The organism is Streptomyces sp. NPDC007205 (genome assembly GCF_040634095.1).
Lineage (GTDB): Bacteria > Actinomycetota > Actinomycetes > Streptomycetales > Streptomycetaceae > Streptomyces.
Window position 1 is genome coordinate 512,200 of the sequence record NZ_JBEYEW010000002.1, and the last position, 56,715, is coordinate 568,914.

A 56,715-nucleotide genomic window follows, 5' to 3' on the forward strand; every position below is an offset into this window, starting at 1 on the left:
CGCTGAAGCACAAGGTGTTCCAGGAGATCGAGTCCGTCGTCGCCCCGGACGCGCTGCTGTGCTCCAATACCTCCACCCTGCCCATCACCACGCTCGCCGAAGGTGTGCAGCGCCAGGCCGACTTCATCGGGCTGCACTTCTTCTCGCCGGTCGACAAGATGCCCCTGGTCGAGATCATCAAGGGCGAGCGCACCGGCGACGAGGCCCTGGCACGGGCCTTCGACCTGGTCCGGCAGATCAACAAGACGCCGATCGTCGTGAACGACTCGCGTGGCTTCTTCACCTCCCGGGTGATCGGCCACTTCATCAACGAGGGCGTCGCCATGGTCGGCGAGGGCATCGAGCCCGCCTCCGTGGAGCAGGCCGCCGCCCAGGCCGGCTACCCCGCCAAGGTCCTCTCCCTGATGGACGAGCTGACCCTCACCCTGCCGCGCAAGATCCGGGGCGAGACGAAGCGGGCCGTGGAGGAGGCGGGCGGCACCTGGACCGCACACCCGGCCGAGGCGGTCATCGACCGCATGGTCGACGAGTTCGGCCGCACCGGCCGCAGCGGCGGCGCCGGCTTCTACGACTACACCGAGGACGGCAAGCGGGCCGGACTCTGGCCGGGCCTGCGCGAACACTTCACGAAGCCGGGACACGAGATCCCGTTCCGGGACATGCAGGAGCGGATGCTCTTCTCCGAGGCGCTCGACACCGTGCGGCTCCTCGAAGAGGGCGTCCTGACCTCGGTGGCCGACGCCAACATCGGCTCGGTCCTCGGCATCGGCTTCCCGGGCTGGACCGGCGGTGTGCTCCAGTACATCAACGGCTACGAAGGGGGCCTGCCCGGATTCGTGGCACGCGCGCGTGAACTGGCCGAGCGCTACGGCGAGCGGTTCACCCCGCCCGCGCTGCTCGTCGCGAAGGCGGAGAAGGACGGGAAGGGCGAGCCGTTCAGCGACTCAGTCCGTTCCTGACCCGGTGACCCACTCGCTCAGCTCTTCCCGCAGCGAGCGCTGGAACGTCGTCAGCAGCGCCTGCACCACGAGGGGGTGCATGTGCGCCGACAGGGACCTCACGTCCTGGGCGTCACGCTCCGCCACCTCACCGCGGAAGAGCTGGGAGAGCTCGTGAGCCGCGGCGCGCGAGTGCTCGATGAGCACCTTGCGCGCCGCGAGGATCGCCTCCTGCGACAGCGGTACGTCGAGCAGCTGCACGCCGAGCCGGAGCAGCCCCGAGTCCACCCGGAAGGTGTCACCCGCCGCCTCCGTGACGACGTTCATCGCCGCCAGCCGGTCCACGTCCTCGGCGGTGAGCGGTCGGCCCGCCCGCCGCTCCAGTTCCTCCCGGGACACCGTGTCCACCGCGTCCGGCGCCCAGGACGCCACCACCGCCCGGTGAATGGCGAGGTCGTGCGGGGTGAGGTCGTGCGGCAGCTGCTTCAGGTACCGCTCGATCGCCGACAGGGTCATGCCCTGCTGCTGCAGTTCCTCGATGAGGGCCAGCCGCGCGACGTGGTCCGGCCCGTAGTGACCCACCCGGCGCGGGCCGATCACCGGCGGCGGCAGCAGACCCTTGCTGCCGTAGAAGCGCACGGTGCGGACCGTGACGCCCGCCCGGGCGGCCAGCTCGTCGATGGTGAGGGGCGTCTGCCCGGCATCGGTCGTCATGCGCAGCAGTATCGCTGTCTCACCAAGGGTGTGAAACCTCGGGTGAACGTCGTGTGAACCCCGGGTTGATCGTGTGAGAAGTAACGCTCTGTGATGTAGGCCACCGCGTATCTGCGGCTTCTTCTGGGAAGCTGCTGCCTTGGTTTGTGCCGCGACTCATCAGGTCGGCGCGGGCCAAGCCCTGCACGTCCCCCGTGGCCCACGAGGTCCGGGCGCACCAGGAAGTGGAACCACCCGTGAGCAAGGACGCCGTGGATTCGGCACAGGCCGTAGCCCCTGCCCAGGCGGCCGCGACGCCCGCGGACGCGGGCGACGCCGGTTACAGCAAGGACCTCAAGGCCCGCCACGTCAACATGATCGCCATCGGTGGCGCCATCGGCACCGGACTCCTCCTGGGCGCCGGCGGCCGCCTGCACAACGCCGGGCCGGCCCTCGCCCTGGCCTATCTGGTCTGCGGCGTCTTCGCCTTCTTCGTCGTGCGGGCCCTGGGCGAGCTGGTCCTGTACCGGCCGTCCTCCGGGTCCTTCGTGTCGTACGCGCGCGAGTTCCTCGGCGAGAAGGGTGCGTACGTCGCCGGCTGGATGTACTTCCTGAACTGGTCGACGACCGGCATCGCCGACATCACCGCGATCGCGCTCTACACGCACTACTGGAGCATGTTCACCAGCATTCCCCAGTGGGTGCTCGCCCTGATCGCCCTCGCGGTGGTCCTGGCCGTGAACTTGATCTCGGTGAAGATCTTCGGCGAGATGGAGTTCTGGTTCGCGATCATCAAGGTCGCCACCATCGTCGGCTTCATGCTGATCAGCATCTTCCTGCTCGCCACCCAGCACAAGGTCGGCGGCCACACCCCCGGCCTGAGCGTGATCACCGGCAACGGCGGTGTCTTCCCGCACGGCGCGATGCCGGTCGTCCTGGTCATGCAGGGCGTGATCTTCGCCTACGCCGCCCTGGAGCTGGTCGGTGTCGCCGCCGGCGAGACCGCCGAGCCGGAGAAGGTCGTCCCGCGCGCGGTGAACTCGATCATGTGGCGGGTGGGCCTGTTCTACGTCGGCTCGGTCGTGCTGCTCGCCCTGCTGCTGCCCGGCTCGGTGTACTCCGCCGACCAGAGCCCGTTCGTGACCGTGCTGTCCAAGATCGGTGTGCCGGCCGCCGGTGACGTGATGAACCTGGTCGTGCTGACCGCGGCCATGTCCTCGCTGAACTCCGGCCTGTACTCCACCGGCCGCATCCTGCGTTCCATGGCCATGGCGGGCTCCGCCCCGAAGTTCACCGCGCGCATGAACCGCAGCCAGGTGCCCTACGGCGGCATCCTGCTGACCTGCGCGGTCTGTGTGCTCGGCGTCGGCCTGAACTACCTGGTGCCCAGCCAGGCCTTCGAGATCGTGCTGAACGTCGCCTCCCTCGGCATCATCAGCACCTGGGTGATCATCATGCTCTGCCACATGATCTTCGTCCGCCGTGCCCGCGCGGGCCTGGTGACCCGGCCGCGCTTCCAGCTGAAGTTCAGCCCCGGCACCGAGATCGCCACGATCGTCTTCCTGCTGGCCTGCCTCGGCATGATGTGGAACGACCCCGACGTGGGCCGCAAGACCATCCTGCTGATCCCGGTGATCGCCGTCATGCTGGTCGCCGGCTGGTTCGGCGTGCGCCGCCGGGTGTCGCAGAACACCGGCCAGGAGCTCTCCGAGCTGACGAAGTAGCAGCTCAGGGCCACTGTCAGTGGCATCGCCTACGGTGGCGTCATGTCGGAGATCGAGTATGTCCGGGGTGACGCCACCGTGCCGTCCGTCAAGGGCGTCAAGGTGATCGCCCATGTCTGCAACGACATCGGCGGCTGGGGAAAGGGCTTCGTCCTCGCGCTCTCGCGCCGCTGGCCGGAGCCGGAGGCGGCATACCGCACCTGGCACCGCGACCGTGCGAAGAACGACTTCGGCCTCGGCGCGGTCCAGCTGGTCCGCGTCGAGCCGTATGTGTGGGTGGCCAACATGATCGGCCAGCGCGGCGTCAGACGGGGCAGCAAGGGCGTCCCCGTCCGCTACGAGGCGATCGACACCGCCCTCGACCGGCTCGCCGGCGAAGTGATCAGACTCGGCGCGTCGGTGCACATGCCCCGCATAGGCTGCGGCCTGGCGGGCGGCACCTGGTCCCGCATCGAGCCGCTCATCACCGAGCGGCTGGTCAAGCGCGGCATCGCGGTGACGGTGTACGACCACGGAGAGGGCGGCGGCGGATGAGCGCGCAGGACGGTGCGGCGGATGTGCTGGTGCTGGGCGGAGCCGGTGTGGACACGATCATCCACGTCCCCGAACTGCCCCTCCCGTACGCCGACAGCTACATGATCGACTCCGGGATCCGCACCCGCGCCGGACAGACCGGCGACTTCATCGCCCTGGGTCTCGCCGCGCTCGGCCTGCGCACCCACCACCTCGACCTGCTCGGCGACGACCCCGAGGGCGACCTCGTGCGCGCCCTGCACCGCGAGCACGGCATCGCACTGACCGCACTCCCGCAACCCGCCGGCACCAGGCGCGCGGTGAACCTCGTCGGCCCGGACGGCCGCCGCCTGTCCCTCTACGACACCAGCCGCGCCCGCCCCGGCGACCGCTTCCCGCCGGAGACGCTGGCCACACTGGCCGGGACCAGCCGGCACGTGCACGTCACGATCACCCAGCCCTGCGCCGACGCCCTGCCGGTACTGACCGCGACGGGCGTGCCCTTGTCCACGGACCTGCACGACTGGGACGGGGAGAACCCGTACCACGAACCGTTCGCCCACGCCGCGGACGTCGTCTTCCTGTCCGCCGCCGCGCTGGGCGACCCCGAGCGGACCATGCGGCGCATCGCCGGGCGGGGCCGGGCCGAGGTGGTCGTCGCCACCGCCGGGGCCGACGGCGCTTATCTGCTGGCCGACGGCGAGCTGACCCGCGTGCCTGCGGCGTCGCCGCCCGCGCCGGTGGTGGACTCCAACGGCGCGGGCGACGCCTTCGCCGCCGCGTTCCTGTACGGCCGCCTCAGCGGCGAGCCGCCCGAGACCTGTGCCCGCTACGGCGCGGTCGCGGGCGCGTACGCCTGCACGGTCCCGGCCTCCCGAGCGGAGTCGATAGGCCGGGACGAGTTGCTGGAGCGGGCAGCCGGGCCGAGACCCTGAGGGTCCCGACGCGTCCGGTCAGCCCTCGTGATCAGTCCCCTTGGTCAGTCCCCGTGGCCGCCGTGCGCCGCCTCGATCTTCTTCCACGACTTCGGCTGGGCCACCGTGGCGTCCGCCTTCGCCAGTGACCGAGCGGCGGGCGCGGCCGGCTTCGACGGCTGGAACAGCCAGGTGTCGAACAGCGCCGCGAGGGGCTTGCCGGACACCTGCTCGGCGTACTTCTGGAAGTCGGCCACCGAGGCGTTGCCGTACGCGTGCTCCTGCGGCCAGCCCTTCAGGATGCGGAAGAACGCGTCGTCGCCGACCTCGTTGCGCAGGGCCTGGATGGCCAGCGCGCCCCGGTCGTACACGGCGGCGTCGAACTGGTTGTCCGGGCCCGGGTCACCGGGCTTGACCGTCCAGAAGGCGTCGTCGGCCGGGTGGGAGGCATACACGTAGTCCGCGAGCTGCTGCGCGGTTCCCTCGCCCTCGTGCTCGGACCACAGCCACTGCGCGTACGTTGCGAAGCCCTCGTTGAGCCAGATGTCCTTCCAGCCCTTCAGCGACACGTCGTCGCCGTACCACTGGTGGGCCAGCTCGTGCACGACCAGCGAGGTGTTGGCGCCCTTCGCGAACTGCTTCGGGCTGTAGTAGACACGGGTCTGGGTCTCCAGCGCGTACCCGGTCGTGGTGTTCGGCACGTAGCCGCCGGCTGAACTGAACGGATACGGCCCGAAGTAGCCGCTCAGCCAGTCGACGAGCTCGCCGGTGCGCTCTACGCTCGCCCGCGCGGCCCCGTCGTTGTCGCCGAGGTCCTTGCTGTAGGCGTTGACGACCGGCACCCCGCCCTCGGAGGTACCGGTGGTGATGTCGAACTTTCCGATGGCGAGCGTGGCCAGATAGGTCGCCTGCGGCTTGTTCTCCCGCCAGCTGTAGCGGGTCCAGCCCAGCTTCGAACTCGTCGCCTGCAGCGTGCCGTTGGAGAGGGCCTGGGTGCCGTCCGGCACGGCCACCGACACGTCGTAGGTGGCCTTGTCGCTCGGATGGTCGTTGCTCGGGAACCACCACCAGGCGGCCTCGGGCTCGTCGGCTGCGACCGCGCCGTCCGGCGTGCGGTGCCAGGCGTTGAAGCCGTACGCGGTCTTCGTGGACGGCACCCCGCTGTAGCGGACGACGACCGTGATGGGCGTGCCCTTGGCCAGCGGCGTCTTCGGCGTGACGACCAGCTCGTGCTGCTGGGAGTGCGTGAAGGCGGCCTTCGCGCCGTTGACCCGCACCTCGCTCACGTCCAGCAGGAAGTCCAGGTCGAAGCTGGACAGGTCCTGTGTGGTCTGCGCCAGGATCGTCGCCGTGCCCTGCAGTTCGTCCGTCTTCGGCTGGTACTGCAGCCTCAGGTCGTAGTGCGAGACGTCGTAGCCGCCGTTGCCGTAGTACGGGTAGTAGGGGTCGCCGATGCCCGGCGCGCCCGGGGAGTAGCTCGCGGCCGATGCCGGGATCGCCAGCAGGAGGGAGGCCGCCGCGAGTGCGCCCGGCGCGATGATTCTGCGGTGCACGTCAGCTCCAAGTCGTAGGTACCGAAGGTCCGTTCGGAGAACTCTGTTCGCAGCCTATTCAGTCCCTGTGGCCCCTGACCTGTCCATGGCCCCTGCTGTCACACGATCGCCATTCAGCCGTCACGCGACACGCGAGGCGCCGTAATTCCACCTTCTGCCAGGGAGTTGACCGGAGTACCGTCCGCGCATGCCACTTCGCACGCCACTTCGCACGCCGATGAGAACGCGCTTCACGATCTGGAGAGCGCTCGCCACCGCGGTCGCCGCCATCCTGACGGCCGCCTTCCTCACCCCGGTCGCCGCCCAGGCCGCCGCCACCGGCACGAGCCCGTCCACCCGGGAGAGCCGGCCCGTCTACTCCTACGCCCACGCCGTCCGCGAGGCCGTGTGGGTGGACACCGGCCTCGACGGGGACGGCGACGGGAAGACCGACCGCGTCGCCGCCGACATCGTCCGGCCCGCCGAGCCCGCCCGCCAGGGCCGCAAGGTGCCCGTCATCATGGACGCCAGCCCCTACTACTCCTGCTGCGGACGCGGCAACGAGAGCCAGAAGAAGACGTACGACGCACAGGGCCACGTCGTCCAGATGCCCCTCTTCTACGACAACTACTTCGTGCCCCGCGGCTACGCCTTCGTCGGCGTCGACCTCGCCGGCACCAACCGTTCCGACGGCTGCGTCGACACCGGCGGCCGCTCCGACATCCAGTCCGCGAAGGCCGTCATCGACTGGCTGAACGGCCGCGCCACGGCGTACACCACCCGGACCGGCGCCAGGGCCGTCAAGGCCACCTGGACCAACGGCAGAACAGGCATGATCGGCAAGAGCTGGGACGCCACCATCGCCAACGGTGTCGCCGCCACCGGCGTCAAGGGCCTGCAGACGATCGTCCCGATCAGCGGCATCTCCTCCTGGTACGACTACTACTTCGCGCAGGGCGCTCCGCTGTACGACGGCGGCCCCGACGAACTGGCCGGCTACGTCGAGAGCGACGCGGCGCACGCCCACTGCGCGGCCGTACAGAAGAAACTCGCCGACGGCAGCCCGCGCAGCGGCGACTGGACCGGGCTGTGGACCGAGCGGAACTACGTCAAGGACGCGGCCAAGGTACGCGCCAGCGTGTTCCTGGTGCACGGCATGCAGGACCTCAACGTCCGCACCAAGCACTTCGGCCAGTGGTGGGACGCTCTCGCGAAGCACGGCGTCCAGCGCAAGATCTGGCTGTCCCAGACCGGGCACGTCGACCCCTTCGACTACCGGCGCGGCGCCTGGGTCGACACCCTGCACCGCTGGTTCGACCACGCACTCCTCGGCTACGACAACGGCATCGACCGCGAGCCGATGGCCGACATCGAACGCCACCCCGACCAGTGGGTCACCTCCCGCGTCTGGCCCCCGCGGACCACCCGCACCACCGTCCTGCACCCCGCCCCCGGCACCCGGGCCGGCGTCGGCACGCTCGGCCTGCGCCCGGCCACCGGCACGGAGAGCTTCACCGACGACCCGAAGCTGAGCGAGACCGACTGGGCCGCGCACCTGACCACGCCCACGGCCGGGAAGACCGGTTTCCTCACCGCGCCGCTCACCCGTGACCTGCGCCTGTCCGGTTCGTCCACGGTGACGGTGACCGCGACGCCGACCACCACCTCGGCCCACCTGTCCGCTGTCCTGGTCGACCTCGGCCCCGACACGATCCGCGACTACGCGGACGCCGCCGAGGGCATCACCACGCTCACCGACCGCACCTGCTGGGGCGCGAGCACGGCCGGGGACAGCGCCTGCTTCAAGGAGACGGCGGCCAAGACGGCCAAGGTCGACTACACGGTGTTCAGCCGCGGCTGGGCCGACCTCGGTCACTACGCCTCCCTCGGCAAGGGCGTCCCGCTCACCCCGGGAAAGGCGTACACGATGACTCTGCGTCTGGCGGCGACCGACCACGTCGTTCCCGAAGGACACCGGCTGGCCCTGATCATCGCGGGCACGGACAAGGACCTCATCGACCCGCCGTCGACGAAGCCGGCCCTGACGATCGATCTGTCCGGTACGAGGGCGAGTCTCCCGCTGGTCGGCGGCGCACCGGCGTTCGCCCGGGCCGCGTCGGGCACGGCCACGGCTCCCGCGCCGCGCGTCCTGAACGGCGTCCGCGCACCGCGCGCGGCTGAACACATCCCGGGGTAGTCGAGGCGGCTCGGGCCGTCTGCCGGGCGCGGGCTTGTGGCGGGTTGTTCGCGCAGTTCCCCGCGCCCCTCAGGGAACTGCAGGCCGTCGGCTGCCTCGCACCGCCCGCCGCTGCGGGCAGTCGTGCCTCCCCCAGTGCCTCAAGGGCCTGGGGGACCCCCAGGGCGGCGAGGGTGCGCGCTGGGGATCCCCCTCGGGAGGTACACCCCCTCCGGGGGAGGCACCCCGCAAGCGCGGGTGGGCGACCCGGCCCCCACCACGCTGCCGCGCCGGGTGCCCCCTCAGGCGGCCGGGAACGCCAACCCGGCCGCCTCCCGAGCGCACCCCCCACGCCACCGTCACCCCGGCGCACCCCCACGCCACCGTCACCCCGGCCCCGCCGTGCCCGTAGTCGTGCACCAGCAGGCGCCCGCCGGGCAGCGGCTGTCCTTCCAGCCGTACCGCGTCCCGAGCCGGCCGCAGCCCCACCCGGTGGGCCCAGCACCCGAGCCCGCGCGATCTCCGGGCGGACCTCCGCGCACCGGGCGACGACCGCCGCGGCGGTCTCACGGTCCGGGTCCAGGGACCAGGCGTCCTCCTCCGCCGTACCGCCCAGCAGCAGTCCGCCCGGCTGCGGGACGACGTACGTGGAGGCGTCGCAGGCGTGGCCGACGGACGTGAACCAGGTCGTGATCCCCGGGTTCTCCACCACCACCAGCTGCCCCCGCACCGGACGCACCGCCGGGTCCGGCACCAGCGAAGGCGCGCCGAAGCCCGTGCAGTCGACCACGACCGGCGCGGGCACCGCTGAAAGGTCCGACACCTCGCGCGCCTCGACCACGCCTCCGGCCTTCGCCAGCCGCTCCCGCAGCCACGCCGGATGCACCGGCATGTCGATCACCGGCAGCCGCGTCGCGAGACCGTCCGACACGGCCCGCAGCCCCGGCACCCGGCCCGCCCAGACGCCCAGTTCGTCCAGCTGCATCCCGCGGTGTACGCCGTCGACCAGGCGTACGCCCGTCTTTTCCGGCAGCCCCGCCGGCTCCTCGTACACGGTGAGGGACTCCGGCGCCCAGGCACCGGCCAGCTGTGCGGGCCGGATGCGGTACGGCCACCACAGGCCGCCGCGACCGCCAAGGTCGTACGCTCGGCGGGGTCTCGCGCCGAGACCCGTACCCGCCGCCCGGACTGGCCAGCACCACGGCCGTCGTCAGCCCGGCGACGCCGCTCCCGACCACGATCACTTCGTCACCCGGCTCGCTGTCCGCGCCAGGACGACAGGCCCAGTCCGGCCGACTCTGTCATGCCGCGCTCACATGCGTGTCAATGTGGGGATACTCACAGCATGTCTGCCGCATACGCGACCTTCGGCCTGGCACCGGCGATCCGCGCCGGCGGTGTGCTGGCCGACGGCGGCTACCAGGTTCACCGCGACTTCGTGGACTTCGTCGTGGACGGCCGTCCGCTGCTGTTCCGGCTGTCCGACCTCGACGCCGTCTCCCCGCTCGCCTCGGACGTCCCGCCCGCCATCTTCACCGAGCAGGTGCGCGCCCTGCTCCTGGAGGCCGAACCGCCGCTCCCGGACGGCCGGTTCGTCATCTACGGCTGCCCCGAGTGCGCGGACCTGGGCTGCGGAGCGGTCACCGCCGTGATCGAGCGCGACGGCGAGGACTACATCTGGCGGGACTTCGCCTGGCAGACGGACGAACACGCCGACCTGGAGCTCAACGGCTACCACGGCATAGGGCCGTTCCGCTTCCACGGCCCCGAGTACCGCGCCGCCCTGACCTCCCTCGGCGAAGGCCCGCCCCGCCGACGCGTTCTGCTGGTCGGCGCCCGGGTCGCGGTGCTGGCCAGGCTGGCCGCCGCGCTGCGCACCATCGGCATCGGCGCCGACATCACCCAGGACGCCCGGGCCGTCCCCGCCGAGGAACTGCGCGGCTACGGCGCGGTCGCCTTCGGCCGCGCGGTCGGCGAGGCCGAGCGAGCCGCCGTACTGGACGCCTTCGAACGCGCCGGGGTCGACATCGCCCGCGTGGACGGTCTGGCCCCGATCGTGCCGCTGCTCGTCGCCCAGATCGAGCACGCCCTGGACCGCAGCCCGGTGCCGCAGCGCCGGCTCACCGGGCTCACGGCCGCCCGAGGCGCCGCGGACGTCGAGGTGGCCTCCGCGTGCCGGGTGCGGATCACCGCCTACCGTCTCGACCGGCTCTGCCGCACCCACACCCGCGAGGTGTTCGACGGCGTCCTGGAGCCCGGCCGGCACCGCGTCCCCCTCGACCCGAAGGCGGTCAAGGGGGAGGCGTTCGTCGTCGCCCGCACGACGGGAGGCGTACTCACGGCACCGGTCGCGGGCGGGAGCCGGGGCTGAGCTGCGGGGCCGGGGCCGGGGCCGGGGTTGTGGGTTGCGGGCGGGGGTCGGGGCCGAGGTGCGGGGCCGGGGGCGCGGGCGCGAGTCGGGGTCACCGGCGGGGAAACGGAACTGCGACGCGGCGTCCGGCCCACCGGAGGACGCGGCTGTGGTGCGGGGGCGGGTCCACCGGAGGACGCAGCTGTGGTGGCCACCGGCGGGAAACGGAACTGCGACTCGGCGTCGGGCCCACCGGAGGACGCGGCTGTGGTGCGGCGCCGGGCCCCGCGCAGAACGCGGCTGAGACGCGGCAGGCCGCCCATTAGGATCGGCCTCCTGATGACTGCCACCCTCGTCGCCAAGAACCTCGCCGCCGGCCACGGCGACCGCTCCCTCTTCTCCGGGCTGGACCTCGTCGTCGCGCCCGGCGACGTGATCGGTCTCGTCGGCGCCAACGGCGCGGGCAAGTCCACCCTGCTGAAGCTGCTCGCCGGACTCACCGCACCGGAAGAGGGCGAACTCAGGCTGTCCCCGCCGGCCGCCACCGTCGGCCATCTGCCGCAGGAGCCGGAGCGCAGGCCGGGGGAGACGGTCCGGGAGTTCCTGGCCCGTCGTACGGGTGTCGCCGAGGCCCAGCGCGTCATGGACGAGGCGACACAGGCGCTCGTCGACGGCGCGCCCGGCGCCGACGACGCCTACGCGACCGCTCTGGAGCGCTGGCTCGGCCTCGGCGGCGCCGACCTGGAGGAGCGCGCGGAGGAAGTCGCCGACTCGCTCGGTCTCGCCGTCGGCCTGGACCAGCCGATGACCGCGCTCTCCGGCGGCCAGGCGGCCCGCGCCGGACTCGCCTCGCTGCTGCTGTCCCGCTACGACGTCTTCCTCCTGGACGAGCCCACCAACGACCTCGACCTCGACGGCCTGGAACGCCTGGAACGCTTCGTCACCGGCCTGCGCGCCGGCACGGTCGTCGTCAGCCACGACCGCGAGTTCCTCACCCGCACGGTCACCAAGGTCCTCGAACTGGACCTCGCCCAGCGGCAGATCAACCTCTACGGCGGCGGCTACGCGGCCTACCTGGAGGAACGCGAGGTCGCCCGCCGGCACGCCCGCGACGACTACGAGGAGTACGCCGACAAGAAGTCCGCCCTCCAGGACCGCGCCCAGATGCAGCGGTCCTGGATGGACAAGGGCGTGAAGAACGCCCGGCGCAAGGCGGGCAACGACAACGACAAGATCGGCCGCAAGTTCCGCAGCGAGGCCAGCGAGAAGCAGGCCGCCAAGGCGCGGCAGACCCAGCGCATGATCGAGCGCCTGGAGGTCGTCGAGGAGCCGCGCAAGGAGTGGGAACTGCGCATGGAGATCGCGGCCGCCCCACGCTCCGGCGCGGTGGTGGCGACCCTGCGGGACGCCGAGATACGGCGCGGCGACTTCGTCTTCGGCCCGGTGTCCCTGCAGATCGACTGGGCGGACCGGGTCGCGGTCACCGGGGCCAACGGCGCCGGCAAGTCGACCCTGCTCGGTGCGCTGCTGGGCCGGGTCCCGCTCGACTCCGGGCATGCCGCACTCGGTTCGGGCGTCCTGGTCGGCGAGGTCGACCAGGCCCGCAAGCTGTTCCACGGCCCCGAGAGCCTGCTGGACGCGTTCTGCGCGGCCGTCCCCGACACCGAACCGGCGGACGTGCGCACGCTGCTGGCCAAGTTCGGCCTGAAGTCCGAGCATGTGCTGCGCCCGGCCGCGACCCTCTCCCCGGGCGAACGCACCCGTGCCGCCCTGGCCCTCCTGCAGGGCCGGGGCGTCAACCTCCTGGTCCTGGACGAGCCGACGAACCACCTCGACCTGCCCGCCATCGAGCAACTGGAACAGGCCCTCGACACCTACGAGGGCACCCTGCTCCTGGTCACCCACGACCGCCGCATGCTGGACGCGGTCCAGGTGACCCGGCGGCTGGAGGTGGCGGACGGGAAGGTGACGGAGAGTTAACTCCAGCGGGCTGCGGCCTCCTTGGCCGCTCGCTCGACCCGGCCGGCGTGCCCGGGGTCGTGCGGTGCGACATTGAGCCCGTCCGGGCGCTGCCCCACCGTCCCGTCGATCAACTCCCGCACGATGTCGGCGTGTCCGGCGTGCCGCTGGGTCTCGGCGATCATGTGGGTGAGGATCCGGTGCAGTGTCATCTCGCCCGGCGCGCCCGGCACCCGGCCGACCGCGTCCAGGGGAAGCGCTGTGATGGTCTCGTCCGCGTGGGCACAGGCCCGCCGGTACAGGCCGACGATGTCCTCCCGGGTCTCGTCGGCCCGTGCCCACAGGTCCGCGTTCGGCTCGGCGTCGCCGGTGAACCACAAGGGCGTCGCGGCGAACGGTCGGCCGAAGGTCGCGCCGAAGTACAGCGCCTCGGCGCCGGCCAGGTGCTTGACCAGGCCCAGCAGGTTCGTACCGGTGGGCGTCAGGGGACGCCGGATGTCGTACTCCTGCAGACCGTCCAGCTTCCACAGCAGCACGTCGCGGGCGTCGTGGAGGTACACCCGCAGGTCGTCCTTGAGATCCGTCATGAGCCCAGTCTCCCGACCGGGTGATCACGGTCCACCGAATTTCAGGCGCTGAACGGCGCCCTCCGCACAGGAGGGCGCCGTTCAGCTGCCCGAGGGGATACGGGTCTGGGCCCCGCAGTCTCAGCGCTTCCTGGGATCCAGCAGCCCCGCCCTGCGCAGCGCGTCCGCCATCGCGCTGTTGGCCGGTGCCGGCGCCTGACGGCCGCCCCGGTCACCTCCCCGGTCACCGCCCCGGCCCTGCCGCTGGCCCTGTCCGCCGCCCTGCCGCTGCTGCGGCGGACGGGGGCCGCCACCGCGCTGCTGGCGGCCGCCGCCCTGCCCCTGCGCGGCGGCCTCGTCGTCCAGGCGCAGGGTCAGCGCGATCCGCTTGCGCGGGATGTCCACGTCGAGGACCTTCACCTTGACGATGTCACCGGGCTTGACGACATCGCGCGGGTCCTTGACGAACGTCTTCGACATCGCCGAGACGTGCACCAGGCCGTCCTGGTGGACGCCGACGTCCACGAACGCGCCGAACGCGGCCACGTTCGTCACCACACCCTCCAGGATCATCCCGGCGGACAGGTCGGAGATCTTCTCCACGCCCTCCTTGAAGGTGGCCGTCCTGAAGGCGGGCCGCGGGTCGCGCCCCGGCTTCTCCAGCTCCTTCAGGATGTCCGTCACCGTCGGCAGACCGAAGGTGTCGTCCACGAAGTCGGCGGGCTTCAACGAGCGCAGCACGCCCGTGTTGCCGACCAGGGAGGCCACCTCCTGCCCCGTGGTCTTCACCATACGGCGCACCACCGGGTAGGCCTCGGGGTGCACGCTGGAGGCGTCCAGCGGGTCGGCGCCGCCGCGGATGCGCAGGAAGCCCGCGCACTGCTCGTACGCCTTCGGGCCGAGCCGCGCCACCTTCTTCAGCTCGGAGCGGGACGTGAACGGGCCGTTGGCGTCCCGGTGCGCCACAATGTTCTCGGCGAGACCGGACGAGATGCCGGACACGCGCGAAAGCAGCGGTACGGACGCGGTGTTGACGTCCACGCCGACGCCGTTCACACAGTCCTCGACGACCGCGTCCAGCGAGCGGGACAGCTTCATCTCGGACAGGTCGTGCTGGTACTGGCCGACGCCGATGGACTTCGGGTCGATCTTCACCAGCTCGGCCAGCGGGTCCTGCAGCCGCCGGGCGATGGACACCGCGCCGCGCAGCGACACATCCATGTCGGGCAGCTCCCGTGAGGCGTACGGGGACGCCGAGTACACCGACGCGCCCGCCTCGGACACCATCACCTTGGTGAGCTTCAGCTCGGGGTGCTTCGCGATCAGTTCACCGGCGAGTTTGTCGGTCTCGCGAGACGCGGTGCCGTTGCCGATCGCGACCAGCTCGACCGCGTGCTCCTCGGCGATCCGGGCCAGCTTGGCGAGGGCCTCGTCCCACTTGTTGGCCGGGACGTGCGGGTAGATCACGTCCGTGGCGACGACCTTGCCGGTCGCGTCGACCACGGCGACCTTCACGCCGGTACGGAAACCGGGGTCCAGGCCCAGCGTCGCGCGGGTGCCGGCCGGGGCGGCCAGCAGCAGGTCGCGCAGGTTCGCCGCGAAGACGTTCACCGCCTCGTCCTCGGCGGCTGTGCGCAGCCTGAGGCGCAGGTCGATGCCGAGGTGGACGAGCAGGCGGGTGCGCCAGGCCCAGCGCACGGTGTCCGTCAGCCACTTGTCGGCGGGCCGGCCCCGGTCGGCGATGCCGAACCGGTGCGCGACGATGCCCTCGTACGACGAAGGCCCGTCCGTGGGCTCCTCCGGCTCCAGGACGAGGTCGAGGACCTCCTCCTTCTCGCCGCGCAGCATCGCCAGGATCCGGTGCGAGGGCAGTTCGGTGAACGGCTCGGCGAAGTCGAAGTAGTCGGCGAACTTGGCGCCCGCCTCCTCCTTGCCCTCGCGGACCTTCGCGGCCAGCCGCCCGCGCACCCACATGCGCTCGCGCAGCTCGCCGATCAGGTCGGCGTCCTCCGAGAACCGCTCGGTGAGGATCGCCCGCGCGCCCTCCAGGGCGGCCTGCGGGTCGGCGACGCCCTTGCCGGCGTCCACGAACGCGGCGGCGGCGGCCAGCGGGTCCACCGTCGGGTCGCCCAGCAGGCCCTCCGCCAGCGGTTCCAGGCCGGCTTCGCGCGCGATCTGCGCCTTGGTGCGCCGCTTGGGCTTGTACGGCAGGTAGATGTCCTCCAGCCGCGCCTTGGTCTCGGCGCCGCGGATGCGGGCCTCCAGCTCGTCGGTGAGCTTGCCCTGCTCGCGCACCGACTCCAGGATCGCCGCCCGCCGCTCCTCCAGCTCCCGCAGGTAGCGCAGCCGCTCCTCGAGCGTGCGCAGCTGCGCGTCGTCGAGCATCTCGGTCGCTTCCTTGCGGTAGCGGGCGATGAAGGGCACCGTCGAACCGCTGTCGAGCAGTTCCACCGCGGCCTTCACCTGCCGCTCCCGTACGCCGAGCTCCTCGGCGATCCTGCCTTCGATGGATCCCGCTCCGATGGATCCGGGTGTCGTCACGATCCCGTACCGCCTTCTCCACTGAGGTTGCGCGGCAATTGTGGCAGGTGACACCGACAACCGGGGATCAGGGCGGTGCGTGGCGGGGTGCCGGCTCCCGGTTCAGGCACGGCCCCCGTGCGCGGACGACGAGGCTCCGCCGAACAGCCGGGCCACGGCCCGGAACGGCAGCGTGACCACCGTGGCGACGGCGCCGCCGATCTGCCGCAGTACGTCTGCGATGGCTCCCAGCACGGAAATCTCCTTCCTTCGGGTTCCTTCGGGCGAGTGGCCTCCGGGTACCTCACCGCCCCGCCCTCATGCCCGGCCATGGCAGAAAAGGTGGGAAACATGTCATTGCAGCCGTACTCCCGGCGGCGAAGAATCGAGGGCATGGCGCAGCGAACCCTCCTGTTCGTCCTCTTCGACGGCGTGCAGAGCCTCGACGTCACCGGCCCGCTAGAAGTGTTCGCCGGCGCCGAGAAGCACACACCGGGCACCTACCGGATCCGTACGGCCTCCCTGGACGGCGGCCCGGTGCGCACCTCCGGCGGCCTGACCCTCGTACCGGACGAGACGTTGACCACCGCCTCCGCCCCGCACACCCTGCTGGTCCCCGGCGGCCAGGGCACCCGCGACCCCGACCCGCGACTGATCGAGTGGCTGCGCGCCCACGGCCCGCGCGCTCCCCGTCTGGTCTCGGTGTGCACGGGTGCCGCCCTGCTCGCCGCCGCAGGTCTCCTCGACGGCCGCCGGGCGACCACCCACTGGGCGTACTGCGACAAGCTCGCCCGCGACCACCCGGCCGTCGCCGTGGACCCGGAACCCATCTACGTCCGGGACGGGGACGTCGCCACCTCGGCCGGCGTGACCTCCGGCATCGACCTGGCCCTCGCCCTGGTCGAGGAGGACCTGGACCGGGACGTCGCCCTCGCCGTCGCCCGGCACCTGGTCGTCTTTCTGCGCCGGCCCGGCAACCAGGCGCAGTTCAGTGCCCAGCTCGCCGCCCAGACCGCCCAGCGCGCACCGCTGCGCGAGGTCCAGCGGTGGATCACCGAGCACCCCGCCGGCGACCTCGCGGTCGAGTCGCTCGCCGCCAGGGCCCGGCTGTCACCCCGCCACTTCGCGCGCGCCTTCCGCGAGGAGACCGGCATGACACCCGGCCGCTACGTCGACCGGGTCCGCCTGGAACACGCCCGCCGCCTGCTGGAGGACACCGCCGACGGCATCGAGGAGGTCGCCCGCGCCAGCGGCTACGGGACCCCTGAAGCCATGCGCCGCGCCTTCGTCAAGGCCCTCGGGACGGCCCCGGCCGAGTACCGGCGCCGGTTCCGGCCCGCCACCACCCCCTGAAGGGACAAGCCCATGCAGATCGCCCTGGTCGTCTACGACCGCTTCACCGCCCTGGACGTCGTCGGACCCTATGAGATCCTCAGCCGGCTCCCGGACGCGGACCTCTCCTTCGTCGCCGAACGGCCCGGCCCCGTCCGCACCGATACCGGCTTTCTCGCCGTGACCGCCGACAAGGCCCTCGACGAGGTGCCCCGTCCCGACCTCCTGGTCGTCTCGGGCGGCCCCGGCACCATGGCCCAGCTGGAGAACCCGGCGCTGCTGGACTGGCTGCGCGCGGCGGACGCGACGAGTACGTGGACGACCTCGGTCTGCTCGGGCTCGCTGCTGCTCGCCGCCGCGGGGCTGCTGCGCGACCGCCGGGCGACCAGCCACTGGGCCGCACTGGACCTGCTGAAGGAGTTCGGCGCGGAACCGACGAGCGAGCGGGTCGTGACCGACGGCAAGTACGTCACCGCCGCCGGGGTCTCCTCCGGCATCGACATGGCGCTCACCCTGACCGGCCGGATCGCGGGCGACGACCACGCCCAGGCCGTCCAGCTGCTGACCGAGTACGACCCCCAGCCGCCGTACGACGCCGGTTCCCCGCACAAGGCGCCCGCGCACCTCGTCGAGGAGCTGCGCGCGGGCAGCCGGTTCAGCCTGACGTAGACACGCTCCAGGTGAAGCGCGGCTGCCTGCGCTCCAGGAACGCGGCGACGCCCTCCGCGGTGTCGCCGCTGCCCCGTGCCTGCTCCGCCCAGTGGGCGTCCCGGTCCGTCCTGCCGTTCGCGAACTCCTTCGCGGCGGCCTGGGTGAGCTGCGAGCGGGAGACCAGGATCCCGGTCAACTCGGCGACGCGCTTGTCGAGTTCGCCCTCCGGCAGCACCTCGTCCACCAGCCCGGTGCCGAGCGCCCGCCCCGTGTCGATCAACTCGGCGGTGAACAGCAGGTACTTGGCCGTGGCCGGACCCACCAGCGACACCAGCCGACGGGTCGAGGAGGCCGGATAGACGATGCCGAGCCGCGCCGGTGTCACCCCGAACAGGGCGCCCTCCTGAGCCAGCCGCAGATCGCAGGCCGCCGCCAGCTGCGCCCCGCCCCCCACGCAGTGCCCGCGCACGGCGGCCAGGGTCGGCTTGGGGAACGCGGCGAGCGCCTCCTCGGCCGCCACGGCGAGTGCCTGGGCTTCCTCGGGTGACTCCTGGAGCGTGGAGATGTCGGCACCCGCACAGAAGGTCCCGCCTTCCCCGGTGAGCACCAGCGCCCGTACGCCGGGGTCGTGCGCCAGGCCGTCCAGCAGCGGCGGCAGCGCCCGCCACATCGCGGCGGTCATGGCGTTGCGCTTGGCCGGATTGCGGATGACGACGGTGGCGACAGCGCCTTCGACACGGTGCGACAGCTGGGGCTCCATGCGCCGGATGCTATCGGGAGCCGAGTTCACGCAGGGTGCCTCACCCCGGCGTTACCGAATCCCTCCAGCGGGGACTCATAGGGATGGCGGGGGCGGCCGGAGGTGACCGAGGAGGCGGCGATGGCCAGGTTCGGCACACGCAAGCCCAAGGACAGGGTGACGAAGCTGCGCCACGGCTTCGGCTGGCTCGCCGCGCTCGGCGTGATCCTGGTGGTCGCCGGGCTCGTCGGACTCGTCTACGTCGCCTTCGCCACGCTCACCTCGATGCTGCTGTTCGGCTGGCTGCTGCTGGTCGGCGGGATCGTCGGCCTGCTGCACGCGATCCAGGCCCGAGGCACCAGCTTCTTCTGGCTCGGCGTCATCGTCGCCGCCCTGAACATCGCGGCCGGAGCCGTCGTCATCCGCCTGCCGCACGCGGCCGCCGTCGCCCTCACCATGTTCGCCGCGCTGCTGTTCCTCTCCGCGGGCCTCTTCCGGCTGGTCGGCAGCGTGATCGTGCGCGGTCCGCAGTTCGGCTGGACGCTGCTTCTCGGTGCCTTCGACCTGCTGCTCGGGATCCTGGTCCTCGGCTCCTGGCCGAGCAGCAGCCAGTACGTCATCGGTGCGTTCTTCTCGCTCGCCCTGCTCTTCGACGGCCTCGGCCTCGTGGCCACCGGCTACGGCGGGCGCCGGGTCGTCGGGCTCGTCTCCGAGCAGCGGTAGCCCCGACCCGACGACCCGATTAGTTCGGGAACCGGCGCCCGGGCGACAGGAAACAGTCCTACACGTGACCGTGTCATACGCACTCGGTCATGAACCGCTCGATACCCGGTGACTTGCGTTCAGGTGCAAAGTCCGCAGCGGATCGTTACCAACACTCGACGTGTGGTGACAATCGAGCGCGAGGGTGGCGACCGGACGATGGACAACCACGGGCGCGGGGATGGCCCGCGCCCAGCGGGGGAGGCCGAGCGGCCGCCCGATCCACTGCCGTACGAGGGCGTCTGGCGGTTCACCGCCGCCGCGGTGGACGCCTCGGTCCCGCAGGCCCGGCACGCCGTCCGGGACCTGCTGCTGCGCCAGGGCGTGCCGGTCTCCGACGAGCTGGTGTACGGCCTGCTGCTGATCGTCTCCGAGCTGGTCACCAACGCGGTACGGCACGCGGCGCTGCTGTCGCCGATGCTGGCCGTGGAGGTCGCCGTCGGAGCCGAGTGGGTGCGGGTGTCCGTGGAGGACAACCACCCCTACCGCCCGACCGCGCTGGAGGCCGACCACGGCCAGACCGGCGGCCGGGGCCTGCTCCTGGTCCGCGAGGTGGCACGGGAGGCGGGCGGCATGGTCGACGTGGAGCACACCGCGAGCGGCGGCAAGGTGATCTGGGCCGCCCTGCCGCTCAAGCCGGCGGCGTTTCCGTAGAGCCGCTTACGCCTGCGGCGCTTCCGTAGAGCCGCTCGCGCCTGCGGCCCGGTCCGGCGGGGCCGCCCGCGCCCGTGCGCTTCGGTAGAGCCGCTCGCGCCCGTGCGCTTCGGTAGAGTCACTCGCACCTGCGGCCGGTCCTGCGGGTCCACTCGCGCCCGTGCGCTTCCGTGGAACCGCTCAAGCCAGCGGCGCTTCCGTAGAGCCGCTCACGCCTGCGGCCGGTCCGGCGGGGCCGCCCGCGCCCGTGCGCTTCGGTAGAGCCGCTCGCGCCCGTGCGCTTCATCAGAGCCCGCTCGCATCTGCGGCGCTCCCGCAGAGCCGCTCGCACCTGCGGCGCTCCCGCAGAGCCGCTCGCACCTGCGGCGCTCCCGTAGAGCCGCCGCGCCGTGACGCTTCCGCGGTCGCCCGGGCAGGGGGGTCCGCCGGGGGACCGCTCACCAGCCCGCGGACGGGCCCGTCAGCTCCCTGATCGCCGGACGGGCCGCGTCCAGGACGGTCATGAACCAGGCGGAGAACGGGTCGCCGGCGTGCCGCTCCGTCAGCTCGGCCGCCGTCACGAAGGCCGTGGCCCCGACCTCCTCCGGGTCCACCGCGAGCGGCGCCTGCACCAGGCCGACGAAGAGGTGGTTGTACTCCTGCTCGACCAGGCCCGAGGCCGGGTCCGGGTGGTTGTAGCGGACCGTGCCCGCCTCCGCCAGCAGCGACGGGGACACGCCCAGCTCCTCGAACGTGCGCCGGGCCGCGGCGGCGAACGGTGCCTCGCCCGGGTACGGGTGGCCGCAGCAGGTGTTGGACCACACACCGGGGGAGTGGTACTTGCCGAGCGCCCGCTGCTGCAGCAGCAGCCGGCCCTGCTCGTCGAAGAGGAACACCGAGAACGCGCGGTGCAGCTGTCCCGGCGGCTGGTGGGCGGCGAGCTTCTCCGCCGTACCGATCGTCACACCCTTCTCGTCGACCAGTTCCAGCAAAATCGCCTCTGCGGTGCCATTCGACGAATTGTGCGTCGCGGTGGCAGGTGTGATCGGCATACCCATCCTTCGCCTCGGTCTTCGCACCCCAAGTCTGCCGTACGAATCCGGCACTCCCGGCACTTCCCCGCACGTCCGCACGCGTGGCGGTACCGGAAGTGGGACCCGGTAGATCATCGTGCCCGGTCAGGTGATCACGGAACCGTCCGGGGTGGGTGTCGAACCGATGTTCGATGCCCTCAGTGGCAGAGTCGGGCCTCGTGCTCCGCGTGCCCGCCCGGTTCCAGCTGGAAGGTGCAGTGCTCAACGTCGAAGTGGTCGCCGAGGCAGCCCTGCAGCTCGTGCAGCAGCTTCTCGTGGCCGATGGCGCTGAGCACGTCCGAACTGACCACCACGTGTGCGGACAGCACCGGCATGCCGGAGGTGATCGTCCAGGCGTGCAGGTCGTGTACGTCCTCCACGCCGTCCAGCGCCAGGATGTGCGCCCGCACCTCGGTCATGTCGACGTTCTTCGGGGCCGCCTCCAGCAGCACGTCCAGCGTCTCGCGCAGCAGCTTCAGCGTCCTCGGCACGATCATGACGCCGATGACCAGCGAGGCCACCGGGTCGGCGGCCAGCCAGCCCGTGCTGAGGATCACCGCGGCCGAGATCAGCACCGCGACCGAGCCCAGCGCGTCCGCGGCGACCTCCAGGAAGGCGGCGCGCACGTTCAGGCTCTCCTTCTGCCCGCGCATCAGCAGGGTCAGCGAGATGCTGTTGGCGACCAGGCCGATCAGGCCGAACACGATCATCACGCCGCCCCGGGTGTCCGCGGGCGTGACGAACCGCTGGACCGCCTCGTACAGGACGTATCCGCCGACCCCGAGCAGCAGCAGGCAGTTGGCCAGGGCGGCCAGGATCTCGGCGCGCGCGTAGCCGAAGGTGCGGCTGGTGCTCGGCGGGCGGTTCGCGAAGTGGATCGCGAGCAGGGCCATGCCCAGCCCCACCGCGTCGGTCGCCATGTGGGCCGCGTCCGCGATCAGCGCGAGCGAGTTCGCGACCAGGCCGCCGACGATCTCGACGACCATGATCGTGAGCGTGATGCCCAGCGCGATCCGCAGCCGGCCGCGGTAAGCGGCCGCGGCCGTACCCGTGGCCGGCACATGCGTGTGCGCGTGCCCGTGGTCGTGCCCTGCCCCCATGACAACCGCCCTTCCGTGTTCCGTCCGGCAGGGCCCAGTGAACTACGGGCGGGGGGTATACGGCAACGCGGCACTGAACACCGTTGTCATGTGCCGTGACCTGCGGAAACGTTCCGCAGGTCACGGCGGGTACCGCTGCGTACCGGTCAGCCGCCGTGGCGCAGCTGCCAGCCCTGCCAGGCCGACTCGACCATCTCGCGCACCCCGCGCCCGGCCCGCCAGCCGAGGGTCTCGGCGGCCCGCTCGGCCGAGGCGACCGCACGCGGCGCGTCCCCCGGCCGGCGCCCCTCCACCACCGGCTCCCGGCGGTCCCCGGTGACCTCACCGATGACCGTGATCAGCTCGCGTACCGAGACACCCTCGCCCCGCCCGATGTTCAGCGTCAGATCGCCGGACCGGCCGCCGTCGGCGAGCCGCCGCGCCGCCGCGAGATGGGCCTCGGCGAGGTCGGCCACATGGATGTAGTCGCGGATGCAGGTGCCGTCCGGTGTCGGATAGTCGGCGCCGAAGATCCGCGGGGCCTCGTCGCGGGTGAGCCGGTCGAAGACCATCGGCACGATGTTGAACACGCCCGTGTCCGCCAGCTCCGGCGCCGTGGCGCCCGCCACGTTGAAATAGCGCAGGCACACCGTGGAGATTCCGTGCGCTGTTCCGGCCGCCCGTACCAGCCACTCCCCGGCCAGCTTGGTCTCGCCGTAGGGGTTCACCGGTGCGCACGGGGTGTCCTCGGTGATCAGGTCCACGTCCGGGTTGCCGTACACCGCGGCCGACGAGGAGAACAGCAGGCGGTCGATCCCGGCCTCGGCGACCGCGTCCAGGAGCGTGGCGAGGCCGCCCACGTTCTCCCGGTAGTAGCGGGTGGGCTGGGCCACCGACTCGGCGACCTGCTTGCGCGCCGCCAGGTGGACGACGCCCGTGACGCCGTACTCCGCGAAGACCCGCTTGAGGCGCGCCCCGTCCAGCGTGGACCCCTCGACCAGGGGGACGTCCGCCGGGAGCCGGCCGGGGACGGCGGCGGACAGGTCGTCCAGCGCCACGACGCGTTCCCCGGCCCCGGTCATGGCCCGCGCCACATGTGCCCCGATGTATCCGGCTCCGCCGGTGATCAGCCAAGTCATGGTCGTCCACCCTATGCCGAGCCGCCCCGTGTCGCCGATGCCCGGGGATGCCCGGGTCTGCGCCCACGGGTTTGTGGGGCGGGCCCCGGATCACCGATGATGACCGCGGCAAAGGCCGGGGCGGCCCCCGTGGACCGGGCCGTGAACGGCCGGTGAACATGGGCTTCCGCCCATCCGATAGCCTCTGCCGACATGCCGCCCCGGTGCCGCAGGCAGGGCGCCCCACCACGTGAGAGACCGGCGCCCGCGCCGGCACCCAGGGAGTGAGTTCGGTTGCCGACCGCCATCGTCACCGGTCAGCCGGTCCCCGGATCGTCTCTCGAGAACGATCTGCGGTCGCTCGGCTTCGACGTCCGGGTGGCAGCGGACGCCGCCGAGGCCGAGACCCTGCTCGCCGCCGCTCCGGCCGGCGACCGGGTGGCCCTGGTCGACGCCCGCTTCGTCGGCCACGAGCACGCCCTGCGCCTCGGCCTGACCGACCCGCGCTTCCCGCTCTCCGCGATCCCCGGCGCCGTCACCGCCCAGCCGGCCGCCCGGCAGGTGCTGACCCGGGCCGTGGCCCGCGAGACCTCGGCCGGCGGCGGTACCGCACTGGCCGTGGACAGCCTCGCCGACCGGATCGTCACCGCCCTCGGCACCGACGGCTGCGAGGTGCACCGGCCCGAGCTGGGCAGCCTGGTCGCCGCCGTACCCGCCGACCCGCAGGCCCGCAACGAGGCACGGCAGGCCGTCGCCGCCGTCGACGACGAGGCGGTACGCCTGAAGTCGGCCGTGAAGTCCCGCGACGGTTTCTTCACCACGTTCTTCATCAGCCCCTACTCGCGCCACCTCGCCCGCTGGTGCGCCCGCCGGGGCCTGACCCCGAACCAGGTCACCACCGCCTCGCTGCTCACCGCCCTGATCGCGGCGGGCTGCGCGGCCACCGGCACCCGCGGCGGCTTCGTCGCGGCCGGTGTGCTGCTGATCGCGTCCTTCGTGCTGGACTGCACCGACGGACAGCTCGCCCGTTACGCCCTGCAGTACTCCACGCTCGGCGCCTGGCTCGACGCCACCTTCGACCGGGCCAAGGAGTACGCCTACTACGCCGGCCTCGCGCTCGGCGCGGCCCGGGGCGGCGACGACGTGTGGGCCCTCGCCCTCGGGGCGATGGTCCTGCAGACCTGCCGGCACGTGGTCGACTTCTCCTTCAACGAGGCCAACCACGACGCCACCGCCAACACCAGCCCCACCGCCGCCCTCTCCGACAAGCTGGACAGCGTCGGCTGGACGGTGTGGGTGCGCCGGATGATCGTTCTGCCCATCGGCGAGCGCTGGGCGATGATCGCGGTCCTCACCGCGGCCACCACCCCGCGCATCACCTTCTCCGTCCTGCTCATCGGCTGTGCCTGCGCGGCGACGTACACCACGGCCGGCCGGGTGCTGCGCTCGCTGACCCGCAAGGCCCGGCGTACGGACCGGGCCGCCCGGGCGCTGGCGGACCTCGCCGACTCCGGACCCCTGACGGACGCCCTCCGGCGGGTCGCCCGGCGCGGCCTGCCGGGTCTCGCCGTCCCCGCCCTCGCTCTGCTCGGCGGCGTCGCGGTCGTCGCCTGCTCCGCCCTGGCCGGCTACGGCTCGGTGCTGCCGGTGATCGGCGCCCTGGTCTACGTCCTCACCTCGGCCGTCGCCGTCGCCCGCCCCCTCAAGGGCGCCCTCGACTGGCTGGTCCCGCCCTTCTTCCGGGCCGCCGAGTACGGCACCGTCCTCGCCCTCGCGGGCAAGGCGGGGGTGAACGGAGCGCTGCCGGCGGCTTTCGGGCTGGTGGCCGCCGTCGCCTACCATCACTACGACACGGTGTACCGCATCCGCGGCGACGCCGGAGCGCCCCCGGCCTGGCTGGTGCGCGCCATCGGGGGGCACGAAGGGCGGACGCTGCTCGTCACCGTTCTGGCCGCCGTGCTCACCGCCTCGCAGTTCACGGTCGCGCTCACGGTCCTCGCCGTGGCCGTCGCCCTCGTGGTGCTCGTCGAGAGCATCCGTTTCTGGGTCGCCGCTCACAGGGAAGGCGCCCCAGCCGTACACGACGAAGGAGAACCCGCATGATCGGCCTCGTGCTGGCGGCCGGCGCCGGACGGCGTCTGCGCCCCTACACCGACACCCTGCCCAAGGCGTTGGTGCCGGTGGGGCCCGCGGGCATAGAGGGCGAACCGACGGTCCTCGACCTCACCCTGGCCAACTTCGCCGAGGTCGGTCTGACCGAGGTCGCGATCATCGTCGGCTACCGCAAGGAGGCCGTCTACGAGCGCAAGGCGGCCCTGGAGCAGAAGTACGGCCTCAAGCTCACCCTGATCGACAACGACAAGGCCGAGGAGTGGAACAACGCCTACTCCCTGTGGTGCGGCCGTGACGCCCTCAAGGACGGTGTGATCCTCGCCAACGGCGACACCGTGCACCCGGTCTCCGTCGAGAAGACGCTGCTCGCCGCGCGCGGCGACGGCAAGAGGATCATCCTCGCGCTCGACACCGTGAAGTCCCTCGCGGACGAGGAGATGAAGGTCGTCGTCGACCCCGAGAAGGGCATGACGAAGATCACCAAGCTGATGGACCCGGCCGAGGCGACCGGCGAGTACATCGGCGTCACCCTGATCGAGGGCGACGCCGCCGCCGAGCTGGCCGACGCGCTGAAGACGGTCTGGGAGACCGACCCGCAGCAGTTCTACGAGCACGGGTACCAGGAGCTGGTGAACCGCGGCTTCCGGATCGACGTGGCGCCGATCGGCGACGTCCGGTGGGTCGAGATCGACAATCACGACGACCTCGCCAAGGGCCGGGAGATCGCGTGCCAGTACTGACCCGGCTGATCCCCTCGCCGGTCGTCGTGGACATCCGCCCGGGTGCCCTGGACGACCTGGCCTGTGTCCTCGCCGACGAGCGCATCGCCCAGTCCGGCCGGCTCGCCGTCGCCGTCAGCGGCGGCTCGGGGGCGAGGCTGCGGGAGCGCATCGCACCCTCGCTGCCCGGCGCCAGCTGGTACGAGGTCGGCGGCGGCACCCTCGACGACGCGATCCGGCTGGCCGGCGAGATGAAGTCCGGCCGCTACGACGCCGTCGTCGGACTCGGCGGCGGCAAGATCATCGACTGCGCCAAGTTCGCCGCGGCCCGTGTCGGCCTGCCCCTGGTCGCCGTGCCGACGAACCTCGCGCACGACGGCCTGTGCTCTCCGGTCGCGACCCTCGACAACGACGCCGGGCGCGGCTCCTACGGTGTGCCGAACCCGATCGCCGTCGTCATCGACCTGGACGTCATCCGGGAGGCCCCGGCCCGTTTCGTCCGGGCCGGCATCGGCGACGCGATCTCCAACATCAACGCGGTCGCGGACTGGGAGCTGTCCCACCGCGTCAACGGCGAGAAGATCGACGGTCTCGCCGCGGCCATGGCCCGTCAGGCCGGCGAGGCGGTGCTCAGGCACCCCGGCGGCATCGGCGACAACGGCTTCCTGCAGGTGCTCGCCGAGGCACTGGTCCTCACCGGTATCTCGATGTCGATCTCCGGCGACTCCCGTCCCGCCTCGGGCTCCTGCCACGAGATCAACCACGCCTTCGACCTCCTGTTCCCCAAGCGGTCCGCCGCCCACGGCGAGCAGTGCGGACTGGGCGCCGCCTTCGCGATGTATCTGCGCGGGGCCCACGAGGAGGCGGTCCACACGGCCGGGGTGCTGCGCCGGCACGGGCTTCCGGTGCTGCCGGAGGAGATCGGCTTCACCGTGGACGAGTTCGTGCGCGCCGTGGAGTTCGCCCCGGAGACCCGCCCCGGCCGCTACACGATCCTCGAACACCTCGACCTCAAGACGAACCAGATCAAGGACATCTACGCCGACTATGTCAAGGCCATCGGTAGCTGAACTCCGTCCGGTCGTCCACCCCGCGGGGGTGAAGGACCGGCGCAGCGGTGAGCACTGGATGGGACGCCTCTACATGCGCGAGGTGTCCCTGCGGGTCGACCGCTACCTGGTGGGCACCAGGGTCACGCCCAACCAGCTCACGTACCTGATGACCGTCTTCGGCGTGCTCGCGGCCCCGGCACTCCTGGTGCCGGGGATCTGGGGCGCCGTGCTCGGCGTGGTGTGCGTCCAGCTGTACCTGCTGCTGGACTGCGTCGACGGCGAGATCGCGCGCTGGAAGAAGCAGTACTCGCTGAACGGCGTCTACCTCGACCGGGTCGGCGCCTACCTCACGGACGCGGCGGTGCTCACCGGCTTCGGCCTGCGCGCCGCCGACCTGTGGGGCAGCGGACGTATCGACTGGCTGTGGGCCTTCCTCGGTACCCTGGCCGCACTCGGCGCCATCCTCATCAAGGCCGAGACCGACCTCGTCGGAGTCGCCCGCCACCAGGCCGGCAAGCCGCCGGTCAAGGAGGCCGCCGCCGAGATGCGTTCCTCCGGCATGGCGCTGGCTCGCCGGGCCGCCGCCGCCCTCAAGTTCCACCGGCTGATCCTCGGCATCGAGGCGTCCCTGCTGATCCTGGTCCTGGCCATCGTCGACCAGGTCCGCGGCGACCTGTTCTTCTCCCGGCTGGGTGTCGCGGTGCTGGCCGGCATCGCCCTGCTGCAGACCCTGCTGCACCTGGTCTCCATCCTCGCCTCCAGCAGGCTGAAGTGAGTACCGCGATGCGCGTCGGCGCCGTCATCATCACCATGGGCAACCGGCCCGGGGAGCTGCGGGCCCTGCTCGACTCGGTCGCGGGGCAGGACGGCGACACCGTCGAGGTCGTCGTCGTAGGCAACGGCTCGCCCGTGCCGGACGTCCCCGACGGCGTACGCACCATAGAGCTGCCCGAGAACCTGGGCATCCCCGGTGGCCGCAATGTCGGCATAGAGGCCTTCGGCCCCAGCGGGCGCGACGTCGACATATTGCTCTTCCTCGACGACGACGGCCTGCTCGCCCGCCACGACACCGCCGAGCTGTGCCGCGAGGCGTTCGAGGCCGACCCTGAGCTCGGCATCATCAGCTTCCGCATCGCCGACCCCGAGACCGGCGAGACCCAGCGCCGGCACGTGCCCCGGCTGCGCGCCTCCGACCCGATGCGCTCCTCCCGGGTCACCACCTTCCTCGGCGGTGCCAACGCCGTCCGCACCCGGGTCTTCGCCGAGGTCGGCGGCCTGCCGGACGAGTTCTTCTACGCCCATGAGGAGACCGACCTGGCCTGGCGGGCCCTCGACGCCGGCTGGATGATCGACTACCGGTCCGACATGGTGCTGTACCACCCGACGACCGCGCCCTCGCGGCACGCGGTCTACCACCGCATGGTCGCCCGCAACCGCGTGTGGCTGGCCCGGCGCAACCTGCCCGCGCCCCTGGTCCCCGTCTACCTCGGCGTCTGGCTGCTGCTCACGCTGCTGCGCCGTCCCTCCCGGCCGGCCCTGAAGGCGTGGTTCGGCGGATTCCGGGAAGGCTGGACCATGCCGTGCGGACCGCGCCGTCCCATGCGCTGGCGCACGGTGTGGCGGCTGACCCGACTGGGCCGGCCCCCGGTGATCTGAGAAGCTTCTCTTACCCGAAGAGAGCAAGCTTCTTACCGAGAGAGTTCCGGATTTCCACTCGTGAGTCACACAACGCATGACGGCGGTGTCGCGGTGAGCGCGATACCGTCGCCCGACGAGGGGCTGACGGCGGCGCAGCTCGCCGCCAGGTACGGGCTCGCCGTGAGCGGCGCCCGTCCCTCGCTGGCCGAGTACGTCCGCCAGCTGTGGGGGCGGCGCCACTTCATCCTCGCCTTCTCCCAGGCGAAACTGACGGCCCAGTACAGCCAGGCCAAGCTGGGCCAGCTGTGGCAGGTCGCGACACCGCTGCTCAACGCGGGCGTGTACTACTTCATCTTCGGCGTGATCCTGCACGCGAGCCGCGGCCTGTCCCAGGACGTGTACATCCCGTTCCTGGTGACGGGTGTGTTCGTGTTCACCTTCACGCAGAGCTCGGTCATGTCGGGCGTCCGCGCGATCTCCGGCAATCTCGGCCTGGTGCGCGCCCTGCACTTCCCGCGCGCCTCACTGCCCGTCTCCTTCTCGCTGCAGCAGCTCCAGCAGCTGCTGTTCTCGATGATCGTGATGTTCGTCGTGGCGATCGGCTTCGGCAGTTACCCGAGCCCCTCCTGGCTGCTGATCGTGCCGGTCCTGCTGCTGCAGTTCCTGTTCAACACCGGGCTCGCGCTGATCGTGGCCCGCATGGGCGCCAAGACGCCGGACCTCGCCCAGCTGATGCCGTTCGTCCTGCGCACGTGGATGTACACCTCGGGCGTCATGTTCTCCATCAACAAGATCATGGAGGGCCGCTCCGAGATCGCGGTCCGGCTGCTCCAGGCCAACCCGGCCGCGGTCTACATGGACCTGATGCGCTACGCGCTGATCGACGGCTACGGCGCCTCCAACCTGCCGCCGCACGTCTGGGCCATCGCACTGTTCTGGGCCGTGGTCGTCTTCGCCGGCGGCTTCGTGTACTTCTGGAAGGCGGAGGAGAGGTACGGCCGTGGCTGAGCACAACGACCCGGCTCGCGAGGAGCGCCGCCCGACGGTCATCGCGGACGACCTGCACATCGTCTACCGCGTCAACGGCGCCAAGACCGGCAAGGGCAGCGCGACGGCCGCCCTCAGCCGGATCCTGAAGCGAGGCGCCGACGACGCGGCACGGGGGGTGCGCAAGGTGCACGCCGTGCGCGGCGTGTCCTTCGTCGCCTACCGCGGCGAGGCCATCGGTCTGATCGGCTCCAACGGCTCCGGCAAGTCCACGCTGCTGCGCGCCATCGCCGGCCTGCTGCCCGCCGAGAAGGGCAAGGTGTACACCGACGGCCAGCCCTCGCTGCTCGGCGTCAACGCGGCCCTGATGAACGACCTGACCGGCGAGCGCAACGTCATCCTGGGCGGTCTCGCGATGGGGATGTCCCGGGAACAGATCAAGGAGCGCTACCAGGACATCGTCGACTTCTCGGGCATCAACGAGAAGGGCGACTTCATCACCCTGCCGATGCGCACGTACTCCTCCGGCATGGCGGCCCGGCTCCGGTTCTCCATCGCCGCCGCGAAGGACCACGACGTCCTCATGATCGACGAGGCGCTCGCCACCGGTGACCGCAAGTTCCAGAAGCGCTCCGAGGAACGCATCCGGGAACTGCGCAAGGAGGCCGGAACGGTTTTTCTGGTCAGTCACAACAACAAGTCCATCCGCGACACCTGCAACCGCGTCCTGTGGCTGGAGCGCGGTGAGCTGCGTATGGACGGACCGACCGAAGAGGTTTTGAAGGAGTACGAGAAGTTCACGGGCAAGTAGCCTGTTTCGGCGCAGGGCCCCGCCGTACGTCCGGCGGGGCCCCGCGTCCGTAAAGGAACCGTCAACTCCGGCCAGCGCAAGGAATCTTGGAACCAATCGGTGTGTTGTTGTGATGCGCAGGACACCCCGACGGACCGTGTTGCGTTGTACAACGTAAGCTGTACCAGTGCCGGAAAGCGGCAAGTGGGGCGATAATGCGCGACGCCCTGCGCCAGGAGACCCAGCGAATTGCCGGGCGGCGTGTCCGAAATAGTGTGTATTGGGTCGGCAGTGTAGAACGGGAGATGTGACGGCAATGGCTACGGAAACTCCCCAGCTCAACGCAGCATGTGCCGTCCCCGCCGCGGGCAGCGCCCGATGACGGCCATCGAGACGGCGCCGGACCTGGAGCGCGCCACCCTGGACAAGGCCGCGAGCGAGAACTTTCCCGTGGCCCCCTTCTTCCTGCCCCGGACCTGGCGCGACGACCTCATGGCCGTCTACGGCTTCGCCCGTCTGGTCGACGACATCGGCGACGGCGACCTCGCCCCGGGCGGAGCCGACGCCCGGATGCTCGGCGTGCCGCCCGCCGAGGCCGAGGACCGCCTGCTCCTCCTCGACGCCTTCGAGGCCGACCTGCGCCGCGTCTTCGACGGCACCCCGCGCCATCCGCTGCTGCGCCGCCTGCAGCCCACCGTCCGCCGCCGCTGCCTCACCCCCGAACCCTTCCTCGGCCTGATCGCCGCCAACCGTCAGGACCAGCTCGTCACCCGGTACGAGACCTACGACGACCTCCTCGCCTACTGCGAACTGTCCGCCAATCCCGTCGGCCGCCTCGTCCTCGCCGTCACCGGCACCGCGACCCCGGAACGGATCCGGCTGTCCGACGCCATCTGTACCGCGCTGCAGATCGTGGAACACCTCCAGGACGTCGCCGAGGACCTCGGCCGCGACCGTATCTACCTCCCGGCCGCGGACATGAAGCGCTTTCACGTCCAGGAAACGGATCTTGGCGTAAAAACCGCGGGCGCATCGGTGCGCGCCCTGGTTGCATACGAAGCGCAACGCGCCCGCGATCTGCTGAATGAAGGCGCCCCCCTGGTGGGTAGCGTCCACGGCAGGCTGAAGCTGCTGCTCGCAGGGTTCGTGGCGGGGGGAAGAGCGGCGATCCGCGCGATCGCCGCCGCCGAATACGACGTACTTCCCGGCCCGCCCCGACCCGGCAAGGTCCAGTTGCTGCGTGAGGCGGGCGTGATCCTGCGAGGAGAGGGGTGATCCGGACCGTGGATTCTCCGTCGCACCTGTCCGGACCGGTACTCGCCGCCTACAGCTACTGCGAGACCGTCACCGGGCAGCAGGCCCGCAACTTCGCCTACGGCATCCGGTTGCTGCCCACGCCCAAGCGCCGCGCCATGTCGGCGCTGTACGCGTTTTCCCGGCGCGTGGACGACATCGGCGACGGCGACCTGGCCGGCGCGGTGAAGCTGAAGCGGCTGGAGGACACCAGAGCGCTGCTCGCCCGGGTCCGGGAGGACGAGGTGGAGGAGGACGACACCGACCCGGTCGCCGTCGCCCTCACCCATGCGGCACGCGCTTTCCCGATCCCGCTCGGCGGCCTCGACGAGCTGATCGACGGCGTTCAGATGGACGTGCGCGGCGAGACCTACGAGACCTGGGACGACCTGAAGGTCTACTGCCGGTGTGTCGCCGGTGCCATCGGCCGCCTCTCGCTCGGCGTCTTCGGTACCGAACCGGGCGCGCGCGGCGCCGAGCGCGCATCCGAGTACGCCGACACGCTCGGCCTCGCCCTGCAGCTGACCAACATCCTCAGGGACGTCCGCGAGGACGCCGTCGGCGGCCGTACCTATCTGCCCGCCGACGACCTCGCCAAGTTCGGCTGCTCGGCCGGGTTCGACGGGCCGACGCCACCGGAGGGCTCCGACTTCGCGGGCCTCGTGCACTTCGAAGTGCGGCGGGCCCGCGCCCTTTTCGCGGAGGGCTACCGGCTGCTGCCCATGCTCGACCGGCGCAGCGGCGCGTGCGTCGCCGCCATGGCCGGCATCTACCGCCGGCTGCTGGACCGCATCGAGCGCGACCCCGAGGCCGTGCTGCGCGGCCGGGTCTCGCTGCCCGGACGCGAGAAGGCCTACGTCGCCGTACGCGGCCTGTCCGGCCTGGACACCCGGCATGTGACGCGCCATGTCTCCCCGCGGTCCGTCAGGAGGCGCGCCTGATGGACCTTTCCGAACCAGGAGACATGCGCCAGGCAACCCTCCGCAGCGGCGTGGCGTCCCTGACTGCGACGACCGAGCACGCCGGCGCCGCGCAGGGGCGCGAGGCCGTATCTGACATGCGGCTACCGCCGCGCGGGCACGATCAGCAACAACGAAGCCGCAGACGAAGGACGGCCCAGCACGGCCCTGCCCGTGGAGCGCTCGCGCACGGAAGGACGCACGATGAGTGACGGCTCGCGCCCCGCACAGGCGCACGGCACCGCGCAGTACGAGGGCGCGGCAGGCCGCAGTGCCGTCGTGGTCGGCGGGGGGCTCGCCGGGATCACCGCGGCGCTCGCGCTCGCCGACGCGGGCGTCCGCGTCACCCTGCTCGAAGGCCGGCCCAGGCTGGGCGGCCTCGCCTTCTCCTTCCAGCGCGGCGAACTGACCGTCGACAACGGCCAGCACGTCTACCTGCGCTGCTGCACCGCCTACCGCTGGTTCCTCGACCGGATCCAGGGCTCCGCGCTCGCTCCGCTGCAGGACCGCCTGGACGTGCCCGTCGTCGACGTCACCAAGCCCGAGGGCAGACGGCTCGGCCGGCTGCGGCGCGACCCGCTGCCCGTCCCCCTGCATCTGGGGCGCAGCCTGGCCGCCTATCCGCACCTCTCGCTCGCCGAGCGTGCCGCGGTCGGGCGGGCCGCGCTCGCGCTGAAGGGGCTCGACCTCGCCGATCCGACCCTGGACACCCAGGACTTCGGCAGCTGGCTGGCCGCGCACGGCCAGTCGGCGCGCGCCGTCGAGGCCCTGTGGGACCTGGTCGGGGTCGCCACCCTCAACGCGGTCGCGGGCGACGCCTCGCTGGGGCTCGCCGCGATGGTGTTCAAGACCGGTCTGCTGTCCGACCCGGGCGCGGCCGACATCGGCTGGGCCCACGTCCCGCTGGGCGAACTGCACGACCGGCTGGCCCGCAAGGCGCTCGACTCCGCGGGCGTCCGTACCGAGGTCCGTACACGCGTCACCTCCGTCTCTACCAACGAAAACGGCACGTGGAGCGTTCAGGTTCCCGGTGAGCGCCTCGAAACCGACGCCGTCGTCCTCGCCGTACCCCAGAGCGAGACCCACGGCCTGCTGCCGCCCGGCGCCCTGGACGCCCCCGAACGGCTGCTGAGCATCGGCACCGCGCCGATCCTGAACGTCCATGTCGTCTACGACCGCAAGGTGCTCGCGCGCCCCTTCTTCGCCGCGCTCGGCACCCCCGTGCAGTGGGTCTTCGACCGCACCGACGCCTCCGGACTGGACGGGGGCCAGTACCTCGCCCTGTCCCAGTCGGCGGCGCACGGCGAGATCGATCTGCCGGTCGCGGACCTGCGCGAGCGTTATCTGCCGGAGCTGGAGCGGCTGATCCCGGGTACCCGCGGCGCCGTGGTGAGGGACTTCTTCGTGACCCGGGAGCGCACGGCCACGTTCGCGCCCGCCCCCGGCGTCGGGCGTCTGAGGCCCGGCGCCCGCACCCAGGCACCCGGCCTGTACCTGGCCGGAGCGTGGACCGCCACCGGGTGGCCCGCGACCATGGAGAGTGCGGTCCGCAGCGGAGTGAGCGCGGCCGACGCCGCGCTCGGCGCCCTGGGCCGGCCCCGCCCCCGCCATCTCTTCGCATTCGAGGAGGCGGCGTGATGCCCGACCGGCACGCGGCAGGCTCCCGCACCCCCGGTACCGCAACAAGAGGAGAGACTGTGCCCACTGTGCCCCCGGCCTCGACGCCCGTCCCACGGGCCGCGGTGGACGTGACCGCGCTGCTGGAGCGCGGCCGGACCCTGGCCACTCCGTTCCTGCGTGCGGCCGTCGACCGGCTGGCGTCTCCCATGGACACCGTCGCCGCCTACCACTTCGGCTGGATCGACGCCGCCGGCAACCCGGCCGACGGCGACGGCGGCAAGGCCGTGCGTCCCGCGCTCGCGGTGCTCTCCGCCGAGGTCACCGGTGCCGCGCCCGAGGTGGGCATCCCGGGTGCCGTGGCCGTCGAACTCGTCCACAACTTCTCCCTGCTGCACGACGACCTGATGGACGGCGACGAGCAGCGCCGGCACCGCGACACCGTCTGGAAGGTGCACGGCCCCGCCCAGGCCATCCTGGTCGGCGACGCCCTGTTCGCCCTCGCCAACGAGGTGCTGCTGGAGCTCGGCACGGTCGAGGCCGGCCGGGCCACCCGCCGGCTGACCACCGCCACCCGCGCCCTGATCGACGGTCAGGCGCAGGACATCTCCTATGAGCACCGCGACCGCGTCAGTGTCGAGGAGTGCCTGGAGATGGAGGGCAACAAGACCGGCGCGCTGCTCGCCGCCTCCAGCTCCATCGGCGCGGTCCTCGGCGGCGCGGACGACGCCACCGCCGACGCGCTGGAGAAGTACGGTTATCATCTCGGCCTCGCCTTCCAGGCCGTCGACGACCTGCTCGGCATCTGGGGCGACCCGGAGGCCACCGGCAAGCAGACCTGGAGCGACCTGCGCCAGCGCAAGAAGTCCCTGCCGGTCGTCGCCGCGCTCGCGGCCGGCGGCTCCGCCTCCGAGCGGCTCGGCGAGATCCTCGCCGCGGACGCCAAGAGCAGCGACTTCGAGAACTTCTCCGAGGAGGAGTTCGCGGCCCGCGCGGCCCTCATCGAGGAGGCCGGCGGCCGTGACTGGACGGCCGGGGAAGCGCGCCGTCAGCACACCATCGCCATCGAAGCGCTCGACGCCGTCGACATGCCCGAGCGGGTACGCGGCTCCTTCACGGCGCTCGCCGACTTCGTCGTCGTACGAAAGAGATGATCCCTATCGGCCCAACACACCTCGCGTAGTCGCCGGCCGGTGCCGCAGGATGGTGCGGACACCGGCCGACGGCGGACCCACAGCAGCACGACTCGCACGACTGCACGAAGGGGAAGCCATGACAGCGACGACCGACGGAAGCACCGGGGCGACTGTGCCGTCCCGCGCTGCCGCGGCCAGCGACACCACCTTCACCACCCCCGAGACGGCCGGGGTACAAGAAGCCGCCGTACGCGCCACCCGGCGCGCCACCGACTTCCTGCTCGCGCGGCAGGACGCCCAGGGCTGGTGGAAGGGCGACCTGGAGACCAACGTCACCATGGACGCCGAGGACCTGCTGCTCCGTCAGTTCCTGGGAATCCGTGACGAGCACACCACGCAGGCCGCCGCGAAGTTCATCCGCGGCGAGCAGCGGGCGGACGGCACCTGGGCCACCTTCTACGGCGGGCCCGGTGAACTGTCCGCCACCATCGAGGCGTACGTCGCGCTGCGCCTGGCCGGCGACGCGCCCGACGAGGCGCACATGGCGAAGGCATCCGCCTGGATCCGCGAGCGCGGCGGCATCGCCGCCGCCCGTGTCTTCACCCGGATCTGGCTCGCCCTGTTCGGCTGGTGGAAGTGGGAGGACCTGCCCGAACTCCCCCCGGAACTCATCTGGTTCCCCACCTGGATGCCGCTCAACATCTACGACTTCGGGTGCTGGGCCCGGCAGACCATCGTGCCGCTGACCATTGTCTCGGCCAAGCGCCCGGTGCGCCCCGCCCCCTTCGCGCTGGACGAGCTGCACACCGACCCGGCGCACCCGAACCCGGTGAAGCCGCTTGCCCCGGTGGCCAGTTGGGACGGCGCCTTCCAGCGCCTGGACAAGGCGCTGCACCGGTTCCGCAAGGTCGCCCCGAAGAGACTCCGCAAGGCCGCGATGAACTCCGCCGCCCGCTGGATCATCGAGCGGCAGGAGAACGACGGCTGCTGGGGCGGCATCCAGCCCCCGGCCGTGTACTCGGTCATCGCCCTGCACCTGCTCGGCTACGACCTGGAGCATCCGGTGATGCGCGAGGGCCTCGCCTCGCTGGACCGTTTCGCCGTGTGGCGCGAGGACGGCGCCCGGATGATCGAGGCCTGCCAGTCCCCGGTGTGGGACACCTGCCTCGCCACCATCGCGCTCGTCGACGCGGGCCTGCCCGCCGACCATCCGCAACTGGTCAGGGCGGCCGACTGGATGCTCGGCGAGGAGATCGTCCGGCCCGGCGACTGGGCCGTACGCCGCCCCCAACTGCCGCCGGGCGGCTGGGCGTTCGAGTTTCACAACGACAACTACCCGGACATCGACGACACCGCCGAGGTCGCCCTCGCACTGCGCCGCGTCCGGCACCACGACCCGGAGCAGGTGGACAACGCCATCGGGCGCGCGGTGCGCTGGAATCTCGGGATGCAGTCGAAGAACGGCGCGTGGGGCGCCTTCGACGTCGACAACACCAGCCCGTTCCCGAACCGGCTGCCCTTCTGCGACTTCGGCGAGGTCATCGACCCGCCGTCGGCGGATGTCACCGCGCACGTGGTGGAGATGCTCGCCGCCGAGGGGCTCGCGCACGACCCGCGGACCCGCCGGGGCATCGACTGGCTGCTCGCCGAACAGGAGCCGAACGGCTCGTGGTTCGGCCGCTGGGGCGTCAACTACATCTACGGCACCGGTTCGGTGGTCCCCGCGCTGACCGCGGCCGGACTGCCCGGCTCGCACCCGGCGATCCGGCGGGCCGTGGCCTGGCTGGAGAGCGTGCAGAACGACGACGGTGGCTGGGGCGAGGACCTGCGCTCCTACAAGCACGTCAAGGAATGGAGCGGCCGGGGCGCCTCCACCGCCTCGCAGACCGCATGGGCGCTGATGGCGCTGCTCGCGGCGGGGGAGAAGGACTCCATGGCCGTCGAGCGCGGCATCCAGTGGCTGGCCGGCACCCAGCGGGAGGACGGCACCTGGGACGAGCCGTACTTCACCGGTACCGGCTTCCCCTGGGACTTCTCCATCAACTACCACCTGTACCGGCAGGTCTTCCCGCTCACCGCGCTCGGCCGGTACCTGCACGGCGACCCCTTCGAGCGAGGCCTCCTCACCAAGAAGCCGTGGTCCGGGGCCAAGGTGAGCTGAGGTGAGCACCCAGCCCGCCCCGGCCCCGCTGCTGATCGCCTGCGCCCTCGGCATCGAGCATCTCGCCCTGCGCACCGGCGACCACGGCGGTGCCGGCGGGCCGGTCACCTTCGTCCGTACGGGCATGGGCCCCCGGGCGGCGGAACGGTCCGTCACCGGGTACCTGTCCGAGCCGCACCTCGCCGAGGCCGCCGTACTGGCCACCGGCTTCTGCGCCGGGCTCGCCCCCGGTATGCACCCCGGGGATCTGGTGGTCGCCGAGGAGACCCGGGAGCCGCGCGGCACCGTCGCCTGCGTGGGCACCGAACTGCTGGTCAAGGAGCTCGTGCGGCTGCTGCCCGGGCGCACGGTCCACACCGGCCCGCTGACCGGCTCCGACCACGTCGTGCGCGGCCCCGAGCGGTCCCGGCTGCTCGCGACCGGCGCGATCGCGGTCGACATGGAGTCGGCGGCCACTCTGCTGAGCGCCGTCCGCATCGGCGAGCGCCCGGTTGCGGCCGTACGGGTGGTCGTGGACGCTCCCGAACATGAACTCGTCCGGATCGGCACGGTGCGCGGTGGAATATCGGCCTTCCGTGTTCTTCGATCCGTTCTTCCCGCATTTTTCGAATGGCACCGTTCTTTGCTGCTCCCCCGGAGGTGAGCCAGATGGCCATGCCGCTACGTCAGTCCATCAAGGTCGCTACTTACCTGGCCGAACAGAAACTGCGCAGGCGGGACAAGTTTCCGCTCATCGTCGAGCTGGAACCGCTCTTCGCCTGCAACCTCAAGTGCGAGGGCTGCGGCAAGATCCAGCACCCGGCGGGTGTGCTCAAGCAGCGCATGCCGGTCGCCCAGGCCGTGGGCGCGGTGCTGGAGTCCGGAGCGCCGATGGTCTCCATCGCCGGCGGCGAGCCCCTGATGCATCCTCAGATCGACGAGATCGTCCGCCAGTTGGTGGCCAGGCGGAAGTACGTCTTCCTGTGCACCAACGCGATGCTGTTGCGCAAGAAGATCGACAAATTCAAGCCCTCTCCCTATTTCGCCTTCGCCGTGCACATCGACGGCCTGCGTGAGCGGCACGACGAGTCCGTGGCGAAGGAGGGCGTGTTCGACGAGGCGGTGGCGGCCATCAAGGAGGCCCAGCGGCGTGGCTTCCGGGTGACCACCAACTCGACCTTCTTCAACACCGACACCCCGCAGACGATCGTCGAGGTGCTCAACTTCCTCAACGACGACCTCAAGGTCGACGAGATGATGATCTCGCCCGCCTACGCCTACGAGAAGGCCCCCGACCAGGAGCACTTCCTCGGCGTGGAGCAGACCCGCGAACTGTTCAAGAAGGCCTTCGCGGGCGGCAACCGCAAGAAGTGGCGGCTCAACCACTCCCCGCTCTTCCTGGACTTCCTCGAGGGCAAGGTCGACTTCCCGTGCACCGCGTGGGCGATCCCGAACTACTCGCTCTTCGGCTGGCAGCGCCCCTGCTACCTGATGAGCGACGGCTACGTGCCGACGTACCGGGAACTCGTCGAGGAGACCGACTGGGACAAGTACGGCCGCGGCAAGGACCCGCGCTGCGCCAACTGCATGGCGCACTGCGGCTACGAGCCCACCGCCGTCCTCGCCACCATGGGCTCCCTGAAGGAGTCGCTGCGGGCCATGCGCGAGACCGTCTCCGGAAACCGGGAGTGACGCGATGACCGCCGTCCCCTTGGGCGTTCCCGAGGTACCGGCCCGGCCGGTCGCACCGCGGCGGCAGTCGCGGCAGATCCATGTCGGGCCGGTGGCGGTCGGGGGCGGAGCCCCGGTCTCGGTGCAGTCGATGACGACGACCCGTACGTCGGACATCGGCGCCACCCTGCAGCAGATCGCGGAACTCACCGCGTCCGGCTGCCAGATCGTCCGCGTCGCCTGCCCCACGCAGGACGACGCGGACGCCCTCGCCACCATCGCCCGCAAGTCGCAGATCCCGGTGATCGCGGACATCCACTTCCAGCCGAAGTACGTCTTCGCGGCCATCGAGGCCGGCTGCGCGGCGGTCCGGGTGAACCCGGGCAACATCAAGAAGTTCGACGACCAGGTGAAGGAGATCGCGCGGGCCGCCAAGGACCACGGCACTCCCATCCGGATCGGTGTCAACGCCGGCTCGCTGGACCGGCGGCTGCTGCAGAAGTACGGCAGGGCGACTCCGGAGGCACTGGTCGAGTCGGCCCTGTGGGAGGCGTCGCTCTTCGAGGAGCATGACTTCCGGGACATCAAGATCTCCGTCAAGCACAACGACCCGGTCGTGATGATCGAGGCGTACCGGCAGCTCGCCGAAAGCTGCGACTACCCCCTGCACCTGGGGGTGACCGAGGCGGGTCCCGCGTTCCAGGGGACGATCAAGTCGGCCGTGGCCTTCGGGGCGTTGCTGTCCCGGGGCATCGGCGACACCATCCGTGTCTCCCTGAGCGCGCCGCCGGCGGAGGAGGTCAAGGTCGGCATCCAGATCCTGGAGTCGCTCGGTCTCAGGCAGCGGCGGCTGGAGATCGTCTCCTGCCCGTCCTGCGGCCGGGCCCAGGTCGACGTCTACAAGCTCGCCGAGGAGGTCACGGCGGGACTGGACGGCATGGAAGTGCCGCTCAGGGTCGCGGTGATGGGATGTGTGGTCAACGGTCCGGGCGAGGCCCGCGAGGCCGACCTCGGAGTTGCCTCGGGCAACGGAAAGGGGCAGATCTTCGTCAAGGGCGAGGTCGTCAAGACCGTACCCGAGGCGAAGATCGTGGAGACCCTCATCGAGGAGGCCATGAAGCTCGCCGAGCGGACGAGCCCCGCAGACGAAGTGAGTTGAGTACAGCACGGCACGGACCGAGAGGGGGCCCAGTGTGACCATTCTGGAGAGCATCCGTGGACCACGCGACCTGAAGGCGCTGTCCGAGGCGGAACTCGGTGAACTGTCCGAGGAGATACGTGAGTTCCTGGTGCATGCGGTGTCGAGAACCGGCGGTCACCTCGGGCCCAATCTGGGCGTGGTGGAACTGACCGTCGCGCTCCACCGGGTCTTCGAGTCACCGGTCGACCGCATCCTGTGGGACACCGGCCACCAGTCCTACGTCCACAAGCTGCTGACCGGGCGTCAGGACTTCTCCAAGCTGCGTGGCAAGGGCGGACTGTCCGGCTATCCCTCGCGTGAGGAGTCCGAGCACGACGTCATCGAGAACAGCCATGCCTCCACCGCGCTCGGCTGGGCCGACGGCCTGGCCAAGGCCAACCAGGTGCGGGGGGAGAAGGGCCATGTGGTCGCGGTCATCGGCGACGGCGCGCTGACCGGCGGCATGGCCTGGGAGGCGCTGAACAACATCGCCGCCGCCAAGGACCGGCCGCTGATCATCGTCGTCAACGACAACGAACGCTCCTACGCCCCGACCATCGGCGGCCTCGCCAGCCACCTGGCCACCCTGCGCACCACCGACGGCTACGAGAAGGTCCTCGCCTGGGGCAAGGACGTACTGCTGCGCACACCCGTCGTCGGCAACACCCTCTACGAGTCCCTGCACGGCGCGAAGAAGGGCTTCAAGGACGCCTTCGCCCCGCAGGGCATGTTCGAGGACCTCGGCCTGAAGTACGTCGGCCCGATCGACGGCCATGACATCGGCGCCGTCGAGTCGGCGCTGCGCCGCGCGAAACGCTTCCACGGGCCCGTCCTGGTGCACTGCCTCACGGAGAAGGGCCGCGGTTACGAGCCCGCCCTCAACCACGAGGAGGACCACTTCCACACCGTCGGCGTGATGGACCCGCTGACCTGCGAGCCGCTCACCCCGTCCAACGGGCCGTCGTGGACCTCGGTGTTCGGCGACGAGATCGTACGGATCGGCGAGGAACGCGACGACGTCGTCGCCATCACGGCGGCCATGCTGCACCCGGTCGGGCTCGGCAAGTTCGCCGAGCGCTTCCCCGACCGCGTGTGGGACGTGGGCATCGCCGAACAGCACGCGACCGTCTCCGCGGCCGGTCTCGCCACCGGTGGACTGCACCCGGTCGTCGCCGTCTACGCCACCTTCCTCAACCGCGCCTTCGACCAGCTGCTCATGGACGTCGCCCTGCACCGCTGCGGGGTCACCTTCGTCCTCGACCGGGCCGGTGTCACCGGCGTCGACGGGGCCTCCCACAACGGCATGTGGGACATGTCGGTCCTGCAGGTCGTCCCCGGCCTGAGGATCGCCGCCCCGCGCGACGCCGGCCAGCTGCGCGCCCAGCTGCGCGAGGCCGTCACCGTCGACGACGCGCCCACCCTGGTCCGCTTCCCGAAGGAGTCGGTCGGCCCGGACATCCCGGCCGTCGACCGCGTCGGCGGCATGGACGTGCTGCACCGCGCCGAGCGCCCCGAAGTGCTGCTGGTGGCCGTCGGTGTGATGGCGCCGGTGTGCCTGCAGGCCGCCGACCTGCTTCAGGCGCGTGGTGTCGCCTGCACGGTGGTCGACCCCCGTTGGGTCAAGCCCGTCGACCCCGCACTGCCGGGCCTCGCCGCCGCACACCGCCTGGTGGCCGTGGTGGAGGACAACAGCCGCTCCGCGGGGGTCGGTTCGGCCGTGGCGCTGGCCCTCGGCGACGCCGACGTGGACGTGCCGGTACGGCGGTTCGGCATCCCGGAGCAGTTCCTCGCGCACGCCAAGCGCGGGGAGGTGCTGGCCGACATCGGTCTCACGCCCGTCGAGATCGCCGGGCGGATCAGTGCGAGCCTGGCCGTCAAGGACGCGGGCGGCACAGCCAAGGAGAGTGAATGAGCACGGAGTTCGACCTCGGCGCCCTGCTCGCCGAGCGCGGAGCCGAACGCTACGATCTGCACGCCAGGTACCTCAACCCGCAGCTCCCGCGCATGCTGCACACCATCGGCTTCGACAAGGTCTACGAGCGGGCCGAGGGCGCCCACTTCTTCGACGCCGACGGCAACGACTACCTCGACATGCTCGCCGGGTTCGGCGTGATGGGCCTCGGCCGTCACCACCCGGTCGTCCGCAAGGCGCTGCACGACGTGCTCGACCTGGACCTCGCCGACCTCACCCGGTTCGACTGCCAGCCGCTGCCCGGCCTGCTCGCCGAACGGCTCCTCGCCCACAGCCCGCACCTGGACCGGGTGTTCTTCGGCAACAGCGGCACGGAGGCCGTCGAGACGGCCCTGAAGTTCGCCCGGTACGTCACCGGCAAGCCCCGTGTCCTCTACTGCGACCACGCCTTCCACGGTCTGACCACCGGCTCCCTGTCGGTCAACGGCGAAAGCGGATTCCGTGACGGCTTCGCCCCGCTGCTGCCCGACACCGCCGTACCGCTCGGCGATCTCGACGCCCTGGCGCGGGAGTTGATGAAGGGCGACGTGGCCGCCCTGATCGTGGAGCCGATCCAGGGCAAGGGGGTGCACGAGGCCCCGCCCGGCTATCTGCGCGCCGCGCAGGAGCTGCTGCACCGGCACAAGGCGCTGCTCATCGCCGACGAGGTGCAGACCGGTCTCGGCCGCACCGGCGACTTCTACGCCTACCAGCACGAGGACGGCGTCGAACCGGACCTGGTGTGCGTGGCCAAGGCCCTGTCCGGCGGGTATGTCCCGGTCGGCGCCACCCTCGGCAAGGACTGGATCTTCAAGAAGGTGTACTCGTCCATGGACCGCGTGCTGGTCCACTCGGCGAGTTTCGGCTCGGGCGCCCCGGCGATGGCGTGCGGCCTGGCCGTGCTGTCGGTCATGGAGAACGAGCAGATCGTCGCCGGTGTGCGCAGGACCGGCGAGCTGCTGAAGTCCCGGCTGACCGCGCTGATCGAGAAGTACGAGCTGCTCGCCGACGTCCGCGGCCGGGGCCTGATGATCGGCATCGAGTTCGGCCGGCCGTCCTCGCTGAAGCTGCGCAGCCGCTGGACCATGCTGCAGGCCGCCCGCAAGGGCCTGTTCGCGCAGATGGTGGTCGTACCGCTGCTGCAGCGGCACCGGATCCTCACCCAGGTCTCCGGTGACCACCTGGAAGTGATCAAGCTGATCCCGCCGCTGATCATCGACGAGGCGGACGTCGACCGGTTCGTGGACGCCTTCAGTGCCGTGATGGATGACGCGCACAACGGCGGCGGCCTGATGTGGGACTTCGGCAAGACCCTGATCAAGCAGGCGGTGGCGGGCCGCTGAGCGTCAGCGGGAGGAGCCGGCCCTCACCGGAAGAACGCCAGGAACAGCACGAAGGGATAGGCGAATCCGATCGTGCCCAGGACGGCTCCCGTGGCGGCCGTCCACAGTCGGCCGATGCCGCGCAGCGCGTAGTGGATCCCCGTGAGGCCGAAGACGACGGCGAGTGCGCCGCCGATGAGCATCACGGGGATCAGGCCGAACGTGAGCCATGGGCACAGGCCCGCCGCTGCCGCGCCCCCCAGCCCGAGTGCCGTGGGGCCGAGCAGGGTGGCGGGCGAATCGGTCCCTGCGGATGCGGTGCTCCTTGCCATGACCGACCCCCTGTTTTGAACGCGTTCAACTAACGGGGCTGATCGTAGCAGGGGCATGGCCGTCGACCTGCGCTCGCTTTTCTTTGCCTCAGAGGCAAGGAAATTGCCACATGGACAAAGCTGGGGCTGAATGGAGGCATGAACGCCTCAGACGCCGCGCCATCGGCGGGCCCGGGTGACGAGCTGACCGCCGTCGCACCGCAGTTGCGCGGACTGCGCCGGCGCGCCGGCCTCACCCTGGAGGCCGCGGCCCGCGCCGCCGGGCTCTCGCCGGCCCATCTGTCCCGGCTGGAGACCGGACAGCGGCAGCCCTCGCTGCCGATGCTGCTGGCTCTTGCCCGCATCTACGGTACGACCGTCTCCCAGCTCCTCGGTGAGACGGTCGCCGACCGGAACGCGATCGTGCGGGCCGGTGACATGGAGCCGACCAGGGCCGGCGGCTGGACGTACGTCCAGGCCGGGGCGCCGGGCCGCGGCATGCAGGCCCTGCGCGTACGCGTGCCGTACGGCTCGCAGGGCGACATCGTGCGCGTCCACCCCGGTGAGGAGTGGCTCTACGTCCTCAGCGGCCGGCTCCGGCTGCGCCTCGGCGACACCGCGCACCTGCTCGCGCCCGGTGACAGCGCGCACTTCGACTCGCTCACCCCGCACCGGCTCGCCGCCGAGGACCATGACGGCGTCGAGCTGCTGTTCGTCCACACCCTGCTGCAGAGCCCGACGGCCACGCTGTGCCTGGGCCCGCTGACCGGAGAGCTGCCATGAGCAACCCCGAGACGAAGTTCCCCCGTGCCCTGTGGATCCGCCTGATCATCTACATCGCCGCCGGCCACGTCCTGGCAGCCTTCCTCTACCTGCTGTTCGCAGTGGGAGCGAAGAGCTGACGAGGCGGCTCTCTTTCCCCGTGCGGGCAGCGCGGCCAGGGTGGTTCGGCCGCGGCCCGGTCAGTCCAGCAGGCGTTCGCGCAGCCGGTCCCGGGCCGCCGGGGTGAGCGCGAGGCCCTGCTCCAGATAGGTGTCCACGCCGCCCCACGTCTGCTCGATGGTCTCGAACGCCGCCTGGAGGTACTCGGCGCGGGCGTCGAAGAGCGGGCTCAGCAGCTCCATGACCTCCGGGGTGTACGCGGTCTCCGCGCTGCCGCTGCGGCGCACCTTGTAGCGCCGGTGCCTGGCGTTGGACTCCAGGTAGTCGGCGATGATCGCCTCGCGCTCCACACCCAGCGCGAGGAGCGTCACGGCTATGGAGATGCCCGCGCGGTCCTTGCCCGCCGCGCAGTGCATCAGCGCGGGCACGCTGTCCTCGGTGAGCGCGCGCAGGACCTGGGAGTGCTCGGCGGTGCGCTCCTTGACGATCGTCCGGTACGAGGCGATCATCCGGGCCGCCCCCTTGCCGTCGGCGAGGATTGCGCGCAGCTGGTCGAGGTCGCCGTCGCGGACCATCTTCCAGAACTCGGCGCCGTCCGCCGGGTCGCTCAGCGGCAGGTTCACATTGCGCACGCCGGGCAGCTCGACGTCCGGGCCCTCCAGCTTCTGGTCGGCCTCGTTGCGGAAGTCGAAGATCGTGTGCAGGCCCAGGGAGGTGAGGAAGGCCGCATCGTCCTGCGTCGCGTGGGCCAGGTGACCGCTGCGGAACAGCACCCCGTGCCGCACCCGCCGTCCGTCCACCGTCGGCAGTCCGCCCACGTCACGGAAATTACGCACTCCGGCCAGCTCCGGCTCGGTCGACGGGACCTGCTGCGTCACGGGGGCTCCTCACGCTCGGATCCCGCCGTCGCGGCTCGTCGGCGGGCGCTCTGTCGACCATACGACATCGGTTTCCTCGGGCAAGGAGTTGTCCACAGGCATTGTCACCACGCTCACACGGCCCGATGATGTTGGCACCTGAGCGGATCTGTTGGCACCTGTGAGGTCTTGACGTGGTGGACATCTCCGAAGACGGTCGTACCTGGCTCCTGTCGGGGCCCACCAGCAGTTACGCCCTGCATCTCACCGGCGCGGACGAGCTGCTCCACCTGCACTGGGGACCCCGCATCACCCTCGCGGACGCGCAGGCCCTGGCCGAGGACCCGCTGCCCGGCTACCGGCCCTTCGAGTCCCCGCTCGACGGCCGTGAGGAGTACCCCGTCGAGGGCGGCCCCCGCTTCGTCCGCCCCGCCCTGTCGGTGCGCACCGCCGAGCGCCGCGGCACGGAGTGGACCTTCCGGGCCTACGAGGCGCACGAGGCGGACGGGACGGAGGGCGACGAGCTGCGGCTGCGCTTCGACGACGACGGTCTCGCCGTCACCCTGCACTACCGGATGCGCGGCGATGTCGTGGAACGCCGGGTGACCGTGGAGAACGGCGGACACGCACGCGTGGAGCTGCTGCGCGCCGACGCCGCCACCTGGACCCTGCCGGACCGCGAGGGCTGGCGGCTGTCCCAGCTGCACGGCCGCTGGGCCGCCGAGTCCCGGCTCGCCACCGCCCCGCTCACCTACGGCGAGAAGGTCATCGGCAGCCGCCGCGGCCACACCGGCCACCAGCACCTGCCCTGGGTGGCGCTCGACACCGACGCCACCGAGGAGCACGGCGAGGTCTACGGCTGCGCGCTCGGCTGGTCCGGCTCCTGGCGCATCGCGGTCGCCCAACTCCCGGACGCGCGCGTGCAGATCACCGGCGGCGCCGGCTACGACGACTCGGGCCTGCTGCTCCTCGAACCGGGGGAGTCGTACACCACCCCGGTCTTCGCGGGCCTGTGGAACGACGGCGGCTTCGGTGGCGCGAGCCGAGCCTGGCACGACTACCAGCGCGCGTACGTCATCCCGGACGCCGAGCGCGACCGGCCGGTGCTCTTCAACTCCTGGGAGGCGACGAACTTCGACATCTCCGAGGAGCAGCAGCTCGCGCTCGCCCGCCGGGCCGCCGGGATCGGTGTGGAGCTCTTCGTCGTGGACGACGGCTGGTTCGGCGCCCGCACCAGCGACCGCGCGGGCCTCGGCGACTGGACCCCCCACCCCGACCGCTTCCCGCACGGCCTGAAGCCGCTGGCCGACCAGGTGCACGGCCTCGGCATGCAGTTCGGCATCTGGGTCGAGCCCGAGATGGTCAACCCGGACAGCGACCTGTACCGCGCGCACCCCGACTGGGTGCAGTACCAACCGGGCCGGAGGCGGACGGAACTGCGCAACCAGCTCGTCCTCAACCTCGCCCGCGAGGACGTCCAGGAGTACCTGTGGGAGCAGCTGGACGCCCTGCTCGCCGGCGCGCCCATCGACTATGTGAAGTGGGACTTCAACCGCTGCTTCACCGATGCGGGCTGGCCCGGTGAGCCGTACCCGCAGCGCCTGTGGGTGGACCACGTCCGTGCCCTGTACGCCCTGTTGGACCGGCTGCGCGCCGCCCACCCCTCCGTCGCCTTCGAGTCCTGCTCGGGCGGGGGCGGCCGGGTCGACCTCGGGATCATGAGCCGCACCGACCAGGTGTGGACCTCCGACAACACCGACCCGCTGGACCGGCTCGCCATCCAGCACGGCTTCAGCCACATCCACCCCGCCCGGATCATGGCCGCATGGGTGACCGACAGTCCGAACACCCAGCTCAACGGCCGGGTCAGCTCCCTGCGGTTCCGCTTCGTCAGCGCCATGGCGGGCGTCCTCGGGGTCGGCGGCGACCTCACCGAGTGGACCGATCAGGAGCTGGCCGAGGCCCGGCGGTGGATCGGTCTCTACAAGGAGATCCGCCCGGTCGTCCAGCGGGGCGACCTGTACCGGCTGCGACCTCCGGCCGGTGGTCTGAGTGCCGTCCAGTACGTCCTGGGTGAGGAGGCGGTGGTCCTCGCCTGGCTCCAGGCGCAGAGCCACGGTGAGCCCGTACCGGCGCTGCGGCTGCGCGGACTCGACCCGACGGCATCGTACGAATGCCGCGAAACGGGCGAAGTCCACCGGGGTGCCGTACTGCTGCACCACGGGCTGCGCCCCGGCCTCAAGGGCGACATGGATGCAACGGTTCTCCGGCTGCGCCGCATCTAAGCCGTCTGTCCGAATTGACACTTTAATTCCAATGCGCCGGAGAATGGGGGCTCATGGCCGGGTGCGCGTGAGGAGCGTCATATTCGTGACCGTGCGTCGCGCGTCATGTTCACGTAATTCCCGCGGTGAAAAGGGAAATCGAAAGGGCACAGGAGACGGGAATCTACGGAGGGTGACCGTGAATTCCCGCATGCGATCTTCGGAAAGGCGAACGGCGGGAACCTGATGCTTGTTTCCCCGCGTCTTACTCCCTTACGTTCGCCACCGATCCGGGCGGAACGCCGAATCCTGCCGCCGCCCGGAGTCCCGCACACTTCACCCGTGTTCGGCAGGAGCGGGCACCTCGCAGGCGCCGGAGAGGAATGCGCCATGCCTGGCAAGGGCAAGCACCGACGCCCCAAGACCCCGCGTTTTCCCCGCTCGATCGCCGTTGCCGGAACCGGTGGCGCCGCCCTGGCCCTCCCGCTCGTCGGAACCACCGGGGCGCATGCCGCCGCCACCGCGCAGCCCGTTTCCGCACAGGCCGTGCAGTCCCTTCGGGCCCCGGTGAACAAGGCTGCCGGGCCGCAGGATTCCGGCGTCCGCACCTACACGGTGAAGACCGGCGACTGCCTTTCGGAGATCGCCCACGAACAGCACGTGGCGGGCGGCTGGCACCGCCTCTACGCCGACAACCGGCCGGCCGTCGGCGACGACCCGTCGCTGATCCATCCCGGTCTAAGGCTCGCGCTCGGCCACCGGGCCGCACCGACCCGCACCGAGCCCGCGGCGCCGAGCCGGTCGTCCGCCGGCTCACACACCTCCATGTCCCCGGTGTCCCCGGCGCCCAGGACCTCCGGCGCCGCCACGACCACGACCACGACCGCCTCCACCGGCTTCACCCTCCCGGTCACGGGCGCCACCATCGGCACCGGTTACCACGTGGCCGGCAGCATGTGGTCCAGCGGCTACCACACAGGCGTCGACTTCGTCGTACCGACCGGCACCCCGGTCAAGGCCGTCGCCGCGGGCACGGTCGTCTCCGCCGGCTGGGGCGGCGCGTACGGCAACCAGGTCGTCCTCAGGCTGACCGACGGCCACTACGCGCAGTACGGCCACCTCTCCCGGCTCTCCGTCTCGGCCGGGCAGACCGTGACCGAGGGCCAGCAGGTCGGGCTGTCGGGCGCCACCGGCAACGTCACCGGCCCGCACCTGCACTTCGAGATCCGTACGACCCCCGACTACGGCTCCGACATCGACCCGGTCGGCTACCTCCGCGAGCACGGCGTCGCCGTCGTCTGAAGCTGCCCGGCCTTCGGTGTGCTCCCTGTTCCGGGTTGGCAAATGATTTAAGGGTGTCATATATCACCGCTCGTCAACCCGTCCCTACGGTCGCGTAGGCCACATCCGAAGGTGAATCATGGTCCGACGTGGCAGACGATTCGAAGAATGACAACAGATCAGTGATCGGGTCGTACGTGGCGGTGGGGGACAGCTTCACCGAGGGCGTAGGCGACCCCGGGCCGGACGGGGCGTATGTGGGCTGGGCCGACCGGTTCGCGGTCCTGCTCGCCGACCGGCAGCCCGAGGGCGACTTCAAGTACACCAATCTCGCGGTCCGCGGGAAGCTGCTCGACCAGATCGTGCAGGACCAACTCCCGCAGGCCGTCGAACTCGCCCCCGACCTGGTCTCCTTCTCGGCCGGCGGCAACGACATCATCCGCCCCGGCACCGACCCGGACGAGGTGGCCGAGCGCTTCGAGCGTGCCGTGGTCCGGCTGACCGAGGCGGCCGGCACGGTGATGGTGACGACCGGCTTCGACACCCGTGGTGTTCCCGTGCTGAAGCATCTGCGCGGCAAGATCGCCACGTACAACGGACACGTCCGGGCCATCGCCGACCGGTACGGCTGTCCCGTGCTCGACCTGTGGTCCCTGAAGTCCATACAGGACCGCAGGGCCTGGGACAGCGACCGGCTGCACCTCTCGCCCGAGGGGCACACGCGCGTGGCGCTGCGCGCCGGCCAGGCCCTCGGCCTCCAGATCCCGGCCGACCCGGAGCAGCCGTGGCCGCCGCAGCCGCCCCGGGGCACGCTGGACATCCGCCGCGACGACGTCCAGTGGGCCCGTGAGTACCTGGTGCCGTGGATCGGCCGCCGCCTGCGCGGCGAGTCCTCCGGCGACCACGTCACCGCGAAGGGCACCCTGTCCCCGGACGACATCAAGCTGCGCATCACCTCCGTGGCCTGACCGGCACCGACGTGCCCCGCACCGCCTGTACCCGCGGTGCGGGGCACCCAGGTGTCCGCCCGGCCGGTGTCCGTCGGCGGGGGCCCCGCCCGGTGAAGCCGCCCCGGTACGGAAGGCAGGACCTAGCGTTCGGTCAACGCCTTCCGGTCCAGGCCCAGTTCACGGGCCAGCGCGTCGTCGGCCCATTCCTGCGCACGCGTCCGCGGCACCGCTCCCGGGTACGAGGTCAGCTGCACGGCCAGCCCGTCCAGCAGCGCGGTCAGCCGCAGCGCGGCACCGGCCGGGTCGGCGCAGGCGAACTCGCCCCCCGCCACGCCCTCGGCGATGACGTCGGCGATCGCCGCCTTCCACTGCTTGTCGAGGTCCCGGGTGACCTCGCGCAGCGCCGGCTCGCGCAGGGCCACCGCCCAGCCCTCGATCCACAGCCGCCAGCCCTTGGCCTGCCCGGTCGGCGCGTACCAGCGCACCGCGGCCCGCAGCCGGCGCAGCGCGGACGTCCGCCGTCCCAGCAGCTTGCGCAGGTGCGCGAGATCGTCCTCCGCCGCGTATGCGAACGCGGCCGCGACCAGCCTCTCCTTCGTCGAGAAGTGGTACAGCACCAGCGCGTTGCTCACCCCGAGCGCCGCGGCCACGTCGGCGATCCTGACCGCCGCCACGCCCCGCGCCTCGATCTGCCCGATGGCCGCCCGCAGCAGCTCCTCTTGCCGCTCGGCCACGCTCAACCGCACTCTCGCCACGCGCTCACCCTAATCCGTCGTCGAGGGCGGCACGGAAGAGCCCGGTCGCTTCCGACCGTTCGAGTGCGGGGCTGCGGCACGGGGCTGCGGCACCTTCACTTGCCGGGGTCCGTCACCGGTACCACCCGAAGCGGTCCGCGATCACCGGCAGCCGGTCGGCCACCAGGGCGTGGGCGGCCGCGCGCGGGGTCGTACCGTTCGCGTCCGCACGGTCGAGCATCAGCTCCACCAGGGCGCGCATGGAGCGCCGGATATGTGCGAAGGCCTCGTCGGCGTCGGGGCCGATGTCGCCGAACAGGGTCCACCACCACCATGCGTTCGTGCCGGAGTTGACCACGACGTCCGGCAGCACGGCCACCCCGCGCGCCGTCAGCAGCTCCTCCGCCTCCGGCAGCACGGGCATGTTGGCGGCCTCCACGATCCAGCGGGCGCGGATCCCCTGCTGGTTGCCGGTGTCGATCGCGTACGACACGGCCGCCGGCACGAGCACCTCCGCATCGGCGGACAGCCAGGCGTCGCCGGACAGTTCGCGGTCGCCGGGGCGCAGCACACCGCGGTCGACGGTGCCGTAACCGTCCCGCGCGGCCAGCAGCGCCTCGACGTCGAGCCCCGCCGGATTGGCGATCGTGCCCTTGATGTCGGCGACCGCCACCACCGTCAGCCCCGCGCGCGCGAGGAATCGCGCGGTGGCCCCGCCCATCGTGCCGAGCCCCTGCACCGCCACCCGGGTGCCCGCGTACGGCACCGCCGCCCGGTCCAGCGCCGCGAGCACCGACTCGGCGACCCCGCAGCCGCCGGCCAGCTCGTCCAGGCCGATGCCGTCCACCTCGACCGCGAAGGCGTCCGTAAGCCGCCTGCGGGCCGTCGCCTCGTCGTCCAGCAGCCGATACACCGCCTGGACGGAGGAGGCCAGGCCCGCCTCGGCGGCCGCGCGGTCGACGAGGTCCTGGCTGAGGCCCAGGTCCTCGCCGGTGGTCCAGCAGCTCTCGAGGTACGGCCGCATGGCGCGCAGATAGCGGACGAGAAGCCCGTACGCCTGCGGGTCCCGCGGGTCGCAGTCGATGCCGCCCTTGGCGCCGCCGAGGGGGACGTAGCGGGCCTCGGGGTCGTAGTGCAGGGCCTCCTTCATCGTCATGCCGCGGGCGAGCCCCGCCACCTCCTCCAGGGTGCATCCGGGGCGCATCCGCAGCCCGCCGCTGGCCACGCCGCGCACCAGCCGGTCCACGACCAGGAAGCCCCTGCGGCCGGTGACGTGGTCGGTCCAGACGAGTGACAGCAGGGGAGCGGGGGCGGTCATCGCATCTCCTCGGGGCCGGTGATCAGGTGGGGTGGGGACCGGGCCGGTCGAGGCCCCGGTGCGGGCGCGCGCCGGTGTGGCGGGGACGGCACGCGCGCGTGCCGTGTCCGTCGTGGCCGCGGGCCGGCGCGGCAGGCCGACCGGCGCCAGGTCCGCCGCGGCCGTGCGACGCCGGGGTCCGGCGCCCTCTACTGAATGCCGAGTCAGTATCCGGACGCGGTCCGCGCCCCGTCAATGTGCTGAACGAAGAGTCAGCAGCGCGCGCCGGGACCGTACCGGCACCCCGGCCGTCCCGGGCTGTCGGAGGGGCCGACCATAATGGGGAGCCTCACCCACTCCACCGGGAGGTACCGTGACCGGATTGCGTTCCTCGAGCTCCGGGCTCCGCACGCTGCGGCCGGCGGCCTTCGGCGCGGACCCGGGTGGTGAGCGCCTGGCACGCATCCGCCGCTCCCCCCACTTCAAGGACGGCGTCTTCCAGAACCCGGACGGTACGGCACACACCCGGCCCTCCGGTTCCAGACTGGACATCGCCAAGGTGTTCCTGGACAAGGACACCCGCCCCCTGCGCACCCCGAAGGGCACTGTCCCGGTGCATCCCACGACCTTCGCCGACCTGGCCAAGCCGCCCGCCACGGGACTGCGGCTGACCTGGATGGGTCACTCCAGCGTCCTCGCGGAGATCGACGGCCACCGCGTGCTGTTCGACCCCGTCTGGGGCGAGCGCTGCTCCCCGTTCCCCTTCGCCGGACCCAGGCGGCTGCACCCCGTGCCGCTGCCGCTGGCCGCGCTCGGGGAGGTCGACGTGGTCGTCATCTCGCACGACCACTACGACCACCTGGACCTGCCCACGATCAAGGCGCTGGCCGGCACGGACACCCTGTTCGCCGTGCCGCTCGGTGTCGGCGCCCACCTCGAACACTGGGGCGTCTCCCCGGACCGGCTGCGCGAGCTGGACTGGCACGAGTCGACCAGGATCGGCGGGCTCACCCTCACCGCCACCCCGGCCCGCCACTTCTGCGGCCGCGGCCTGCGCAACACCCAGCACACCCTCTGGGCGTCCTGGGCCGTCGCGGGCGAGGAACACCGCATCTTCCACAGCGGTGACACCGGCTACTTCGACGGCTTCAAGGACATCGGCGCGGCCCACGGCCCGTTCGACGCCACGATGATCCAGATCGGCGCGTACAGCGAGTTCTGGCCCGACATCCACATGACGCCCGAGGAAGGCCTGCGCGCCCACCTCGACCTGCAGGGCGGAGCGCCGCACGGCGCGCTGCTGCCGATCCACTGGGGCACCTTCAGCCTCGCCCCGCATCCCTGGGCCGAGCCGGGCGACTGGACCCTGGCCGCGGCCGACGCGGTCGGACAGGCGGTCGCCGTCCCTGTTCCGGGCCAGCCCTTCGAGCCCGCCGGAGACCTGCCCTCGCGCCCCTGGTGGCGGGATGTGTCCCTGCCGCTGAACCGCAAGTGGCCTGTTCCGGAGATCACTCCGGTGGTGTCCCGTGACGCCCTCGATCTTGTGGGCGAGGGCTGACCGCGGACGCGCTGAAGCGCCCGAACGAGCAGGCCCTGTGGCTCACCGTTGCCGCCGCGCCGGCAGAGGTGGTGTTCCGAGCCGGTCCGGCCTCGGCCGGCCGGTGCAGGGCCCGTGTGCTGCCCCTTTGTTGAGGCCGTTGCGTACTGCTCCCGGTTCGTCGCCGGTATTGAGCCCTGGTCGTCGGCAACCGGGTGCCCACTCCTGCCCTCTTCCTGGTCGACTGATGGATGGGGTCGAGCCGGCGCAGCCATCTTTGGCCAAGGGGGAATCGTTGTTCCGCAATGCAGTTGGGGTCCTGGGCGTCGCCGGTCTTGCCGTGGTGTCCTTGCCTGGCGGGGCGGCGGGGGCGTCGGCCGAGGGCGGCAGCCCGTCCGCCGTGGTTCGCCTGGAGTACCACGTGGCTCAGAACCTCGCCCTGGAGGCGGGCGACGACATCTCGTTCAGCCTCGACGGAATGCCACCGGGATGGGACAAGGTCGAGGTCACCTCCCCGGCTCTGCAGGAGCCGATCCCCCTGACTCCCCTGAAGAAGGGGTCGACGCAGTCGGTCCAGGTGGACGCGCCGGGAACAGACCACCGCGTCCGCTCCGGCCTGCGCGCGGGCACCTATCCGGTCACCGCGACGAGCCACGGCCGTACCGTCGCCACCGCACAACTCAAGGTCCTGGCCGAGAACACCGCGCAGATCGACCGGTTCGTCATCGGTCCCAGGAACGCGTCCCCCGGCAGCGGCACACCCGCCTCCCTCCGCCCGGGCAGTGACGTCCGGGTGGTTCTCACCGATCTGCGGGCCGCACCGGGGGAGGACTCCCTGACCGTCACGTCGCCCCTCTTCAAGGGCCCGTTGACCATCAGGACGGACAGCCCGGACGACCCCGGCTGCAAGTGCGACGACGGCGGCACGGTCTACGCGGGCCACGGAGAATTGCGAGGCGACGTACACGACGGCCGCTACACCGTGACCGTGGTCAGCCACCATGGGCAGCAGACCACGAAGCAGCACGTCACGATCGCCGGCCGGCCCGTCGCGGACGGCGGCGGCCCGTCCTGGGCAGTCACCGGTGGCGTAGCGGCCACGGGGCTGGCCCTCGCCTCCGGCGGCGCGTTCGCGGTACGGCGCCGCCGCTCACGGAAGGCCGAGCCCTCCCGGTAGCGGCAAACCCGGCTGACCCGGCTGACCCGGCTGACCCGGCAGTGGAGGCAGACCCGGCGCCGCAGCCCGCTCCTGCCTTTCCTCACTCTTCCTGTCCTTGCGGCCGGAACTGCTCTGTTCCTGACGGACGACGGAGGCCTCGTCCAGGCCCATGGTTGGGTCCAGGCGGCCGGCCCGGCTCGCGCAGGCGCTACCGCTCGGTTTCGAGCAGACCCAGAATGTCGCGGAGGTTGTGCTCGAACAGCGGCTCGGGATCGGTCAGTGCGAAGTCCAGGTGCCCGAACATCTCCATGGAGACCACGCCGTACAGGCGGGACCAGGCGAGCACGAAGACGTACAGCGCTTCCAAAGGCGGTTCGGGGCCGACGTGTTCGCGGACATCCTCAAGCTGGAGGAGCCAGTCCGGGGCGAGTGTTCCCGGTTCTGGCCGTGCGAGGGTGCCGGCCCGCCAGAACTCCGACATCAGGCCGACGAAGACGCCACCGAAGCGCCGGCTGGCCGCATGGCAGGGATCGCCCGGTGCACAGTCGGAGTCGGAGAGGGGCTTGCTGAAGATGAGGCCGAACTCCGGCTTGTGGTGCAGCGCCCAGGTGCGCAGTGCCCTGGCGGCGGCGGTGAAACGACCGCGCGCCGACTGCTCGGGTGCCTGGTCGCGGGCACGCTCCAGTCCGGCCGTCAACTCGTCGTAGAGCAACACCGTGAGTGCCTGGACCAGTTGGCGATGGTCGGCGTAGTAGCGGTACAGGCCGGGGGCGGTCATGCCCATCTCGCGGGCGATGGCGCGCAGGGAGACGGCGGTTGGACCCTCCTCCACCAGCAGGTGCCGGGCGCAGCGCAGGATCTCGGACTTCATCTCGGCGCGCTGGCGCTCCCGCGACTTCTCACGCTGCCGCGCCCGTCGGGTCGCGGCTGAGCCGGTCTGGCTTTCCACGGCTGTGCCTCCTGCTGTCCGGCGGCTCGGGCGGTCGGCCCGCGGTTGACAACGTTAACAGTCATAGCTTCTAGTAAACGCTGTAAGCTAACGCCGTTTACGACACCGGGGGCACTGCCGTGAAGACGACGATCGTCCTTACCTACACCTTCACCCCCGCCTGGCTGGCGCTCTCCCGTGAGGAGCGGAACGCCATGGCGGCAACCCATATCCAGCCCGTGTTCGCCAAGTACGCGGACCGGGTCCCGGCCCGCTTCTTCGACGCGGAGGCGTTCACCACCGCCTTCTCCGACTTCGCCCTGCTGGAAACCGAAGACCTCCAGGCGTACTACTTCCTCATCGAGGAGCTGCGCGACTCGCCGCTGATCGCGCAGGGGTACCTGGTCATGAACGACATCTTCATGGGCATCGAAGCCGGGTTCCACGCGTTCGAGGCACAGACCGGCGCCGGCGGCCGCGAGGTGCCGCGTGGCTGACACGTCCAGCGAGACGGCGATTGCGAGCCCACGGCCGGCGGTGGGGGAGATGCCGTCCGGCAGACCCGCAGAGCGGCCCCGTGCCTGGCCCCTCACCCTGCTCCGCACCACCTCGCTCCTGTTCGTCCTCGACACCCTCCTCCAGGCGGCCCTGGCCGGCCTGTTCATCACCGGTGACG

The 56,715-nt window shown here is 71.4% G+C and carries 51 protein-coding genes and 1 pseudogene (2 of these 52 cut by a window edge); 37 read left to right on the forward strand and 15 right to left on the reverse strand.

Translation table 11 applies throughout. The features are described 5' to 3' along the window. Nucleotides 1–959: the final stretch of a 3-hydroxyacyl-CoA dehydrogenase NAD-binding domain-containing protein gene (locus ABZ624_RS05880; RefSeq protein ID WP_360082985.1), read on the forward strand. 1,234 nt of this gene lie to the left of the window's left edge; only the last 959 of its 2,193 coding nucleotides appear in the window; its start codon lies beyond the left edge, outside the window; it ends in the stop codon at nucleotides 957–959. Here the strand turns inward: ABZ624_RS05880 and ABZ624_RS05885 are convergent. Beyond that, nucleotides 945–1,652, reverse strand: a complete 708-nt coding sequence (locus tag ABZ624_RS05885) for a MerR family transcriptional regulator (RefSeq protein WP_360082986.1) — start codon at nucleotides 1,650–1,652, stop codon at nucleotides 945–947. The two genes, ABZ624_RS05880 and ABZ624_RS05885, sit on opposite strands and share 15 nt — an antisense overlap. Before the next feature lie 236 nt (nucleotides 1,653–1,888). Between ABZ624_RS05885 and ABZ624_RS05890 the strand changes: the two genes are divergently transcribed. From ABZ624_RS05890 to ABZ624_RS05900, 3 genes are read left to right on the forward strand one after another with little or no spacing between them, the layout of a single operon-like run. Beyond that, complete coding sequence (locus tag ABZ624_RS05890; protein ID WP_360082988.1) at nucleotides 1,889–3,355, forward strand: amino acid permease; 1,467 nt, start codon at nucleotides 1,889–1,891, stop codon at nucleotides 3,353–3,355. Nucleotides 3,356–3,397: 42 nt separating this feature from the next. Next, on the forward strand, nucleotides 3,398–3,889 hold the full coding sequence (locus ABZ624_RS05895; protein WP_360082990.1) for a macro domain-containing protein: 492 nt from the start codon (nucleotides 3,398–3,400) through the stop codon (nucleotides 3,887–3,889). Further along, nucleotides 3,886–4,803, forward strand: a complete 918-nt coding sequence (locus tag ABZ624_RS05900; protein ID WP_360082992.1) for a PfkB family carbohydrate kinase — start codon at nucleotides 3,886–3,888, stop codon at nucleotides 4,801–4,803. The genes ABZ624_RS05895 and ABZ624_RS05900 overlap by 4 nt, the downstream gene beginning before the upstream one ends. Before the next feature lie 44 nt (nucleotides 4,804–4,847). On the opposite strand, the gene ABZ624_RS05905 is transcribed toward ABZ624_RS05900, so the two are convergent. Then, a complete protein-coding gene (locus ABZ624_RS05905) occupies nucleotides 4,848–6,335 on the reverse strand; it encodes a M1 family metallopeptidase (protein WP_360082994.1) in 1,488 nt (495 codons plus the stop codon). A gap of 217 nt (nucleotides 6,336–6,552) precedes the next feature. Between ABZ624_RS05905 and ABZ624_RS05910 the strand changes: the two genes are divergently transcribed. Then, nucleotides 6,553–8,511 carry a Xaa-Pro dipeptidyl-peptidase gene (locus ABZ624_RS05910; RefSeq protein ID WP_360082996.1) on the forward strand — a complete coding sequence of 653 codons (1,959 nt, stop codon included), beginning with the start codon at nucleotides 6,553–6,555 and terminating at the stop codon, nucleotides 8,509–8,511. Between the two features lie 345 nt (nucleotides 8,512–8,856). On the opposite strand, the pseudogene ABZ624_RS05915 reads toward ABZ624_RS05910, so the two are convergent. Next, nucleotides 8,857–9,734: pseudogene (locus tag ABZ624_RS05915) on the reverse strand (FAD-dependent oxidoreductase); the annotation flags it as partial. 101 nt (nucleotides 9,735–9,835) lie between these two features. Here ABZ624_RS05915 and ABZ624_RS05920 point away from each other — a divergent pair. Both ABZ624_RS05920 and ABZ624_RS05925 read left to right on the forward strand, forming a co-directional pair. Next, nucleotides 9,836–10,861, forward strand: coding sequence for an oxidoreductase (locus ABZ624_RS05920; protein ID WP_360082999.1), 1,026 nt, complete (start codon nucleotides 9,836–9,838; stop codon nucleotides 10,859–10,861). A gap of 318 nt (nucleotides 10,862–11,179) precedes the next feature. After that, nucleotides 11,180–12,820, forward strand: coding sequence for an ABC-F family ATP-binding cassette domain-containing protein (locus tag ABZ624_RS05925; RefSeq protein ID WP_360083001.1), 1,641 nt, complete (start codon nucleotides 11,180–11,182; stop codon nucleotides 12,818–12,820). On the opposite strand, the gene ABZ624_RS05930 is transcribed toward ABZ624_RS05925, so the two are convergent. From ABZ624_RS05930 to ABZ624_RS05940, 3 genes are all read right to left on the reverse strand, one after another. Next, on the reverse strand, nucleotides 12,817–13,386 hold the full coding sequence (locus tag ABZ624_RS05930) for a DinB family protein (RefSeq protein WP_360083003.1): 570 nt from the start codon (nucleotides 13,384–13,386) through the stop codon (nucleotides 12,817–12,819). The two genes, ABZ624_RS05925 and ABZ624_RS05930, sit on opposite strands and share 4 nt — an antisense overlap. 120 nt (nucleotides 13,387–13,506) lie before the next feature. Further along, nucleotides 13,507–15,906 (reverse strand): Tex family protein, encoded by a 2,400-nt coding sequence (locus ABZ624_RS05935; protein WP_360083005.1) that lies wholly within the window; start codon nucleotides 15,904–15,906, stop codon nucleotides 13,507–13,509. A 102-nt stretch (nucleotides 15,907–16,008) separates the two neighbouring features. Beyond that, nucleotides 16,009–16,140, reverse strand: a complete 132-nt coding sequence (locus ABZ624_RS05940) for an LPFR motif small protein (protein WP_360083007.1) — start codon at nucleotides 16,138–16,140, stop codon at nucleotides 16,009–16,011. A 138-nt stretch (nucleotides 16,141–16,278) separates the two neighbouring features. Between ABZ624_RS05940 and ABZ624_RS05945 the strand changes: the two genes are divergently transcribed. Continuing rightward, nucleotides 16,279–17,238 (forward strand): GlxA family transcriptional regulator, encoded by a 960-nt coding sequence (locus ABZ624_RS05945; protein ID WP_360083009.1) that lies wholly within the window; start codon nucleotides 16,279–16,281, stop codon nucleotides 17,236–17,238. A 12-nt stretch (nucleotides 17,239–17,250) separates the two neighbouring features. Then, nucleotides 17,251–17,886: a DJ-1/PfpI family protein gene (locus tag ABZ624_RS05950; RefSeq protein ID WP_360083011.1), complete on the forward strand. Its 636-nt coding sequence runs from the start codon at nucleotides 17,251–17,253 to the stop codon at nucleotides 17,884–17,886. Here ABZ624_RS05950 and ABZ624_RS05955 read toward each other — a convergent pair. Further along, a complete protein-coding gene (locus tag ABZ624_RS05955) occupies nucleotides 17,873–18,628 on the reverse strand; it encodes an enoyl-CoA hydratase/isomerase family protein (RefSeq protein WP_360083013.1) in 756 nt (251 codons plus the stop codon). The genes ABZ624_RS05950 and ABZ624_RS05955 overlap by 14 nt on opposite strands. 120 nt (nucleotides 18,629–18,748) lie before the next feature. Between ABZ624_RS05955 and ABZ624_RS05960 the strand changes: the two genes are divergently transcribed. Further along, nucleotides 18,749–19,330 (forward strand): DUF308 domain-containing protein, encoded by a 582-nt coding sequence (locus ABZ624_RS05960; protein ID WP_360083015.1) that lies wholly within the window; start codon nucleotides 18,749–18,751, stop codon nucleotides 19,328–19,330. A 198-nt stretch (nucleotides 19,331–19,528) separates the two neighbouring features. Then, on the forward strand, nucleotides 19,529–20,023 hold the full coding sequence (locus ABZ624_RS05965; RefSeq protein WP_360083221.1) for an ATP-binding protein: 495 nt from the start codon (nucleotides 19,529–19,531) through the stop codon (nucleotides 20,021–20,023). A 437-nt stretch (nucleotides 20,024–20,460) separates the two neighbouring features. Here the strand turns inward: ABZ624_RS05965 and idi are convergent, their stop codons facing one another. From idi to galE, 3 genes are all read right to left on the reverse strand, one after another. Continuing rightward, complete coding sequence (gene idi / locus ABZ624_RS05970; protein ID WP_360083017.1) at nucleotides 20,461–21,054, reverse strand: isopentenyl-diphosphate Delta-isomerase; 594 nt, start codon at nucleotides 21,052–21,054, stop codon at nucleotides 20,461–20,463. Nucleotides 21,055–21,233: 179 nt separating this feature from the next. After that, a complete protein-coding gene (locus tag ABZ624_RS05975) occupies nucleotides 21,234–22,175 on the reverse strand; it encodes a cation diffusion facilitator family transporter (RefSeq protein ID WP_360083019.1) in 942 nt (313 codons plus the stop codon). A gap of 146 nt (nucleotides 22,176–22,321) precedes the next feature. Beyond that, nucleotides 22,322–23,293: a UDP-glucose 4-epimerase GalE gene (gene galE / locus ABZ624_RS05980; RefSeq protein WP_360083021.1), complete on the reverse strand. Its 972-nt coding sequence runs from the start codon at nucleotides 23,291–23,293 to the stop codon at nucleotides 22,322–22,324. A gap of 273 nt (nucleotides 23,294–23,566) precedes the next feature. Between galE and ABZ624_RS05985 the strand changes: the two genes are divergently transcribed. From ABZ624_RS05985 to ABZ624_RS06065, 17 genes are all read left to right on the forward strand, one after another. Continuing rightward, nucleotides 23,567–25,375, forward strand: coding sequence for a DUF5941 domain-containing protein (locus tag ABZ624_RS05985; protein WP_360083023.1), 1,809 nt, complete (start codon nucleotides 23,567–23,569; stop codon nucleotides 25,373–25,375). Further along, nucleotides 25,372–26,124: a phosphocholine cytidylyltransferase family protein gene (locus ABZ624_RS05990; protein ID WP_360083025.1), complete on the forward strand. Its 753-nt coding sequence runs from the start codon at nucleotides 25,372–25,374 to the stop codon at nucleotides 26,122–26,124. Before ABZ624_RS05985 ends, ABZ624_RS05990 begins: the two co-directional genes overlap by 4 nt. After that, nucleotides 26,112–27,173 carry an iron-containing alcohol dehydrogenase family protein gene (locus tag ABZ624_RS05995; RefSeq protein ID WP_360083027.1) on the forward strand — a complete coding sequence of 354 codons (1,062 nt, stop codon included), beginning with the start codon at nucleotides 26,112–26,114 and terminating at the stop codon, nucleotides 27,171–27,173. The genes ABZ624_RS05990 and ABZ624_RS05995 overlap by 13 nt, the downstream gene beginning before the upstream one ends. Beyond that, on the forward strand, nucleotides 27,151–27,930 hold the full coding sequence (locus ABZ624_RS06000) for a CDP-alcohol phosphatidyltransferase family protein (RefSeq protein ID WP_360083029.1): 780 nt from the start codon (nucleotides 27,151–27,153) through the stop codon (nucleotides 27,928–27,930). The genes ABZ624_RS05995 and ABZ624_RS06000 overlap by 23 nt, the downstream gene beginning before the upstream one ends. An 8-nt stretch (nucleotides 27,931–27,938) precedes the next feature. Further along, entirely contained in the window at nucleotides 27,939–28,811 is an 873-nt protein-coding gene (locus tag ABZ624_RS06005) for a glycosyltransferase (RefSeq protein ID WP_360083223.1), read from the forward strand. Between the two features lie 60 nt (nucleotides 28,812–28,871). Continuing rightward, the gene (locus ABZ624_RS06010) at nucleotides 28,872–29,801 is read left to right on the forward strand and encodes an ABC transporter permease (RefSeq protein ID WP_360083031.1); all 930 of its coding nucleotides are present in this window, start codon (nucleotides 28,872–28,874) and stop codon (nucleotides 29,799–29,801) included. Beyond that, complete coding sequence (locus tag ABZ624_RS06015; protein ID WP_360083033.1) at nucleotides 29,794–30,591, forward strand: ABC transporter ATP-binding protein; 798 nt, start codon at nucleotides 29,794–29,796, stop codon at nucleotides 30,589–30,591. Before ABZ624_RS06010 ends, ABZ624_RS06015 begins: the two co-directional genes overlap by 8 nt. 357 nt (nucleotides 30,592–30,948) lie before the next feature. After that, nucleotides 30,949–31,845: a squalene synthase HpnC gene (hpnC, locus tag ABZ624_RS06020; RefSeq protein WP_360083035.1), complete on the forward strand. Its 897-nt coding sequence runs from the start codon at nucleotides 30,949–30,951 to the stop codon at nucleotides 31,843–31,845. Further along, nucleotides 31,842–32,804 (forward strand): presqualene diphosphate synthase HpnD, encoded by a 963-nt coding sequence (gene hpnD, locus ABZ624_RS06025; RefSeq protein ID WP_360083037.1) that lies wholly within the window; start codon nucleotides 31,842–31,844, stop codon nucleotides 32,802–32,804. Before hpnC ends, hpnD begins: the two co-directional genes overlap by 4 nt. A 222-nt stretch (nucleotides 32,805–33,026) precedes the next feature. After that, a complete protein-coding gene (hpnE, locus tag ABZ624_RS06030; RefSeq protein ID WP_360083039.1) occupies nucleotides 33,027–34,460 on the forward strand; it encodes a hydroxysqualene dehydroxylase HpnE in 1,434 nt (477 codons plus the stop codon). 68 nt (nucleotides 34,461–34,528) lie between these two features. Next, the gene (locus tag ABZ624_RS06035) at nucleotides 34,529–35,593 is read left to right on the forward strand and encodes a polyprenyl synthetase family protein (protein WP_360083225.1); all 1,065 of its coding nucleotides are present in this window, start codon (nucleotides 34,529–34,531) and stop codon (nucleotides 35,591–35,593) included. Nucleotides 35,594–35,711: 118 nt separating this feature from the next. After that, nucleotides 35,712–37,736, forward strand: a complete 2,025-nt coding sequence (shc, locus tag ABZ624_RS06040) for a squalene--hopene cyclase (RefSeq protein ID WP_360083041.1) — start codon at nucleotides 35,712–35,714, stop codon at nucleotides 37,734–37,736. Between the two features lies 1 nt (nucleotide 37,737). Then, nucleotides 37,738–38,379 carry a 1-hydroxy-2-methyl-2-butenyl 4-diphosphate reductase gene (locus ABZ624_RS06045; protein WP_360083043.1) on the forward strand — a complete coding sequence of 214 codons (642 nt, stop codon included), beginning with the start codon at nucleotides 37,738–37,740 and terminating at the stop codon, nucleotides 38,377–38,379. Between the two features lie 5 nt (nucleotides 38,380–38,384). Continuing rightward, nucleotides 38,385–39,407: an adenosyl-hopene transferase HpnH gene (hpnH, locus tag ABZ624_RS06050; protein ID WP_360083045.1), complete on the forward strand. Its 1,023-nt coding sequence runs from the start codon at nucleotides 38,385–38,387 to the stop codon at nucleotides 39,405–39,407. 4 nt (nucleotides 39,408–39,411) lie between these two features. Then, a complete protein-coding gene (gene ispG / locus ABZ624_RS06055; RefSeq protein WP_360083047.1) occupies nucleotides 39,412–40,545 on the forward strand; it encodes a flavodoxin-dependent (E)-4-hydroxy-3-methylbut-2-enyl-diphosphate synthase in 1,134 nt (377 codons plus the stop codon). Nucleotides 40,546–40,579: 34 nt separating this feature from the next. Continuing rightward, nucleotides 40,580–42,478, forward strand: a complete 1,899-nt coding sequence (gene dxs, locus ABZ624_RS06060) for a 1-deoxy-D-xylulose-5-phosphate synthase (protein ID WP_360083049.1) — start codon at nucleotides 40,580–40,582, stop codon at nucleotides 42,476–42,478. Continuing rightward, nucleotides 42,475–43,860, forward strand: a complete 1,386-nt coding sequence (locus tag ABZ624_RS06065) for an aspartate aminotransferase family protein (protein ID WP_360083051.1) — start codon at nucleotides 42,475–42,477, stop codon at nucleotides 43,858–43,860. Before dxs ends, ABZ624_RS06065 begins: the two co-directional genes overlap by 4 nt. 23 nt (nucleotides 43,861–43,883) lie before the next feature. Here ABZ624_RS06065 and ABZ624_RS06070 read toward each other — a convergent pair whose 3' ends face one another. Beyond that, nucleotides 43,884–44,171 carry a hypothetical protein gene (locus ABZ624_RS06070; RefSeq protein WP_360083053.1) on the reverse strand — a complete coding sequence of 96 codons (288 nt, stop codon included), beginning with the start codon at nucleotides 44,169–44,171 and terminating at the stop codon, nucleotides 43,884–43,886. A gap of 138 nt (nucleotides 44,172–44,309) precedes the next feature. On the opposite strand from ABZ624_RS06070, the gene ABZ624_RS06075 reads away from it, so the two are divergent. Both ABZ624_RS06075 and ABZ624_RS06080 read left to right on the forward strand, forming a co-directional pair. After that, entirely contained in the window at nucleotides 44,310–44,933 is a 624-nt protein-coding gene (locus ABZ624_RS06075) for an XRE family transcriptional regulator (RefSeq protein WP_360083055.1), read from the forward strand. Continuing rightward, a complete protein-coding gene (locus ABZ624_RS06080; RefSeq protein ID WP_360083057.1) occupies nucleotides 44,930–45,052 on the forward strand; it encodes a DUF6126 family protein in 123 nt (40 codons plus the stop codon). The genes ABZ624_RS06075 and ABZ624_RS06080 overlap by 4 nt, the downstream gene beginning before the upstream one ends. A gap of 60 nt (nucleotides 45,053–45,112) precedes the next feature. On the opposite strand, the gene ABZ624_RS06085 is transcribed toward ABZ624_RS06080, so the two are convergent. Next, the gene (locus tag ABZ624_RS06085; RefSeq protein WP_360083059.1) at nucleotides 45,113–45,910 is read right to left on the reverse strand and encodes a tyrosine-protein phosphatase; all 798 of its coding nucleotides are present in this window, start codon (nucleotides 45,908–45,910) and stop codon (nucleotides 45,113–45,115) included. Between the two features lie 173 nt (nucleotides 45,911–46,083). On the opposite strand from ABZ624_RS06085, the gene ABZ624_RS06090 reads away from it, so the two are divergent. The 3 genes from ABZ624_RS06090 (at nucleotide 46,084) to ABZ624_RS06100 (ending at nucleotide 50,402) form a co-directional block, all read left to right on the forward strand. After that, nucleotides 46,084–48,174: an alpha-galactosidase gene (locus tag ABZ624_RS06090; RefSeq protein ID WP_360083061.1), complete on the forward strand. Its 2,091-nt coding sequence runs from the start codon at nucleotides 46,084–46,086 to the stop codon at nucleotides 48,172–48,174. 369 nt (nucleotides 48,175–48,543) lie between these two features. Beyond that, entirely contained in the window at nucleotides 48,544–49,455 is a 912-nt protein-coding gene (locus ABZ624_RS06095) for a M23 family metallopeptidase (RefSeq protein WP_360083063.1), read from the forward strand. 161 nt (nucleotides 49,456–49,616) lie between these two features. Next, nucleotides 49,617–50,402, forward strand: a complete 786-nt coding sequence (locus ABZ624_RS06100) for an SGNH/GDSL hydrolase family protein (RefSeq protein WP_360083227.1) — start codon at nucleotides 49,617–49,619, stop codon at nucleotides 50,400–50,402. 122 nt (nucleotides 50,403–50,524) lie between these two features. Here the strand turns inward: ABZ624_RS06100 and ABZ624_RS06105 are convergent, their stop codons facing one another. Next, nucleotides 50,525–51,139, reverse strand: coding sequence for a TetR/AcrR family transcriptional regulator (locus tag ABZ624_RS06105; protein WP_360083065.1), 615 nt, complete (start codon nucleotides 51,137–51,139; stop codon nucleotides 50,525–50,527). Nucleotides 51,140–51,251: 112 nt separating this feature from the next. Further along, the gene (locus ABZ624_RS06110) at nucleotides 51,252–52,436 is read right to left on the reverse strand and encodes a Glu/Leu/Phe/Val dehydrogenase dimerization domain-containing protein (RefSeq protein WP_360083067.1); all 1,185 of its coding nucleotides are present in this window, start codon (nucleotides 52,434–52,436) and stop codon (nucleotides 51,252–51,254) included. A gap of 352 nt (nucleotides 52,437–52,788) precedes the next feature. Between ABZ624_RS06110 and ABZ624_RS06115 the strand changes: the two genes are divergently transcribed. Both ABZ624_RS06115 and ABZ624_RS06120 read left to right on the forward strand, forming a co-directional pair. Continuing rightward, nucleotides 52,789–53,973, forward strand: a complete 1,185-nt coding sequence (locus ABZ624_RS06115) for an MBL fold metallo-hydrolase (RefSeq protein ID WP_360083069.1) — start codon at nucleotides 52,789–52,791, stop codon at nucleotides 53,971–53,973. A gap of 400 nt (nucleotides 53,974–54,373) precedes the next feature. Continuing rightward, nucleotides 54,374–55,129, forward strand: a complete 756-nt coding sequence (locus ABZ624_RS06120) for a hypothetical protein (protein ID WP_360083071.1) — start codon at nucleotides 54,374–54,376, stop codon at nucleotides 55,127–55,129. 190 nt (nucleotides 55,130–55,319) lie between these two features. Here the strand turns inward: ABZ624_RS06120 and ABZ624_RS06125 are convergent, their stop codons facing one another. Continuing rightward, nucleotides 55,320–56,060, reverse strand: coding sequence for a TetR/AcrR family transcriptional regulator (locus ABZ624_RS06125; RefSeq protein WP_360083073.1), 741 nt, complete (start codon nucleotides 56,058–56,060; stop codon nucleotides 55,320–55,322). A gap of 119 nt (nucleotides 56,061–56,179) precedes the next feature. Between ABZ624_RS06125 and ABZ624_RS06130 the strand changes: the two genes are divergently transcribed. Both ABZ624_RS06130 and ABZ624_RS06135 read left to right on the forward strand, forming a co-directional pair. Further along, nucleotides 56,180–56,536 (forward strand): darcynin family protein, encoded by a 357-nt coding sequence (locus tag ABZ624_RS06130; RefSeq protein ID WP_360083075.1) that lies wholly within the window; start codon nucleotides 56,180–56,182, stop codon nucleotides 56,534–56,536. Continuing rightward, nucleotides 56,529–56,715 carry the 5' portion of a hypothetical protein gene (locus ABZ624_RS06135; protein ID WP_360083077.1) on the forward strand. It continues 281 nt past the right edge of the window, so only the first 187 of its 468 coding nucleotides appear in the window; the start codon lies at nucleotides 56,529–56,531; the stop codon falls past the right edge of the window. The genes ABZ624_RS06130 and ABZ624_RS06135 overlap by 8 nt, the downstream gene beginning before the upstream one ends.

Excerpts from the sequence above, each read along its gene's own strand:
- ABZ624_RS05885 (WP_360082986.1), bottom strand. The coding sequence starts at position 1,652 with ATGACGACCGATGCCGGGCAGACGCCCCTCACCATCGACGAGCTGGCC.
- ABZ624_RS05895 (WP_360082990.1), top strand. The coding sequence starts at position 3,398 with ATGTCGGAGATCGAGTATGTCCGGGGTGACGCCACCGTGCCGTCCGTC.
- ABZ624_RS05900 (WP_360082992.1), top strand. The coding sequence starts at position 3,886 with ATGAGCGCGCAGGACGGTGCGGCGGATGTGCTGGTGCTGGGCGGAGCC.
- ABZ624_RS05910 (WP_360082996.1), top strand. The coding sequence starts at position 6,553 with ATGAGAACGCGCTTCACGATCTGGAGAGCGCTCGCCACCGCGGTCGCC.
- ABZ624_RS05920 (WP_360082999.1), top strand. The coding sequence starts at position 9,836 with ATGTCTGCCGCATACGCGACCTTCGGCCTGGCACCGGCGATCCGCGCC.
- ABZ624_RS05925 (WP_360083001.1), top strand. The coding sequence starts at position 11,180 with ATGACTGCCACCCTCGTCGCCAAGAACCTCGCCGCCGGCCACGGCGAC.
- ABZ624_RS05930 (WP_360083003.1), bottom strand. The coding sequence starts at position 13,386 with ATGACGGATCTCAAGGACGACCTGCGGGTGTACCTCCACGACGCCCGC.
- ABZ624_RS05945 (WP_360083009.1), top strand. The coding sequence starts at position 16,279 with ATGGCGCAGCGAACCCTCCTGTTCGTCCTCTTCGACGGCGTGCAGAGC.
- ABZ624_RS05950 (WP_360083011.1), top strand. The coding sequence starts at position 17,251 with ATGCAGATCGCCCTGGTCGTCTACGACCGCTTCACCGCCCTGGACGTC.
- ABZ624_RS05955 (WP_360083013.1), bottom strand. The coding sequence starts at position 18,628 with ATGGAGCCCCAGCTGTCGCACCGTGTCGAAGGCGCTGTCGCCACCGTC.
- ABZ624_RS05960 (WP_360083015.1), top strand. The coding sequence starts at position 18,749 with ATGGCCAGGTTCGGCACACGCAAGCCCAAGGACAGGGTGACGAAGCTG.
- ABZ624_RS05965 (WP_360083221.1), top strand. The coding sequence starts at position 19,529 with ATGGACAACCACGGGCGCGGGGATGGCCCGCGCCCAGCGGGGGAGGCC.
- idi (WP_360083017.1), bottom strand. The coding sequence starts at position 21,054 with ATGCCGATCACACCTGCCACCGCGACGCACAATTCGTCGAATGGCACC.
- ABZ624_RS05975 (WP_360083019.1), bottom strand. The coding sequence starts at position 22,175 with ATGGGGGCAGGGCACGACCACGGGCACGCGCACACGCATGTGCCGGCC.
- galE (WP_360083021.1), bottom strand. The coding sequence starts at position 23,293 with ATGACTTGGCTGATCACCGGCGGAGCCGGATACATCGGGGCACATGTG.
- ABZ624_RS05990 (WP_360083025.1), top strand. The coding sequence starts at position 25,372 with ATGATCGGCCTCGTGCTGGCGGCCGGCGCCGGACGGCGTCTGCGCCCC.
- ABZ624_RS06000 (WP_360083029.1), top strand. The coding sequence starts at position 27,151 with ATGTCAAGGCCATCGGTAGCTGAACTCCGTCCGGTCGTCCACCCCGCG.
- ABZ624_RS06005 (WP_360083223.1), top strand. The coding sequence starts at position 27,939 with ATGCGCGTCGGCGCCGTCATCATCACCATGGGCAACCGGCCCGGGGAG.
- hpnC (WP_360083035.1), top strand. The coding sequence starts at position 30,949 with ATGACGGCCATCGAGACGGCGCCGGACCTGGAGCGCGCCACCCTGGAC.
- hpnE (WP_360083039.1), top strand. The coding sequence starts at position 33,027 with ATGAGTGACGGCTCGCGCCCCGCACAGGCGCACGGCACCGCGCAGTAC.
- shc (WP_360083041.1), top strand. The coding sequence starts at position 35,712 with ATGACAGCGACGACCGACGGAAGCACCGGGGCGACTGTGCCGTCCCGC.
- hpnH (WP_360083045.1), top strand. The coding sequence starts at position 38,385 with ATGGCCATGCCGCTACGTCAGTCCATCAAGGTCGCTACTTACCTGGCC.
- ispG (WP_360083047.1), top strand. The coding sequence starts at position 39,412 with ATGACCGCCGTCCCCTTGGGCGTTCCCGAGGTACCGGCCCGGCCGGTC.
- ABZ624_RS06065 (WP_360083051.1), top strand. The coding sequence starts at position 42,475 with ATGAGCACGGAGTTCGACCTCGGCGCCCTGCTCGCCGAGCGCGGAGCC.
- ABZ624_RS06070 (WP_360083053.1), bottom strand. The coding sequence starts at position 44,171 with ATGGCAAGGAGCACCGCATCCGCAGGGACCGATTCGCCCGCCACCCTG.
- ABZ624_RS06075 (WP_360083055.1), top strand. The coding sequence starts at position 44,310 with ATGAACGCCTCAGACGCCGCGCCATCGGCGGGCCCGGGTGACGAGCTG.
- ABZ624_RS06080 (WP_360083057.1), top strand. The coding sequence starts at position 44,930 with ATGAGCAACCCCGAGACGAAGTTCCCCCGTGCCCTGTGGATCCGCCTG.
- ABZ624_RS06095 (WP_360083063.1), top strand. The coding sequence starts at position 48,544 with ATGCCTGGCAAGGGCAAGCACCGACGCCCCAAGACCCCGCGTTTTCCC.
- ABZ624_RS06110 (WP_360083067.1), bottom strand. The coding sequence starts at position 52,436 with ATGACCGCCCCCGCTCCCCTGCTGTCACTCGTCTGGACCGACCACGTC.